The 57,671-nt window shown below is 46.6% G+C and carries 46 protein-coding genes (2 of these 46 running past the window's edge); 11 read left to right on the top strand and 35 right to left on the bottom strand.

All coding sequences use genetic code 11. The annotated features are described in order from the left end of the window. Positions 1 to 115, bottom strand: the 5' end (the start) of a protein-coding gene (locus PAEAM_RS25225; protein WP_036609465.1) for a YceD family protein. The gene continues 392 nt to the left of window position 1, outside the view; 115 of the gene's 507 nt are visible here — the first part of the coding sequence; its start codon is at positions 113 to 115; its stop codon lies off the left edge, out of view. Positions 116 to 578: 463 nt separating this feature from the next. On the opposite strand from PAEAM_RS25225, the gene hmpA reads away from it, so the two are divergent. Both hmpA and PAEAM_RS25215 read left to right on the top strand, forming a co-directional pair. Beyond that, positions 579 to 1,814: an NO-inducible flavohemoprotein gene (gene hmpA, locus PAEAM_RS25220; RefSeq protein WP_100529380.1), complete on the top strand. Its 1,236-nt coding sequence runs from the start codon at positions 579 to 581 to the stop codon at positions 1,812 to 1,814. A gap of 218 nt (positions 1,815 to 2,032) precedes the next feature. Continuing rightward, on the top strand, positions 2,033 to 3,265 hold the full coding sequence (locus PAEAM_RS25215; protein WP_100529379.1) for a nucleotidyltransferase: 1,233 nt from the start codon (positions 2,033 to 2,035) through the stop codon (positions 3,263 to 3,265). 281 nt (positions 3,266 to 3,546) lie between these two features. On the opposite strand, the gene PAEAM_RS25210 is transcribed toward PAEAM_RS25215, so the two are convergent. Further along, positions 3,547 to 4,587, bottom strand: a complete 1,041-nt coding sequence (locus tag PAEAM_RS25210) for a SepM family pheromone-processing serine protease (RefSeq protein WP_100529378.1) — start codon at positions 4,585 to 4,587, stop codon at positions 3,547 to 3,549. Positions 4,588 to 4,838: 251 nt separating this feature from the next. On the opposite strand from PAEAM_RS25210, the gene PAEAM_RS25205 reads away from it, so the two are divergent. After that, positions 4,839 to 6,176, top strand: a complete 1,338-nt coding sequence (locus tag PAEAM_RS25205; RefSeq protein WP_100529377.1) for a nucleoside recognition domain-containing protein — start codon at positions 4,839 to 4,841, stop codon at positions 6,174 to 6,176. Here PAEAM_RS25205 and coaD read toward each other — a convergent pair. The 16 genes from coaD to PAEAM_RS25120 all read right to left on the bottom strand — a co-directional run bounded on the left by coaD (position 6,154) and on the right by PAEAM_RS25120 (position 26,123). Next, entirely contained in the window at positions 6,154 to 6,660 is a 507-nt protein-coding gene (gene coaD, locus PAEAM_RS25200) for a pantetheine-phosphate adenylyltransferase (RefSeq protein ID WP_085981453.1), read from the bottom strand. The genes PAEAM_RS25205 and coaD overlap by 23 nt on opposite strands. A 1-nt stretch (position 6,661) precedes the next feature. Further along, positions 6,662 to 7,270, bottom strand: a complete 609-nt coding sequence (gene rsmD, locus PAEAM_RS25195; RefSeq protein WP_100529376.1) for a 16S rRNA (guanine(966)-N(2))-methyltransferase RsmD — start codon at positions 7,268 to 7,270, stop codon at positions 6,662 to 6,664. 302 nt (positions 7,271 to 7,572) lie between these two features. Beyond that, on the bottom strand, positions 7,573 to 8,007 hold the full coding sequence (locus tag PAEAM_RS25185; protein ID WP_100529374.1) for a hypothetical protein: 435 nt from the start codon (positions 8,005 to 8,007) through the stop codon (positions 7,573 to 7,575). Positions 8,008 to 8,136: 129 nt separating this feature from the next. After that, positions 8,137 to 8,379 carry a hypothetical protein gene (locus tag PAEAM_RS31970; protein WP_165790054.1) on the bottom strand — a complete coding sequence of 81 codons (243 nt, stop codon included), beginning with the start codon at positions 8,377 to 8,379 and terminating at the stop codon, positions 8,137 to 8,139. An 84-nt stretch (positions 8,380 to 8,463) separates the two neighbouring features. Then, positions 8,464 to 8,769, bottom strand: coding sequence for a hypothetical protein (locus tag PAEAM_RS25175; RefSeq protein WP_017689244.1), 306 nt, complete (start codon positions 8,767 to 8,769; stop codon positions 8,464 to 8,466). Positions 8,770 to 8,939: 170 nt separating this feature from the next. Further along, positions 8,940 to 11,987, bottom strand: coding sequence for a beta-galactosidase, LacZ type (gene lacZ, locus PAEAM_RS25170; protein WP_100529373.1), 3,048 nt, complete (start codon positions 11,985 to 11,987; stop codon positions 8,940 to 8,942). Positions 11,988 to 12,144: 157 nt separating this feature from the next. Continuing rightward, a complete protein-coding gene (locus PAEAM_RS25165) occupies positions 12,145 to 12,975 on the bottom strand; it encodes a carbohydrate ABC transporter permease (RefSeq protein WP_036609483.1) in 831 nt (276 codons plus the stop codon). After that, the gene (locus PAEAM_RS25160; protein WP_036610887.1) at positions 12,968 to 13,858 is read right to left on the bottom strand and encodes a carbohydrate ABC transporter permease; all 891 of its coding nucleotides are present in this window, start codon (positions 13,856 to 13,858) and stop codon (positions 12,968 to 12,970) included. Before PAEAM_RS25160 ends, PAEAM_RS25165 begins: the two co-directional genes overlap by 8 nt. A gap of 141 nt (positions 13,859 to 13,999) precedes the next feature. Then, positions 14,000 to 15,283: an extracellular solute-binding protein gene (locus PAEAM_RS25155; protein WP_347400007.1), complete on the bottom strand. Its 1,284-nt coding sequence runs from the start codon at positions 15,281 to 15,283 to the stop codon at positions 14,000 to 14,002. Between the two features lie 352 nt (positions 15,284 to 15,635). Next, positions 15,636 to 17,405 (bottom strand): cache domain-containing sensor histidine kinase, encoded by a 1,770-nt coding sequence (locus PAEAM_RS25150; RefSeq protein ID WP_100529372.1) that lies wholly within the window; start codon positions 17,403 to 17,405, stop codon positions 15,636 to 15,638. 18 nt (positions 17,406 to 17,423) lie between these two features. Next, entirely contained in the window at positions 17,424 to 18,971 is a 1,548-nt protein-coding gene (locus PAEAM_RS25145) for a response regulator transcription factor (protein WP_100529371.1), read from the bottom strand. A gap of 271 nt (positions 18,972 to 19,242) precedes the next feature. Further along, positions 19,243 to 22,311 (bottom strand): X2-like carbohydrate binding domain-containing protein, encoded by a 3,069-nt coding sequence (locus PAEAM_RS25140; RefSeq protein WP_100529370.1) that lies wholly within the window; start codon positions 22,309 to 22,311, stop codon positions 19,243 to 19,245. A 404-nt stretch (positions 22,312 to 22,715) separates the two neighbouring features. Beyond that, on the bottom strand, positions 22,716 to 23,597 hold the full coding sequence (locus PAEAM_RS25135) for an SMP-30/gluconolactonase/LRE family protein (protein WP_100529369.1): 882 nt from the start codon (positions 23,595 to 23,597) through the stop codon (positions 22,716 to 22,718). 12 nt (positions 23,598 to 23,609) lie between these two features. Continuing rightward, the gene (locus tag PAEAM_RS25130) at positions 23,610 to 24,275 is read right to left on the bottom strand and encodes an SGNH/GDSL hydrolase family protein (RefSeq protein WP_100529368.1); all 666 of its coding nucleotides are present in this window, start codon (positions 24,273 to 24,275) and stop codon (positions 23,610 to 23,612) included. Positions 24,276 to 24,357: 82 nt separating this feature from the next. Further along, positions 24,358 to 25,146 carry an alpha/beta hydrolase gene (locus PAEAM_RS25125; protein ID WP_036609494.1) on the bottom strand — a complete coding sequence of 263 codons (789 nt, stop codon included), beginning with the start codon at positions 25,144 to 25,146 and terminating at the stop codon, positions 24,358 to 24,360. A 143-nt stretch (positions 25,147 to 25,289) separates the two neighbouring features. Then, positions 25,290 to 26,123, bottom strand: a complete 834-nt coding sequence (locus PAEAM_RS25120; RefSeq protein WP_100529367.1) for an AraC family transcriptional regulator — start codon at positions 26,121 to 26,123, stop codon at positions 25,290 to 25,292. Between the two features lie 128 nt (positions 26,124 to 26,251). Between PAEAM_RS25120 and PAEAM_RS25115 the strand changes: the two genes are divergently transcribed. From PAEAM_RS25115 to PAEAM_RS25105, 3 genes are all read left to right on the top strand, one after another. After that, positions 26,252 to 28,279, top strand: a complete 2,028-nt coding sequence (locus PAEAM_RS25115; RefSeq protein WP_100529366.1) for a beta-galactosidase — start codon at positions 26,252 to 26,254, stop codon at positions 28,277 to 28,279. Positions 28,280 to 28,717: 438 nt separating this feature from the next. Further along, the gene (locus PAEAM_RS25110; protein ID WP_047842441.1) at positions 28,718 to 29,674 is read left to right on the top strand and encodes a helix-turn-helix transcriptional regulator; all 957 of its coding nucleotides are present in this window, start codon (positions 28,718 to 28,720) and stop codon (positions 29,672 to 29,674) included. A 34-nt stretch (positions 29,675 to 29,708) separates the two neighbouring features. Continuing rightward, positions 29,709 to 30,395 carry an AlkZ-related protein gene (locus PAEAM_RS25105; protein WP_036670284.1) on the top strand — a complete coding sequence of 229 codons (687 nt, stop codon included), beginning with the start codon at positions 29,709 to 29,711 and terminating at the stop codon, positions 30,393 to 30,395. Positions 30,396 to 30,496: 101 nt separating this feature from the next. Here the strand turns inward: PAEAM_RS25105 and PAEAM_RS25100 are convergent, their stop codons facing one another. After that, positions 30,497 to 32,011 (bottom strand): UxaA family hydrolase, encoded by a 1,515-nt coding sequence (locus PAEAM_RS25100; protein ID WP_179086417.1) that lies wholly within the window; start codon positions 32,009 to 32,011, stop codon positions 30,497 to 30,499. Next, positions 32,008 to 33,525: a tagaturonate reductase gene (locus tag PAEAM_RS25095; RefSeq protein ID WP_100529365.1), complete on the bottom strand. Its 1,518-nt coding sequence runs from the start codon at positions 33,523 to 33,525 to the stop codon at positions 32,008 to 32,010. The genes PAEAM_RS25100 and PAEAM_RS25095 overlap by 4 nt, the downstream gene beginning before the upstream one ends. Before the next feature lie 162 nt (positions 33,526 to 33,687). Here PAEAM_RS25095 and PAEAM_RS25090 point away from each other — a divergent pair, with 162 nt between their 5' ends. From PAEAM_RS25090 to PAEAM_RS25080, 3 genes are all read left to right on the top strand, one after another. Next, positions 33,688 to 34,593 carry an AraC family transcriptional regulator gene (locus PAEAM_RS25090; protein WP_165790053.1) on the top strand — a complete coding sequence of 302 codons (906 nt, stop codon included), beginning with the start codon at positions 33,688 to 33,690 and terminating at the stop codon, positions 34,591 to 34,593. Between the two features lie 142 nt (positions 34,594 to 34,735). Then, on the top strand, positions 34,736 to 36,724 hold the full coding sequence (locus PAEAM_RS25085; protein ID WP_100529364.1) for an elongation factor G: 1,989 nt from the start codon (positions 34,736 to 34,738) through the stop codon (positions 36,722 to 36,724). Positions 36,725 to 36,738: 14 nt separating this feature from the next. After that, entirely contained in the window at positions 36,739 to 37,416 is a 678-nt protein-coding gene (locus PAEAM_RS25080; RefSeq protein WP_026081149.1) for a tetratricopeptide repeat protein, read from the top strand. 113 nt (positions 37,417 to 37,529) lie between these two features. Here PAEAM_RS25080 and PAEAM_RS25075 read toward each other — a convergent pair whose 3' ends face one another. The 13 genes from PAEAM_RS25075 to rpiA all read right to left on the bottom strand — a co-directional run bounded on the left by PAEAM_RS25075 (position 37,530) and on the right by rpiA (position 50,748). Next, complete coding sequence (locus tag PAEAM_RS25075; RefSeq protein ID WP_100529363.1) at positions 37,530 to 38,591, bottom strand: phosphotransferase; 1,062 nt, start codon at positions 38,589 to 38,591, stop codon at positions 37,530 to 37,532. 92 nt (positions 38,592 to 38,683) lie between these two features. After that, positions 38,684 to 39,310: a GDSL-type esterase/lipase family protein gene (locus PAEAM_RS25070; protein ID WP_017689264.1), complete on the bottom strand. Its 627-nt coding sequence runs from the start codon at positions 39,308 to 39,310 to the stop codon at positions 38,684 to 38,686. A gap of 204 nt (positions 39,311 to 39,514) precedes the next feature. Then, positions 39,515 to 42,682 (bottom strand): MMPL/RND family transporter, encoded by a 3,168-nt coding sequence (locus PAEAM_RS25065; RefSeq protein ID WP_100529362.1) that lies wholly within the window; start codon positions 42,680 to 42,682, stop codon positions 39,515 to 39,517. Next, on the bottom strand, positions 42,679 to 43,137 hold the full coding sequence (locus PAEAM_RS25060; protein ID WP_036609512.1) for a MarR family winged helix-turn-helix transcriptional regulator: 459 nt from the start codon (positions 43,135 to 43,137) through the stop codon (positions 42,679 to 42,681). The genes PAEAM_RS25065 and PAEAM_RS25060 overlap by 4 nt, the downstream gene beginning before the upstream one ends. Before the next feature lie 219 nt (positions 43,138 to 43,356). Next, on the bottom strand, positions 43,357 to 43,794 hold the full coding sequence (locus tag PAEAM_RS25055; RefSeq protein ID WP_036609514.1) for a GNAT family N-acetyltransferase: 438 nt from the start codon (positions 43,792 to 43,794) through the stop codon (positions 43,357 to 43,359). A 55-nt stretch (positions 43,795 to 43,849) separates the two neighbouring features. Then, complete coding sequence (locus PAEAM_RS25050) at positions 43,850 to 44,035, bottom strand: hypothetical protein (RefSeq protein WP_036670270.1); 186 nt, start codon at positions 44,033 to 44,035, stop codon at positions 43,850 to 43,852. 49 nt (positions 44,036 to 44,084) lie between these two features. After that, positions 44,085 to 44,816, bottom strand: coding sequence for a class I SAM-dependent methyltransferase (locus PAEAM_RS25045; protein WP_100529361.1), 732 nt, complete (start codon positions 44,814 to 44,816; stop codon positions 44,085 to 44,087). A 68-nt stretch (positions 44,817 to 44,884) separates the two neighbouring features. Next, positions 44,885 to 45,838: an alpha/beta hydrolase gene (locus PAEAM_RS25040; protein ID WP_100529360.1), complete on the bottom strand. Its 954-nt coding sequence runs from the start codon at positions 45,836 to 45,838 to the stop codon at positions 44,885 to 44,887. A 36-nt stretch (positions 45,839 to 45,874) separates the two neighbouring features. Next, positions 45,875 to 47,584 (bottom strand): ATP-binding protein, encoded by a 1,710-nt coding sequence (locus tag PAEAM_RS25035; RefSeq protein WP_100529359.1) that lies wholly within the window; start codon positions 47,582 to 47,584, stop codon positions 45,875 to 45,877. A 15-nt stretch (positions 47,585 to 47,599) separates the two neighbouring features. Beyond that, positions 47,600 to 48,688 (bottom strand): cobalamin B12-binding domain-containing protein, encoded by a 1,089-nt coding sequence (locus PAEAM_RS25030; RefSeq protein ID WP_100529358.1) that lies wholly within the window; start codon positions 48,686 to 48,688, stop codon positions 47,600 to 47,602. Positions 48,689 to 48,974: 286 nt separating this feature from the next. Continuing rightward, positions 48,975 to 49,436: a MarR family winged helix-turn-helix transcriptional regulator gene (locus tag PAEAM_RS25025; RefSeq protein WP_036670259.1), complete on the bottom strand. Its 462-nt coding sequence runs from the start codon at positions 49,434 to 49,436 to the stop codon at positions 48,975 to 48,977. Between the two features lie 15 nt (positions 49,437 to 49,451). Continuing rightward, positions 49,452 to 50,051 (bottom strand): GNAT family N-acetyltransferase, encoded by a 600-nt coding sequence (locus PAEAM_RS25020; protein WP_243391464.1) that lies wholly within the window; start codon positions 50,049 to 50,051, stop codon positions 49,452 to 49,454. Between the two features lie 25 nt (positions 50,052 to 50,076). Next, positions 50,077 to 50,748, bottom strand: a complete 672-nt coding sequence (gene rpiA, locus PAEAM_RS25015; RefSeq protein ID WP_047842431.1) for a ribose-5-phosphate isomerase RpiA — start codon at positions 50,746 to 50,748, stop codon at positions 50,077 to 50,079. Between the two features lie 510 nt (positions 50,749 to 51,258). Between rpiA and PAEAM_RS25010 the strand changes: the two genes are divergently transcribed. After that, positions 51,259 to 53,001, top strand: a complete 1,743-nt coding sequence (locus PAEAM_RS25010; protein ID WP_100529440.1) for a methyl-accepting chemotaxis protein — start codon at positions 51,259 to 51,261, stop codon at positions 52,999 to 53,001. A 79-nt stretch (positions 53,002 to 53,080) separates the two neighbouring features. After that, positions 53,081 to 56,755 carry a non-ribosomal peptide synthetase family protein gene (locus PAEAM_RS25005; protein WP_481856137.1) on the top strand — a complete coding sequence of 1,225 codons (3,675 nt, stop codon included), beginning with the start codon at positions 53,081 to 53,083 and terminating at the stop codon, positions 56,753 to 56,755. A gap of 135 nt (positions 56,756 to 56,890) precedes the next feature. On the opposite strand, the gene PAEAM_RS25000 is transcribed toward PAEAM_RS25005, so the two are convergent. Continuing rightward, entirely contained in the window at positions 56,891 to 57,511 is a 621-nt protein-coding gene (locus PAEAM_RS25000; RefSeq protein WP_243391463.1) for a TraX family protein, read from the bottom strand. Positions 57,512 to 57,588: 77 nt separating this feature from the next. Beyond that, a protein-coding gene (locus tag PAEAM_RS24995; protein WP_133120484.1) for a GNAT family N-acetyltransferase crosses the window boundary here: on the bottom strand, positions 57,589 to 57,671 show its 3' end. Its footprint extends 418 nt past the window's final position; 83 of the gene's 501 nt are visible here — the last part of the coding sequence; its start codon lies off the right edge, out of view; its stop codon occupies positions 57,589 to 57,591.

The following is a 57,671-nucleotide window of genomic DNA, read 5'->3' as shown; positions in this document are numbered from 1 at the left end:
GCGGGGTAACGGCTGTGATATCTTGTCGGTTAGAAACCAGTTCCTTGATCTCCCACTGTTCGTTAAACTTCAGGGGACCATCACTGGTAGCCACTTTGCGAAATGGCATTAACATTTCCATCACTCCAAACGAAACCAATTTCATAATTCGTATCAAACGTATCACGACAGTTATACAGGTCAAGCCTGCTTTTGTAAAGCAATAAATCCTGACTGTATGTATTCTGACGAATCTTCGTTAAAAGTATTATGAAATTGACTTAACAAACAAAAATCATTATACCGATTTTTCAAGACGTTTGTCAACACTTTTAACTTTACACCCTTTTTAAAAACACTGACCGCACAGACATTTACTCCATCTGGTCTATTATAGACTCACTTTAAGATAAATCACAAGTCGTCATTTTAGTTGTAGTTCCTTGCAAACACCGGTCACATTTCGTTAACGTTTAGTGTGATCTATCTCACATAGACCCGCTTGTCCCCTATCTATACTTGCTATAAACCGAAGCACGATCAGCTCCATGACCGATTTATTATCCAACTATTTCATATCATATCGGGAGGGAAAATGTATGTTAAGTGAGCACACAATTAGAGTCATTAAATCTACAGTACCCGTACTTGAAGTCCACGGGGAAGCTATCACACGCCATTTCTATGAAACGATGTTCACAGCTCATCCGGAACTACTGAATATTTTCAATCACGCAAATCAGAAACAGGGACGACAGCAAGCCGCCCTCGCCAATATGGTATACACCGCTGCCCTGCATATCGATAATCTGTCCTCCATCCTGCCTGCCGTCCGGCAAGTTGCACATAAACATCGCAGCCTGGGTATCGTTCCCGAGCAATATGTGATTGTTGGCACCTATCTGCTTCAAGCCATCAAAGATGTACTTGGAGACGCGGCAACGGATGAAATTATCACGGCGTGGGGCGAAGCCTATAATGTCATTGCAGACGCCTTTATCGGGATTGAACAGGACATGTATACAGAAGCGGAAAACCAGACGGGTGGCTGGGAAGGATTTCGTACCTTCAAGGTTGCCAAGAAAGTGCAGGAAAGTGAAGTCATCACGTCCTTTTACCTCGTTCCAGACGATGGTCAGCCCATTGCCAGTTATGAACCGGGACAATACATCAGTATCAAAATCAAACCAGAGGCACAGTCATTTACCCAGATTCGTCAGTATAGCCTTTCAGATACCCCGGGTAAACCCTACTATCGCATTTCCGTTAAACGTGAGCGAGGTGTATTAGAGCGCCCTGACGGAGTTATATCCACGTATCTCCACGATCACATTGAAGAAGGCAGTCTGGTGAAGCTATCCGCTCCTGCTGGCGACTTCACGCTGAATGCAGACGATAAACGACCTGTTGTTCTCCTGAGTGGTGGTGTCGGTCTAACGCCCATGATCAGTATGTTAAATACGCTGGCTAAATTGAATGAAAATCGCACCATTACATTTTTGCATGCAAGTCCCAATGGTCAATCGCACGCGTTCCGTGATCATGTCAACAGTGTGGCCAAACGTAATCAGGGCGTTAAAGCTTATTATTGTTATACTCAACCTGAGGATGCTGATCGTGAAAATGAGTATTTTCATAAGGAAGGTTATATAGATGCGATCTGGCTTCGTCAAGTGATTGATGAACTGGATTCCACTTATTATCTGTGCGGACCGGTTTCGTTCATGCGGGCAGTGTATACGGAACTTCAGGCGCTAGGTGTTGCAGCGGACAACATTCATTATGAATTTTTTGGGCCAAAAGCAAGTTTATCTCCCGCGCCGGAAAGTGTCTAAGCGTGCTGATTTATTAAGATGAAGAAGCCGTTCTCCGATTATCGAAAATGTGTAATATACAATAGATTTACAGGCACAGTCTGACATCTGCTGATGGTGGAATTGTGCCTTTTTCTTGTCTAAATTGGTGCATGATTTGATCTAATACATGACATCCCCTATGATGGAATGGATGTTATACATACTCGGTTATCCAATCGAAAGGAGTACGTCTAATCATGAAAGCCGTAGGCGTCATTGTTGAATATAACCCCTTGCACAATGGGCATGTCTATCATTTGCAGGAAGCTCGGCGGCTAAGCGGCGCAGACGCCGTTGTCGCAGTTATGAGCGGCCCTTTTCTCCAGCGTGGCGAACCCGCCATCGTGGGTAAAAGGGCACGCACCGAGATGGCGCTGCACGCAGGAGCGGATCTGGTGCTTGAACTGCCGGTGGCTTACGCGGTCCAACCGGCAGAGTGGTTTGCCTTCGGTGCGGTATCGCTGCTGCACCGCACCGGCGTTGTGGACTCGCTCTGCTTTGGCAGCGAGTCCGGCGACCTGGACAGCCTCCAGCGCATTGCGCGCGTGCTGGCTGTGGAGCCCGCAGGGATGCGCGAGGACATCGCGCGCCGCCTGCGGGAAGGCGTCAGCTACCCCGCCGCGTACGCAGGCGCGGCGGCAGCGCTGGCGCCTGGCGGCGTCGATGTTCACGACGCCGCTGCACTGCTGGAGCAGCCCAACAATTCGCTTGGGCTGCACTACCTTATCGCGCTGCAAAGACTTGGCAGCGCGATCCAGCCCTTTACGGCGGCGCGTACCGGTGCCGCGTATCATGAGGCGACGCCCGGGCCGGGGGCGATCGCCAGTGCCACAGCCGTCCGCCGCCTGCTAATCGCGGACGGACCCAACGCCGCCGCGCCATACGTGCCGGCGACAACCCTTGCCATTCTGCATCGCGAATGGCAGGAAGGGCGCGCTCCCATACACTGGGAGCGCTTTGCACAGCCGCTGTTGCACCTTGTGGCCACCCGCCGTGCCTCCGAGCTGGAACGCATCGCCGAAGTCACGGAAGGCCTGGAACACCGGCTGAGCCGTGCACTCGCTCAGCTCCCGGAGCCTTCAGTCGAAACACTCCTGAATGCACTGAAGACCAAACGATACACACGTACCAAACTCCAGCGTATGCTCGCCCACTTGCTCCTGAATCACACCAAAGCCGAGTGTTCACCAGAGCAATTGGCTGCCGGACCCGGATATCTCCGAGTCCTCGGATTTAATGCTCAAGGGCAGAGCCTGCTTAAACAAATGAAGAAGACTGCATCGCTTCCTGTTGTGCTGAAACCATCGACGTTCACACACAATCAGCTGGAACTGGATATACAAGCTCAGGTTGCGTATGGGCTCGCTTGCGAGCATAAGGACACACGCAAGATGTTTAGTGACTACTATGAGTCGCCTGTGAGACTGTAATCCGCTTTTGACCATAAGCTTCATCTCTATAGAGCTTTTTATTCCATCATCAAACAGATCATTGATATCCATTATTCGTTACTCAACTATACAATTAAAAAATCCCCTTGCTGCACGCCGCTCAGGGCACCTCGCAACAAGGGGATTTCCTTATTAACTTCTGTTGATCTTCTCAAATCTCTTGATCACATTTCATTCCACTGTAATCAATTATTCCGATTTCATCCGTTCTTTATCCATCCGGTTCAACTCAAATCGATCTCTTCCCGCCCGTTTAAATCCTATGATTTCACGGACAAGGTTTTCAAATAAGCCAGCGCATCATCCACCGTGCTCACAGGCACAAGTTTCATTTTGGTGCCGATCTGTTCAGCCTTGGCTGCTGCTTCCTTATAGTTATCCTTCGGTACAAAGAAGATCTCCGCTTCTTTTCGATCAGCGGCTACAATCTTGTGTACTACACCACCAATGGCACCCACCACACCGTCCTTGGTAATGGTACCTGTACCCGCAATTCGATGCCCCTTGGTCAGATCTCCAGGTGTTAACTGGTTATAGATCTCCAACGTAAACATCAAACCGGCAGACGGACCACCAACCTGAGTGTCGGTAAAGGAGATCTGTTTGTCCGGCTCTTCAGCTTTCACCTTCTGAACCGTACCAATCATTACTCCAAGTCCCGGGCGGATTTCACCTGTTTTATTGTCTTTTACCTGAATCAGTTTCACGTCCCGGCTAATGGTCTCTCCTCCACGTTCCAGTTGCATTTCAACCGTATCTCCGACCTTTTTATCTTTTAACTGGGCAGAAAGCACCGTATTATCCGGCGTAGCTGTTCCGTTCACTCCCAGAATGATATCTCCCGGAGCAATGTCTCCTTCCGGTTTTGGATCTTCGGACAGTCCAAATACAAAGATATGTTCAGGTACAATAGAGTAAGTCACACCAGCCTGCTCATATGCAGCCTCCATTGCGGAGGATTGTGAGTCACTCATGAACCACACCTGTTCGGCAGAGTATTCCGCTTCGCTTTTGCCGCGCAGTCGGTCTTCCTTTTTATCCACTTGAGCATTTTTATTGAACAGAGAGGTTCCTAGCAAAAACACATTGGCATATGTTGCCGACACGGTTGTCATCATGAACACACCGTGTTCTTCCTGGTCTCCACCCTTAACGGTTACCATTGGTTTTACTTCATCTGCACTGCCAGGCATATATATGATATACGGCGTTGGCATGTACACGGCAACATAGACGACCAGAGCCACCACGATCACAAAGATCGAAGCTCTGAATCCGCCAGATTTCCGAATCCGATTCATCGCATGAGCCTCCGTTCTTTGTATCTCTATATAAGCTGAACTCTACACTAATCAGCAATCGTAATTCCATCTTGTTTAATCATTTTTTTCAAGTCTAACACTCTGGTCCTTGTGCATACAATGGTACAGGCCGGATAGGCCGCTGTATACAATAGCCTGTCCGGTCAAGGCCGAACCGCCCTTCGGGCGTCATTCGGCCGTCCATAACGATTCAGATGCCGAATCGGCGTTATCTGATATGAGGTGAAACGATGACATTACAGAGCGAGGTTAGAGATTCTGGCCCGTTACGAACGATAATTCTAAGTACCGGCGCTTTAATGTTGGTCATTGCAGTAGTTGCTTCCCCCAAAGAAGCGTTTGATGCCTCTATTCAAGGTCTGGATATATGGTGGAAAATCATCTTCCCTGCCATGCTCCCGTTCCTCATGTTATCCCAAATGCTCACTGCGTATGGCTTCACCCACGCGATCGGCGCCTTGCTTGGACCGTTAATGCAACGCTGGTTTAGACTCCCAGGCAACGCAGGTCTAGCGATTGCCGTTGGCATGTGCGGCGGATTCCCCGCAGGAGCAGATGCGGTATCCCGTTTATTTCAGGATAGACAAATTACCGCCAAGCAGGCGGTTGTCCTTGCGGCGGCATCTCATTTTGCCAATCCAATGATGATCATACTGGTCGTCGGTGCTGCTTTTCTCCACCAGCCAGCGGCCGGATATTTTCTACTCGTGGTCCACTGGATCAGCGGTTGGATTGCTGCCATTCTTGCCACACGTCTCCTGCCTGCACCGGGTAACCAGAAAGACAGGGTTGGCTCCACAGCCGCGCAAGCAGATAACAGCTCTCTTGATTCTCAGCCTGCAAGTCCTGCAAGTTCCACAAGTCGCTCATCTGCCCCCCACCACGCTACGAACAAACGACGCAGTATATGGTCTGATATGATGATTGCAGCGAGGGAAGCACATAGTCGTGATGGAAGAGGATTTGGCAAACTGCTCGGTGACACCGTATCCCAAGCTGTGCAGACCTTAATGATGACTGGGGGATACATGATCGGTTTTGCCGTATTTATCCGGTTGGTCTCCCTTTATCTGACTCCCGGGTCCTCTGCTGCGCTGTGGCCAGCCTTCTTCGAGCTTCACCTCGGCACCTATCATTTGAGCCAGACTTCATTAACACCCATGCTGCTCATGTCTCTACTTGCAGCCGTTCTGGGATGGGGTGGTTTATGCTCCCATCTGCAAGTCTCTGCTGTCTTGAAAACAACTGGTCCGGGCAGCAAATCGATGTTGTACTTTGCTGGAGTTCGTCTGACTCATGGATTAATCGCCTTTTTCATCAGTCTGTTCCTATGGATGCCGTTCACCCGTTATAGCACAGAAGTCTGGACCACATTACAGACGAATGCAGAGCAGGACCTCTCGGCACCATTCGGTTGGCTACTCATACATAGTCCAGGTAACACATACACGATCAACACCATTTGGAGCGTCTTCCCTGCTGCATGCATGGGACTTGCGTTACTTCTTGCAGTCATGGTTAGTCTATCAGGTCTTACCTTCTGGTTTAACCGCCGGTTTTCTCGCTGATTTTCTGACGGAGCGCAGCTTCCACTTCAGGTGAGACAAGATCTGTAACATCTCCATGATAATGAGCGATTTCTTTGACGATGCTGGAACTTAAATAGGAATACTTCGGATTTGTCATCATAAATATCGTTTCCGCATCCGGGTTCAACTTGCTGTTGGTCGATGCCAATTGCAACTCGTATTCAAAATCAGTTACCGAGCGTATACCACGAACGATGACCTGAGCTTCCTTTTGCCGGACGTAATTGGCTGTCAGATCGCGGAAACTATCCACCTCCACATTGGGTAGATGGCGGGTTACTTCCGTAATCAATTCCTTGCGTTCCTCCACCGTAAACAGCGGATTTTTGCTCATATTGTTCAACACAGCCACAATGACGCGATCAAATTGCTTCGACGCTCTGGCGATAATATCCAGATGCCCCATCGTTACGGGATCAAAACTTCCAGGATATACGGCAATTCGTTCCTGTCGGTGTATCATTTCAGTCATGAGGAGCCTCCTCTTCCGGTGTAATGGATTCTCCATCTTCAACTGCTTCTGGCGCATAATAATAGATGGATACTGCCGTCTCCCCATACAAAGCCTTGCGCGTTTGTTCAAACGGGCCGAATTGCTCAGGGTAATCATGTTTGGATTCATATTCAAGCACGATGGTTGCTTCGGGTTCCAGAAGTTCCAGTTCGTGCATGGTCAGCATTAACTCGTGCCCGTTCTTCATGCGATATGGGGGGTCGAGAAACACCAGATCAAACGTTGTGCCTCGCTTGGCGAGTGCCTTCAATGCTCGACCTGCATCATTACGATATACAGCCGCCTGGTCTTCCAGCTTGGTCGCCTTCAGATTCATGCGGATAACGTCAATACTTTTCGATTCCAAATCAACAAAAACAGCCTTGTCCATGCCGCGGCTCAGCGCCTCAATACCGAGACCTCCACTGCCTGCAAACAGATCCAATGCTGTGCCGCCCTCAAAATAAGGACCAACCATGCTAAATAACGCTTCCTTCACCTTGTCGGTGGTCGGCCGCGTACCCGTGCCAGGAACAGCCTTCAGCGGCCTGCCTTTTGCACTCCCAGATACCACTCTCACTTGACGAGTCACCTTTTCTCTATGTAAGTTTATTGATACGACTATCGTACCACACTCGGGTTCAGTTTGAAAAATGTGCGGTCTTCATTTCCCTCGGAAAATTGTTGACGAATTGTTGACGCATATGTATAAAAAGGAAACAATCGGGCGATTCTATAATTATCGACATCACAAGTGTCGTAGACAACCGCGGAGAAGACTTACGTTTCCCCATAAGCTCTTCGTCCGGTTTCTCCTCTCCCATGAAAAAGAAGCTCTCGAAAGAGGGCTTCTTTTTGTTGTTTATGTTTTAATTTATTTTGCTAGTTATATTTTTCGTCAAATTCACTTATTTCTGCTTCTTCTTCAGTCTGCAACCATCCGATCTCCCTCAGCCACATGCCCATATCTGCGATAAACTCATTCACTTTTAAATGTTCAATATTGTATTTCTGGATCTTTTCACTTAAAAAAGCATAAAACTCATGGCTTAAGACATACCGTTGTTTGCTTTTGCTTAATGTCTTATAACGATCCTCGCTGACCACCAGATCAAAATAGATGACATTCTCCTTCTTCACATGTCTGACCGTCGACTTCCTCTCATATTCTTCAGGAAGACACCTGAAAACAAAGAAGAGTTCAATATCAACTATTTTATATTTGCTTTCTGCTTGATCAAAAACAGACTGCAACTCATCCGAAAGATTGGCAACCTGCGTTACACCTGAAGTATCCGTTGATTTTCCGAAGATCATTATTGAAATCCTCCCGTTCATTTTCACCATTCATAATCATACAACTAGAAAAGGTTGACTAGTGATGTAATCTCCGTCAACCTTTCCTATGTTCATCCTTCTTGTACCTTACCCCAACGTAGCAAGAGCTTACGAGTTCAGCTCTCGATGTTTCCGATTAGACCTTCGCAAATTGATCAATGGAATGATAAGTAAAACAACCGGCAAGAGAAGATTTATCGAACCCGTCTTAATCATCATGAAGGTAATAAACAACACGGCGAGCCAAGTCATAATCTCCGTCATTTCATATTTGGTTAACGTCAGCTTGAATGCTTTTTTCGAAATGAAACGAATCAAGAAATAAGCGATCAAGCTATAGAACAGGATCATTCCCAAGATAGCAACTAGGATTATGAGGTACATATCCACCATAAAAATCTCACCCGACCCTTATATCATTTCCTTAATTTTGCTTTACTTCTCTTCAACAACAATCGTTGCATTATAGATCACAACACGTTTCCCATTGAGATCAAATAATACTTTATTGCCGTATTCCGTATCTTCCACGTCAATCTTGCCATCATAGGTCTGAATCAATTCACCATTATTGCTGTACACTTTAACAACCCTCTCCAGGCCACCCGAGTTATTGGACCTCATTGTTTTGAGTGCACGTTCACCTGAAGCGGTATTGAAATACCATATGAAACATCCAACTATGATGCCCAAGAAGACCAACACCGTCACCCATATACCTGTCTTTGCTTTTTTACTCATCTTGAACCCCCCTCTTATGTTTCCTGTCTCGTACATTACGAGGTTGGAGAGAGAACGGTTTCATACCAAGCCTCCCAAGCTGTTCGTTGACATAACAAAACAGAGGCCTCCGATAGCGAAGACCTCTGTTCTTTATAGAATACATTCTTTATTCTGTATGATCCTTTTACTTACAGTGCACGAATGACAAATTCAAATGTCAGTTCGCCGTCCGAAGGGATCAGGTATTCCGGATGAACTGGAGCACCCCAGCTGTCATCACCACCAACACCCATTTGTTTACCCGCTACAGTCACGACCGTATAGTGTACAGGAGGCAATTCGTACGCATGTTGTGCATTCTCCAGCTCAAATGCCGTATATGGTGAGACATTCAGCTCAACCGGAGTTCCGGATGCTTCAATTTTGAAGCCACGTCCCGCGTTGTCTGTCAATTTGGCCCAACGTACGCCCGTACGGTTGCCTGATTCCTGTGGTACCAGATATGGAGCCATAGTATCAGCTACCTTGCTGCCATGGATACCCAGACGTGCGCCAAATGCGCGGTCTGCATAATTTTCTTCGGGTCCCATCGCAAGCCATTCCACGTTTTCGAAGTCAGGTGATGTTCTGAAGGACAATGCATGAATTGGCAGGTTTGGCAATCCGGCTGTACCTTTGTACGTATTATGCACACGTACACTTCCATCTGCATGCACGGTATAAGCCACTTTTACTTGTACATCCTCTGAAATGTTGAGCTTGTACGTGAACTCGATCCGGTATTGATCCGTTTTCTGTTCCGCTTTCCACTCTACAGAACGTGGCATCAAGCTCGCTGCATACCAGGCGCCCAGTTCGAAGCCCATCGCCATACCTTTGTCATTATCCGTCATTGCACGCCAGAAGAGCGGTGCAGGTGGTACAGCAATCGTCTCGCGACCGGACAATTTCAGGGAAACCAGTGTCCCAAACTGTTTGGAGAACAGCGCATGTGTCTTGCCAGCTCGAACACCGATGTTAACGTCACCTTCAATAACCTGTACATCACTTACAAGGTTCAGGTCCGTCTCGGCTGCATCATTTACCTGATCCTGTGTGAAAATAAACTGTCCAAATGCCACTTCTTCGCCTTTGTCAGCCCATATTGTAGCTTCTTTTAACACAAATGCAGTGTTCACAGCGTACTCGCCGCCCGCCAGAGCTTCTGCACCAAGCGGAAGTTTCACTACCGTCTCGCTTTGGGCATCCACGTTGACTTCCAATGTTCCACGCAGCACTTCATGTCCCTCGCGCTCCAGGCTGTATACCAGTTCCAGCGCAGATGTATCTGCGAACAGATTACCGTTCACAATTTTAACACCTTCACGATCCGGGAACAGCTTGATGTTCTGGTAAAGGAATTTAACCTCCTGCATTTTCGCAGTTACTTTACGGTCAGCATGGACGATCCCGTTACCACAGAACGAATAGTCTGATGGACGATCACCAAAATCTCCGCCATAAGCGAGGAATTCTTTGCCGTAACGATCTTTTTTATAAATGGATTGGTCGATGTAATCCCAGATGAATCCACCTTGATACATCGGATATTTGTCTTCCAACTCCGTATATTTGTGCATACCGCCAATAGAGTTACCCATGGCATGCATGTACTCACAGCTAATATAAGGTTTCGTCGGGTTTGCATTCAGGAATTCCTCAATGTCCGCCGGTTTGGCATACATGCGAGTCTCCATATCACTTGTTTCATCGAAACGGCGATCATGGAATACACCTTCGTAATGTACCAGACGTGTTGGATCAGCTGATTTGAAGTATTGGGATACTTTGTAGATGACTTCACCACCGTGTGATTCATTACCACAAGACCAGATCAGAATAGACGGATGGTTTTTGTCACGCTCCACCATGGATACAGCGCGGTCCATAACGATATCATGCCATTCCGGTTTGTCACCTGGAATAACCCATGAAGGCTCAACAGCACCAAGTTTCTGCCAAGATCCGTGTGTCTCCAGGTTCATCTCGTCAATAACATATAGTCCGTATTCATCACACAACTCATACCAAAGACTTTGGTTTGGATAGTGTGACGTACGTACGGCATTCATGTTGTTCTGTTTGATCGTACGAACATCCCACAGCATGTCTTCCTTCGTAACTGCACGTCCACGACGCGGGTTGAACTCATGGCGGTTCACACCTTTGAATACGATACGTTTACCGTTGATGTGCATCACTTTATCGATCATTTCAAATGTACGGAAACCAACGGCTTGAGGAACAACCTCAACCAGTGCACCCGCAGCATCATATACACGAATATAGAGACGGTACAAGTATGGAATCTCTGCGCTCCACAGGTTCACTGTGCCGATGTCTTCACGAAGACTTACTTGTCCATCGTTAACTTTGGACTCAAACGTTTTAACGGTATTGCCTTCACGATCACGAAGTTCAGCCTCTACTCGCGCTCCAGCAACCGCTTTTCCTTCCAGTTTCAAATCTAGTTGCAACGTACCGTTGGTATAGGACTTGTCCAGATCTGTGCGAACATGAACATCACGAACGTGTGCAGTTGGGACGGTATACAGATACACATCTCTGAAAATGCCGGAGAAACGCCAGAAATCCTGATCTTCCAGCCAGCTGCCTGTGCTGCGTTGATACACCTCAACTGCGAGTTTGTTCTCTCCATCCTGAAGGAATGGCGTCAGGTCAAAATCAGATGGCGTGAAGCTGTCCTCCCCGTATCCTACGAATTGTCCATTAAGCCATACATAGAATGCAGACTCTACACCTTGGAAAGAAATATATACCGAATTCGACTCCCAACCTGTCGGCAGGTGGAATGTGCGAATGTAACTTCCAACCGGATTTTTATCCTGCGGCAATGCCGGCGGACGAATTTCGTTCAGTCCATCCCAAGGATATTGTGTATTTACATATTGAATCTGTCCGTATCCTTGTAGTTGGATATGCCCCGGAACTTCAATATCATCCCAGCCTTCACTGGAAAAATCGGATGTATAGAAAAACTCAGAACGGCTGTCTGGACGAATTGCATAGTTGAATTTCCACGTACCATTCAGATCATAACGCATGGACATCGCGCCTGAACCTACAGCTTCATCCATTGTTTGGTAATAACGGTGATCGGAATAGGCATGAAGACGGTTCACCTCAAATACACTTACGTCCCCCAACCAGTTGATATCTGCCTTTGTTGCTTTCATCGGCTCTCTCTCCCTTTAAAACGTTATAGTTTGACTTATTCAAGGTTTACGCTGGATTTCCTTTTGCTTTACATAAACAAAAAAGACAGAGGTACGCCATAACAGCGCCCTCTCTTCTTTCCTGCATCCGTCATTTGCACGGATTATGCTGTTTTCATTACTTCACGGAACCTACCATACCTGCAACAAAATGTTTCTGCATGATGAAGAATACGATTGCTGTAGGCAGTGTTGCAATCACGATTGCTGTCATGATTACTCCGTAATCCGGAGAATAACCAGCACCCAGATTTGAGATCAACAGTGGAATCGTTTGTTGGTCAGGTGTTTGCAATACAATGAGTGGCCACAGATAGTTGTTCCAGCTACTCATGAATGTAATGATTGCTGCCGCTGCATATGTTGTTTTCATGGTTGGCATATAGATCTTCAAGAAGATGCCGAGTTCACTCAAACCATCAATACGTCCAGCTTCCAGCAAGTCTTTCGGGAACATTTTGGTGTTCTGACGGAAGAAAAAGATCAGGAACGCTGTTGCGATGGTTGGCAGGATCACTGCTGCCATCGTGTTGATTCCGATAACCGGTGCAACTCCCGAGATTGTTGCGAACATACGATACAGTGGTACCATGATCGCTGCAAACGGGATCATCATGGATAACAACAGGATATTAAACACAATGTCACGAGACTTCGTGCGATATACCTCGAAGCCATAACCTGCCATGGAACCAATAAACAGTGCCAAGAGAGTGGAGACCACAGAGATAATCGCCGAGTTTCCGAGAGCCTGTACCAGATTTGTCGAATCAATCAGTTTGTTGAAGTTATCAATAAAAGCTGAACCGGGCAGCAGTCTACCCTTGGTGACATCGACTGATGCATTTGTTGAACTGACCAGCATCCAGAAGAAAGGGAAAATGGATACAAAGGCGACGATGGATAGGAACACATACGTGAAAATCCGTTTTGCTTTAGCTTTAGCCATTTTTATTATCACCTGCCACTTTAAACTGGATGATGGACAATACAATAATCAAGATTACGATGGAATACGACACTGTTGCTGCATAACCGAAGTCCGGTGAATATTTGAACGAAAGGTTGTAGATGTATTGTGAAATCGACATGGTCGCATTACCTGGACCACCTTTGGTAATATTCATGATCTCATCGAAGATTTGCAATGTACCAATCGTTGATGTGATGGACGTGAAAAGGATAATCGGTTTAAGCAAAGGTACAGTGATTTTGAAGAATTGTGTAAAAGCATTCGCTCCGTCAATTCTTGCAGCTTCATAGATCGATTGATCGATGTTTTGCAGGGATGACAGATAGAAAATCATGTTATATCCGGTCCAACGCCAAGTAACGGCGATTATGATCGTAATTTTAGCCCAGAACGGGTCTGTGATCCATTGAATTGGATCGCCAATAATGTGCAAGCCCATCAAGAATTGATTCACCATTCCATCTGGTGCAAACAAATATTTGAATACAACAGAGTACGCTACCAATGAAGTTACACAAGGCAAGAAAATCGCTGTACGGAAGAAACTCCGGAAGCGCAGTGTGCTGTCATTCAGCAATACGGAAATAAACAAACCAAGGATAATCATTACAGGCACTTGAATAATCAAGTAGATAAATGTATTCGATAATGCTGTACGGAACGTTGTATCAACTAACAATCTTTTGTAGTTAGAAAGGCCCGAAAATTCAAGATTGGCTCCTACACCAGACTTGAACGATAAGAGCAGCGCTTGAATCATCGGGTAGAAGTAAAATGCAACAATCCCGACAACAGCCAGCAAAACAAAAGCCCATCCAGTCAAATTATTTTTCTTTTGGAGACTGTCTCCTGTATTCATGGCTTTCACAGTATGGCTCCTCTCTCTCCATGGAACATGGGTAGAACCCACGGAGCCTCTCGCCATATCCGGTTCGACTTGCGCCGGACATGGGAGACGGCTCCGATGTTTCCTAGGGTTCTATAAGTTACCTTGGGTATCTTAGTTTAATTGTGCTTCAGCTTGTTTTTGTGCATCAGCCAGAACGTCATCGATTGATTTACCGTTCAGGAATGCTTGCATTTCTACAACCAGAATATCTTCAATGGCATATGTGTTGATACCATAGTTTACGCTTGGAATTTCTTTCGTCCAATTTGCAAAGTCTGTGAAGATTTTTTGTCCGCCGAAGTACTCGTCTGCTTTGGCATACGCGTCACCATCAACTGCTGGTTTGTACGTACCAATTGCGCCGATGTTGTTCAACAGATCTTGATACAATTGTTTGTCAGAACCAAATGTTTTTGCTACAAAATCAGCTGCTTGATCTGCACCAGGAACGTTGTTCATAACATACCAAGAGCTACCACCCAAGTTGGATGCGTGAACAGAGTTTGCTTGACCAGCCATTTTCGGTATTGGAGCTACAGCCCATTTACCGGATTGGGAAGCTTCTTGACGTACAGATGGCGAGAACCAGTTACCTGTAGGAATTGTTGCTACGCTACCGTTATTGGCGTTGGCAACGAATTGACTCCAGTCAGAGTGCAATTTAACAATGTTGGCATCCATCATTGCTTTGTAAGTAATAAACGCTTCTTTCAGAGCAGCATTATTAGCAATGTCAGGTGTTTTACCATCTTCTGCGGAATACCATTTACCTGCAGTTTGGATCATCATACGAATCAAACCAAGGTCATTCGGGTCAAGAGAAAGAAGCTCTTTACCTGTTTTAGCTTTTACGTCTTTACCAATTTGGATGTAGTCATCCCAAGTGATGTCTTGCAGGTCAGCTGCTTTGTAGCCAGCTTGCTCCAGCAGATCTGTTCTGTAGTACAAACCAGCAACGCCGGAGTCAAATGGAACTCCGTATTGTTTGCCATCAAACGCTGTTGGTCCGAGTTTGTAATCTGCAAAATCGGAAGCCGTGATACTGGAAGACAGATCTTTGAACGCATCAGGATATGCATTCAAGAAGCTTTGTGAACGATAGTCTTCAATCAGAACTACGTTTGGAAGACCACTGGCAGTTCCGGAGTTAAGACCTGTGTTCAGTTTTTGAATGATATCAGCTTGAGCGTATTCAATGATGTTGATTTTCACATCAGGATTTGCTTTTTGATATGCTTCTTTTGCTGTTTCCATTGCAGCTACGTTAAAAGCTTTGTCCCAAGCCCATACTGTAATTTCGTTTGTTTTTTCGTCACCACCACTAGCGGAATTACCTCCGCCACCGGATGAACATGCGGACAACAGCAGTACTGTAACGAGCATCAATACCCACATTTTTTTCAAAACATTCAACTCCCCTTCGACCTCTTTGTGTGTAATTTGTTTACGTTTTCTGAAAGCGGTTGCTTTCGATGTATTCATCTTATCATTCCCATATCTTCATTCGTTAGTAATAATTTTGTACGGATTTGTCATCTTATTGCCACAATGAAAACCTTTACAGAAACCGTTTGCATTAAATTTGGCTTTTTGTAATTTCTTTTGATTTTGTAATTTCTTGATCTTAAAATAGTACAAAAATGATTTCACCCGCTTTACCTCTGACACGTGAAAATCCCCCGACTCTGTAGAAAACAGAAGCGAGGGATCTCGATTTTAAGTGTATTTAATGGAATCGGGTTTCGATTCAACTCGTGATTAAAGGTAGTGTAACGGTGACTCTCGTTCCTTCCCCGACCGTACTCATAATGGTGACACCATAAGGTGAACCATATAATAACTCAATACGGTCATGGACATTGCGAATACCGATACCACTGAATAGTTGACGATTGTTCTTTGGATTGGGCAACGTTTCTCCCATGACAAGCCCTTCAATTCCATCCCCATTGTCCATAATCTCACAGATGAGTGATTCTCCCGCTCTGGAAACCATGACATGAATCGTACCCGTTTCTTTCTTGATGAATCCATGGAAAAATGCATTCTCGATAAACGGCTGGATCACCAGTTTGGGTACATGATAGTGTGTACAATCCGGAGCCACGTAGAAAGCTGCTTTAATCCGGCCACCATATCTGACGTGATTAATGAAGACATAATTTTTCAAATTCTCGACTTCTTGTTCCACGGTAACAGTCTGACTCACATCACTGATCGTATTTTGCAACAATCCAATTAATGCATTAATGGTCTCCGCAGCCCTGTCTTTGTTGCCTTGTTGCACCAGAACTTTGACAGATGCAAGTGTATTGTACAAGAAGTGAGGATTAATCTGACTCTGTAATGCCGCAAGCTCTGCGTTACGTTGTTCATGCTGTGTCTGTACTAACTGATCCACATAATCATGCAGTTCATCAAGCATGTAATTGTAAGCATGACCAAGCTGCCTGCTCTCGTAGCTTCCGCTCACCGGAATATAGTTGTCCAGATCACTTTTTGTTATGTTGGACATCTGCTTCACAAGTCTGCGCAGTGACTTGGTAATCTGGCTGGTGATGAGAAACACAAGGATGAGTGCCCCCACAACGATAGCTGCACAGATCAGGGCAACCGTCTTCATGTCGATAAGTTGACCCATCGCCAGATCCTTATCCACTACATTGACAATATAAAACCGATAGAACGGTAAATACTCGGATAACACAACGCTATCCTGATCCATCACACGAGCATTAATACTTCTCGGAGAGTTGTTGTTCATATCCCGGGCATACGATAGCAAATCCAGCTGAGTTGTTCCGATCCAGTCTTCACGATTCGATGATACAATCTCACCTTTTTCATTCATAATGACCACATCATTGCCACGACTTGTAAAGCTGCTGTAAAATTGCCGGAATATGTCTTCTCTCATCGTGACATAGAGCGTACCGTATATCCGGCTACGTGTTCGGTCCGTCAACGCTTTCGTCGCAGAGATCATCTGCTGACTCCCAAGCGTTGCCTCGTTTTGGTAAACATCAAAGATAAGACGACTCGGCGTCTCAGCGGCTTCCATCGTAATTGGCTCCTGCTTCAATTCATCCACGGACAACTCAAGGTGAGCACGATTCGTGGAATAGCTCCGTCCATTAATCCCGATAATTGTTATCCCAACTTCGTAGGATTCTGTGATGGATTGAATTCGATCCATCGTTTCCCTCATATTATAGAAGGATTTGGCCATCGTGAGGGAATCGGCATCTCCTTCGGACAGGAATCCTCGGATCGATCCACTCTGCGTCACATTATTCGATACGGCAGCAATGGCCTCATTAAAAGATTCAAAATTTGTTTTGATCTGATTAAGCACCTTGGAGTTTGTGATACTGAACGTCTCAGTAAACAGATTGGTTGACATGTGAATGGTCGTCCATAAGATGAGTACAGAAACGAGGACAATACTGACCACCATAACCAGAAACAACTTGGGAAACAATCCGAGACGAGATAATCGGTTCATCCATTTCTTCATAATCTTATCCTTCTGACTTTATGCCCAGAATTTGCGCCGGTATCGGCTTGGTGATAATCCGGTGAATTTTTTGAACACTTTGCAAAAGTAACTATGATCGGAATAACCTACCATACTGCTAATCTCAGAGATCGTTACATCATCGGATCGGAGCAGTTCCTCGGCTTTTTCAATCCGAATTTTATTTAAGTATTCATTAAATCCTTCTTTTTTGTGAGATGAAAAATAACTGGATAAATACGATGGATTAAAATGAAAGTGCTTGGCTACTTCAGCAAGCCCGAGCGGCTGATCAAAGTGCTCATGCATGTAATCCAGCAACATCTTCATGTTGGGATCACTTCGTTTTCCACCCGCACCAACGGTGCACTCCTGAACTTCCGTCATGAATTGATCAAGCACGGTCATGACTTCGTCCAGACTCGAAGCGCCGTCCACATTTTTAAAATACGTATATTTGCTCTCTTCCAGCCCGGCAGACTGGACATCCATATCCGCGAGGGTAATGGTCACGTTAAATATCAAGTTACCGAGAAATGATTTGATTTCAAAAACATCGGCAATATAATCCCGTCCAAGTGTTTTTGCATGATCCTGTAAATACTCCCTTGCCGCTTCGACCCGGTTACGCTTCACATGCTGCAAAAACATATTCACATTAAACTGGTAACCTGCGGAATGCATTGGAGGCAGTTCACCATACACCAGGATTGGTCGATCCTTATAATAGAAACGATATTCAATCAGCTTAATCAGGCGTTCCCGGTAAACAACACCCATCTGTTCAAATGAAGTAAAGCTTTCACTAAGCACCCAACCAGGACTGTCTTCTCCTGTTGCATTTTCACTGGCCAACTGTCTGATCCGTTCAAGCATCCATTCATCTCTCGCAGGATCGACATTAAGAAGCATCACAGGTAATGTACCCTCTGCGGGAACCATTGCACATTCTACTTCAGGCAGATCACAGCGGAGCTTGGACTCAATCTGCTCCTGATCCATCTTCAGTGGATTCCCTCCAGCACCCACGGGTTTATACACAAGCAAGCGAAAGGATTCATACGGAAAGGTATCTCGAATGATCGGCATTTCGCTATCTTCATCCAGTGTAAATCCGGACAGCATCTTCTCCATCAGTTGTCCAAGTCTCCAGCCATCGTGCGACGGCTCGAACTGTAGCTCCGGAATTTTACCCGCCGTGCGTTGAAGGACTTGCAATAATTCATTTGTATCCAGCTTGGGTTTCAGTATATAATCGGCTGCCCCGTGCTGAAGCGTTGAACGTACATACTCGAATTCACTGAAGCTGCTAAGTACAATAACTTCAATCTGCGGATTACTGGCTTTTAGTGTACGGACAAACGTTTCGCCATCCATGACAGGCATGACAATGTCGGTGATCACAATATCCGGTTTTAACAGGTTCACCTGCTGTAATCCTTCTTCACCGTTGGAAGCTTCACCCACAATGTTAAATCCTTCCGCTTCCCAGTTCATATGGTGCTTTATGCCCTGTCTTACCAGAAACTCATCGTCAACAATCAGCACCTTGCACAACCGGTTCATGATCGCGACCCCCTTGTCTAATCTTTCCTCTATATCTGTACAGGCTATACCAACTATTATATATCGGTTATAAACACTTTCCAGTGTTAGCGGTTACATTAATTCTAAATTAATTGTACATCTTTTTATATCCTAAAACGATCCTTTAAGCAATGGTAACTATCTATAGTTTACACTATATTTCGACAAAATAAGAAGCCCCGACTCGCCATTTGATCATCTGGCGAATCAGGAACCCTATTTCAATCCTTTATTTCGTTAAATCACTCACTTATGGTTCAATTCCCCATTGGAGACTTCCCGCGACATAACCGGTGACTTTGGACCAGTCCGTATAGGAAGTCTGACTACCTGCAAAAGAATAATCATCCGTTTGCGTATAGTTGGTCCAATTGTTCTTGGAGATGCGCGTATGGATTTCCGTGCTTTGTCCCGCATTCAGTGTTCCAGCCGAAGCTGTGAATCCAATCTCAAGCACGTGATCAGCACCTGTCCGTACCGGATTGAGTGCACTGAACGTGCCTGTTACATTCGCACTGCCAGCAGTCGCCCAGTCAGCGAAGAAGTTCTGAGGCTGTTCACCGTTTATCGTGTAATAATATCTAATTTTCACATCAGACAGATTCAAGGCTGTAGTACCCGTATTTGTCAGTTTGAATTTGGGACTAATCGAGCTGCCCGTCGCTGAAGTGTTGCTGTTATACATCTCAATGCGTATGGTTCCAACAGGTGCAACTGTCGTGTCTTTAATGAGCAGATTCAAGGTCGCAGGAGCGCCTGCGCTGAATTGAAAGGTTAGCGCCGCTGCGCCATTTGGCAGTGAAGCCAGGAAGGTTTTACTTAATACAACCTGATTGCCTGTCAACGTGTAATCTGTACCTGAAACCAGCGTTGCATTCCCGTTGCGAATGGATGCAAGTGTATTGCCGTTCAGTGTTAACGTGACTGGAATATTAACCTGATTGTCTGCTTTGCGATCAAATTCGGCTGTAACCGGTGTAATCGCAGAGTTGGTCACTGGAGTACCTCCGCCATTGTTACCTCCAACACGGTCAGCATACAAAATTCCGCGGCCATTTGTTCCGAGATATACTCTTCCATACAGACGCGGATCACCCGTAATAGTAGTTACACGAGCATACTGATGCTGATCATCGTTGATACGAACCCAATTAGTGCCACCGTCATCGGAACGGAAGAATCCACGTGTTCCATCGATCTGTGCAACCGTGTATAACGCAACAACACTCTGCCCAGGGGCTGCTTTACCAAATCCGATACTGTCTGCTTCCTCTACATTGGCAAGCTTTGTGAATGTCGCTCCTGAATCCGTGGAATGCCATAATCCGTAAGGACCTTCTTCCTCACTACCACCTGCAAACCAGAGTTCGCCTTCAACACCTGGAACGGCATCCAGATCGGCATTTCCTTCCATTGGAAGTCCGGTCGCAGATGATGCCGTGAAAGTAGCACCACCATTCACACTCACATAGATTTTACCCGCTGCAAATCCATAAAATTTGTTTGGATTGACACGATCCGAAATCACTTTCGCCTGTGCAGGTATGCCCGTACTTGCCGTCCATGAATTGCCGCCAGTCGAATAATGTACGCCTTTATCTGATGTGCTCCATACGAGTCGGTTACCATTCGCAGAGATGGCTACGGTCCCTCCTCCGGTTGTGCCGGCAGGTTCTGCATTGGCCTTATACCACGTAGTACCTCCGTCACTGGACAAACCCATGGATTTTGCATTGGGATCAGCAGCATAATCTGCTTTACCTACGCGAACCATCGTATTTGGACTTAACTCTGCAAAATCCAGACTTTCTGTGGAAGGATAGTTCGGGCTCGTAAATATGGTAGCTGGAGCCTGGTCCAGATTGTTATGACGGAATCCGGAGACATCTCCCAATCCGCTTATCAAATGTGCACCACTTGGCGGGCTGACCAGATCCAGCACGGCAATCTCCTCAACCCCCTTCGCCATCACTGAAATATTGATTTTTTCATCATCATCCCAGTCTGTCAGGTTCTTCGTTCCATAGATCGTAGCACCCGTTCCATACATCATGCGATCCGAATCAAACGGATCAATCTCCAGATCACCGATCATCCAGCCCAGTTTTGGGGTTGTTTCGGGTGGGGCAGGATTGGTGCCAAATGTGAGCCATGGCGCTGCCGAAATATCCTGTGTATAACGTAACTTCCGATTCGGATATCCTTCAAATTCCCATATGCGTGTCCACGTCGCTCCGCCATCTGTACTCCGGAACAAGGTGGCATCCGGCCACCAGGAATTTAATGTCGCAACCATCAATGTACCGGGATTCTGTGCATCAACAGCCAATCCGCCATATCCAAAATAATTATCCGTGCTGCTGCTTGGAACAGGGCTGATGTTTGTCCAGACACCTGTAGACGTATTCAGTTTCCACACGTCACCTTTTGCCCCATCATAGGGTCCAACACCATCGCTGTAGGTAATATAGAGGCTTCCGTCTGAATCAAACACACCATGATGCGGAATATAACCTGTAGGTTGACCAGCAACAGCTGACCAGGTCAGGCCGCCATTTGTGCTGCGATATACGCTTTGATCTTTATCCGCAACACCCACATAGATTGTCTGGGTTGCTTGCCCTGCCGAACCTGTTGTTTTGTCAAATGTAATCCATGCCAGTCCTACGATGTCACTGGTATATTCATTCGAAGGATCTTGCACATAATTTCCCGGATTCGGGAAGCTTGTGACTTCGTTCCAGGTCACACCGTAATCGGTACTTTTCCATAACCCATGACCACTTCGTGCACCGAAATACAGAATACTGTTATCATTTGGGTCCACGGTCAGGCGTTCTCCCATTGAACGTCCCGGCATGTTGCCGCCCACTTTGAACGGAAGTGTTGTGGTTTGCCATGTATCTCCCCGGTCCGTAGAGCGCAAGATGGAGCCATTATTTTGGTCCCACGAATTCGTATACGTCCCAACTGCCATATACACCCGATCGGGATCAACAGGGTCCGTAGCCAGTGCGTCCACACCATTCTTGTTCCAGTCATCCCAGCCGACAAAATCCGTTAAGGGTATCCACCTCTCGTCAGCCGCATTCCAGCGATAGGCTCCCCCGATATCTGTACGGGCATAGATCAGATCCTTTTCCGACTCGTTGAAAATAATGCCCGGTACAAACCCGCCTCCTGCACCCGTCACCACATTTTTCCACTCATAGGCTTCACTTGGTGCCGCCGCTGTTGTTCCAGCAAGTCCTCCCAGCGAGGCGGTTACTACAGCAACCGTCAGGCTCATCATTCGCAATTTCCCCATAAACGTTCTCATATTAACTTATCCTCCTCTTCTACTTCGTTACTGCATTTCGGTCTATCCCCGCTGTCTCATCGTGCTGATGATGGCGTGCCAGACGAATCAATGCATCCCTTGATACAAGAAGCCTCACCCCCTTCCAGTCATATTGTTAAGCGCTTACATAATTGTTCTTGATTCGCGGTTATCTGGATAATACTTTCAATAAATAACATTCGCTGGCAATCTCCAAACCCCTCTGTCGAAATTCCGATTTTTGTAAAATATTTTCAGTGTTCAAACTGGTTTATACAACAAAAAAAGATGCTGTTAGAACAGCACCTTTCGACATTTTATATAAGAGTGAAAAAATGGAATCGTTTCTTTCCTGGCAAACCAGGCAGAGGTTCACTAAGGTTCACTACATAATTGGCACCTGTTTATTGCTGGCTACCATAAGCGTGAGTCTCCTGCCCTTTAACGCCCGGTCTGATGACAAAAAGTGAGCCCGCATCCGGTGTCTCTTTCAAACGTTCTTCCTTAATCCCTATACGTGCTGTTGTAATGTATAACTCTTCGAGATCCGGTCCACCAAAACAGCAGGATGTTACCTGATCTGCCGGCACCTCGATCTGTTGCAACAATTCTGATGTATGCGGGTTCCAACGAGTGACTCTTCCTCCGCCCCAGTGCGCAACCCACAGCATGCCCTCACCATCAACCGTCATCCCATCCGGAAAACCGAATTCCTCCGGTATGTGAATGATACTTGTCCGATTTTGTATCGTACCTGCCGTCAGATCAAAATCAAACTGGTCAATAGAACGTGTCGGGGTATCAATGTAATACATGGTCTGCCGATCCGGACTCCAGCCCAGACCGTTGGATGTAGACACACCTTGTACCATTGTGCGAACGGGTTGCCCTTGCTCCAAACAATACAATGATCCGGCTTTGCTCTCATTATTCATGCTCATCGTGCCTGCCCAGAAGCGGCCCTTCGCATCACATTTTCCATCATTAAAACGATTGGTATCCTTACCTTGTTCAGGGTCCTCAATGGCTTGCAGCTCACCCGTAAGCAAGTGATACGTATGGAATCCACTGCGTAAAGCAACCACAACTTCGTCACCACGATAGGGAACAACAGCCCCGACATGTTCACCGACATCATAAGCCTGATCCTGCCCTGTAGCTGGATCATACACATGCACCTTGAAGCTTTCAATATCTACCCACAACAATCGATTGTTCTCTGCATCCCAGCTTGGACCTTCCCCCAGTAATGCCGGGGTTTGTACTGCTACAGTTACGTCGCTCATGCCCTCACGTCCTTATTCAGATTTGACGCTGCCTGACCATTCGAATCCGATGGCATCCAAGAATGCTTTGGACAGTACCATATGGCCCGTTGCATCCGGATGTACCCGGTCATAAGTCAGCACAGACGTATAGAAATGATCCCAAAATGGAGCAAATGCAGCCTGTGTATCCACATACACCGCATCATACTCATTCGCTACCCTGCGTACCGCTTCTCCGTAGATATCCATCGTTGCCCGCATCGGGTCTTCCGGATTGGCCTCAAGATAATAAGGCGTCATTAGCACCAGACCTTTCAGGTTGGGACGAACTGAAGCCACCAGTTCACGCAATGTGGATTCATATTCTTCAAGAAACACATGTGAGTCTGTTGACAATGGGTTGTCGAACTGACGCCATACATCATTAATGCCAATCATGATCGTCAGCCAGTCCGGTTTAAGGTCAAGCACATCACGATCCCAGCGCTGTTTCAGATCACGAATCGTATTTCCACCATTACCCACATTTTGGACACGCAACATCAATTCCGGATAGATGGACCGCAAGAGGGCATAGACTTGCGCTACGTAACCATGGCCCAGACCTGAACTGCCTTCGCCTACAGGATGTTCCCGACCACAATCTGTAATCGAATCCCCGATAAACAGAAGCTTGTCATTTTTCTGCAATTTCATCGTTATTTTCTCCTTCGCTCCAAGGCGCTAATATAAGAATAATTGATTAATCAGGACCGTTAAGTTGTTATCCAATCAGTGATTACCAGCCTTGATTCTTGAGCCATGTGAGACACAGATCTGACCATACCCGAACCGCGTGGTTGTCCTCAGCCAATCCAAGTCCATGTGAGCCTTTCTCAAAAACGTGCAAGTCATAGGGGATGCCATGCGCACCCAATGCAAGTGCGTAACGCAAGCTATTCTCTACAGGCACTGCCTGGTCATCGCTGGTATGCCAGATGAACGCTTCAGGAGCATCCGCCCTTACCTGTTGCTCCGCACTGAAAGCCTTGATCTGCTCGGCAGAGGCGTCCGACCCAAGCAAATTCTCACGGGAACCGGCATGTCCATAGGACTCCATCGTAATGACCGGATAACAGAGAATAACTCGGTCCGGGCGTGAACTCTGGCGTTCGATGAGGTCCTCATGATCCGGTTGTCCCTCGTCATACAGCGTTCCCAGTGTTGCTGTGAGATGTCCGCCTGCGGAGAAACCAAGTACTGCAATCTTGGCAGGGTTGATGCCATACTGCTCAGCATGAGCACGAACATAACGTATGGCACGCTGACCATCTGTTATCGGTGCAGGATGCTGGTGAGGCGCCACCCGATAATTCAGGACAAATGCACTTATACCTGCACGGTTCAACAATTCCGCTATTGGAGCACCTTCATGATCAGCCAAAAATCCATAGCCGCCCCCTGGACATACAATGACAGCGCTCTCGGAACCGGGCTGAATAAATGGAATCAAATGTGGCATCTCGTCTTCATGACCCTGGGCTGCATAAGGTGCAGCATGATCCCATAAGGGTATAGTTGTTGTCATCTTCAATCATCCTCTCCAAGTAGAACGGAACCATGGGTCCGTTTAAACGTTTTCGAATCTCAGGAATCGATACCATCATAACGGTAATGACCCTAACGCATCAATACCTTCCTGGCATCACTTTTTGTTCATTTGGATACATGTTAGTACAAATTACGGAACTGTTCAGGAGTCACCCCCTCAATCCTGCGAAAAGTTGCTACAAAATGGCTTGCATCTCGAAACCCTACCCTAACTGCAGTCTCCCTAATCGTCAGGGCGGTATCCCCTGTCATGATTTCCTTGGCTTTGCGAATGCGCAGCAAAATGAAATAACTGTAGGCTGTCATGCCAAAGGACTGCTTGAACAAGGTGTTCAGATGTCTGGATGAGATCCCCGTGACGTCAGCCATATGTTCGAGACCAATCTCAGGATTCGCATAATGCTGTTCCATGAATGCAATGAGCGGAGCGAGTCTCTCCACGGCATGAGAGATCGAAGAGCGATTGCCGGTCATGCCATGTTTTTTGAGCAAAATCAGAAATCGATATATATCCGCTGACGCCTCGAGTCCCGACAAATCCTGATCACTTCTGATCGAATCCAGCACTTCCTGGCCGTAATCATTGAACGGACTGCTCTGCTCCCACTGATGCAACGCTGCTTCACCCAGACTAAGTGACTCCAAGATTGCCGGACACTGGGAACCGCCAAATGTAATATAGAATGTCTCCCACTCTCCTTGGGCGCGCACATATTCATGCGGTTCATTCGGCGGAAGCAAAATACCTGATGCTTCCCCCAGTACGACCGTGGACCCGGCAAACTTGAATTCTCCGGCTCCCTTTACTGTCTGAAGCCAATGGTAACAGGGATACCCCACAGGTCTGAACACCTTCTCCTGATTGCCGTTATAACCTAGGCTCTCAATATAAAGGGGCAGCGGCTGATCACGTGATGTCATGAAATATCGTTGATGTCGGGGGGAGATAAACATGGGATGCCTCCTTGGTTATAAGCTGAAATACACTTCCGTATTCTTATATGAGTCATTACTTTTATTATATTTTAAAAGTCATATGTATCATATAGTATAGGATTATTCTTATACAAGAGGTGAACACATTGATTAGTAACAAACTGCCCAAAATGTTCTACGGGGGCGATTATAACCCGGAACAGTGGGATCACGAAACCCACCTTGAAGACCTGCGCATGTTCCAATTGGCAGGCATTGATATTGCCACAATCAACGTATTTTCATGGGCACTGATTCAGCCTGATGAAGTTACTTACCGTTTTGAAGAACTCGACCAACTGATTAATCGTTTACATGAAAACGGTGTCTATATATGCCTTGCAACAAGCACTGCTGCCCATCCGGCCTGGATGGCGAAGAAATATCCAGACGTGCTTCGTGTAAATGCCGATGGACGCAAACGCAAATTCGGTGGGCGCCATAATTCCTGTCCCAACAGCCCGACCTATCGCAAATACGCTGAGAAGATTGCGGATAAACTGGCCGAACGATACAAGGATCACCCCGCGGTTCTCGTATGGCACATCTCCAATGAATATGGCGGTGAGTGCTACTGTGACAACTGTGAGAAAGCGTTCCGCGTGTATCTGAAAGAACGCTATCAGACTCTGGAACAGGTCAACAAAGCATGGAATACGAATTTCTGGGGGCATACCTTCTACGATTGGGACGAGATTGTATTACCGAGTAACCTGAGCGAACATTGGGGTAACAACAATTCAACGTTCCAGGGAATCTCGCTGGACTACTCTCGCTTCAACTCCGACAGCATGCTGGATTGTTATCTGTTGGAATACGATGCAATCAAAAAACATATTCCGGACTCCGTTGTTACTACCAATCTGATGGGATTCTTCAAACAATTGGACTATTTCAAATGGGCAAAATATTTGGATATTGTCTCCTGGGACAGCTATCCTGGTCTCGCCACTCCTGTCAGCTTCACGGCAATGGCTCATGACCTTATGCGCGGACTGAAGGATGGTCAACCGTTCATGCTGATGGAGCAAACACCAAGTCAGCAGAATTGGCAGCCATATAACTCACTGAAACGTCCAGGTGTTATGCGTCTGTGGAGTTATCAATCTGTTGCGCACGGAGCCGATACCATCATGTTCTTCCAGCTTCGTCGCTCCATCGGTGCCTGTGAGAAGTATCATGGTGCAGTTATTGAGCATGCTGGGCATGAGAATACACGTGTATTCCGCGAAGTCGCTGAGCTGGGCAAGGAATTGCAGATCCTTGGAGATACCACGCTGGATGCATCTGTTGAATCCAAAGTAGCCATTGTGTTCGACTGGGATAACTGGTGGGCCACCGAAAAATCAAGCGGACCAACGGTTGCCCTGAACTATGTGGATCAGATCCATAAATACTACGCAGCCTTCTTCCGTCGCAACATACAGGTAGATATCGTCAGTGTGGATACGGATTTGAGCAAATACGACATTGTCCTTGCCCCTGTTCTTTACATGGTTAAACCAGGGTTTGCCGCCAAACTGGAGAAGTATGTTGAAGCAGGTGGAACATTCCTGACGACCTTCTTCAGCGGCATTGTCAACGAGAACGATCTCGTGACCACAGGTGGATATCCGGGAGAACTTCGTAAACTGCTCGGAATCTGGGTGGAAGAGATTGATGCCCTGCTACCTGAGCAAAAGAACCGCATTGTCCTCAAAGAAACCTACGGTGATCTTCAAGGAGAGTATGGCTGCGGCATGCTGTGTGACCTGCTGCACAGTGAAGGAGCCGAAGTCATCGCGGAGTATGGAGACGACTTTTATAAAGGCATGCCTGTTGTGACACGTAATACCTTTGGCCAAGGTGAAGCCTGGTACGTTGCATCCGACCCGGATGAGCGCTTCCTGGATGGTTTGCTGGGACAGCTCGCAGCAGCCAAGAACGTAGAGTCCTTGCTTGAGACACCAGAAGGTGTTGAAGTAAGCGCGCGAACCAAAGACGGCAGACCCTACCTGTTTGTCATGAACCATAACGCAACCACACAATCCTATGATCTGGGAACAGCTAAGGCACATGATCTGCTCACCAATCGTGAGCTTTCGGGAAGTGTTGAGATTGAAGCCCGTGGAGTGCAACTGCTCGAAATGAAATAAGCGATTTCGCTTATTTGGAATCATTCGGAATAATATAATGTGATAGAAATACCCGTGATACAAAGTGTCACATATTCATTCCTTTTATACTTGTTATTGTCTTCAGCGAGGATATTGGTATAGATTTCAGACCTTTATCGTCTTCTGTAAGCCAAAAGCTGCTACTTCCCGTATCCGTCTACACCGGATACGGGTTTTTGGCATGATCTGTGGTCTTTTTGATAGAAGGAAATATCAGTATGCAAAGCGAATTGGACGAGAAACACATTTTAACAAAGCCTGCCGGAACATGCTTGTGAATCTTGATGCTGATCCATTATAAAATAATGAACAGTTGAAAAATTGGTGACACTCATGATGTCACTTATTCGTTGTTACAATAGAAATATAACTACGACATCACTTTCCGGCGGCGCAGATCGAAACGGAGTGGCTGACATGAACAGAACAAATCGGCTTGCTGCCATTGTAATGGCATTACAGCATGGTCACGAAACGGCACACTCATTAGGTGAGAAATTTGAGGTTTCCCGTCGCACGATTCTTCGGGATATTCAATCCCTCTCCGAGATGAATGTGCCCATTATTGCCATTTCCGGTCCGGGAGGCGGTTTCAGTCTTATGGAGGGTTACGTATTACCCCCATTACAGCTGGACCCGGTAGAAGCAGCGACGCTCTTATTCGCTCTTGAAGGTCTAAGTCGCTACGCCGACACACCCTTTCATGAGAAACGCTGGACCCTGATGAACAAAGTTAAGGCTATCATTCCGGATGATATTATGTCGCGAATTGATCCCATGCTCAAACAACTGCATCATCATATTCCAGACCGCAATTACATTCTTCCTCATCTGGACGCACTGCTGGCATGTATACCCGAACACGGGTGGCTTAGTGTGCTGTATCGCTCCGCATCACGTCAGCGTTGGTTGCATATCTGTCCCACACGGGTATATGCTTCCTCTGGCTTCTGGTACTGTGAAGCATATTCCCTCGAACATGTTGAACAACGTCTGTTCCGGGTTGACCGAATTATCGAAGTCAAAGCGATCGAACCACAGGATGCACAGATGCTTAATGAACAGGCAGAGCAACAGCAGAGTAAGCCGATCCCTCCAGAACAGCCGCCAACCCTGGTTAAGGTACAACTGAGTTATCGGGGAATGATTGAAGCTGAACAGGACGAGCATATTGGTGAAAAGATGACTGAAATTGCCCCGGATCTCTGGGAATTATCATTCCTTTGTCCACCAGGGGAATGGGACTGGGCCGTACGATTCTTTTACCGATTAGGACGTGAAGCCGAAGTGATTGAACCTCTCCAACTTCGCAGTGAGATTCGTCAGCATGCCGAGGAAGTGAGCCGGAGATACCTTGCTTCAACCAAGTCGTAGCTTGACTACACACAAAAAGGAGCCTACTGATATCATGACATATGAAGCCGTTATAACGTACGAAGAAGCAGTACAGCGTATCCAGTCTATAGGGCTGCTACCTCTGGCACCACTATTTGCCGATTATCCTTCTCTGTCATCGCTAACCCCCAAAGAACATTGGCACAAGGATGATGAATTCGATCCTTGGTTATGGCGTTCACGCCTGGCTGAAGAGGGCATTGCTGCATATGGAAAATTTGTCAAAAAGAAAGCGCTTCTTGTCTCATCTGAATATTTCCCTTGGGTACACCGACTGCTTGCCGACTCCAGAACCATCAAGGAACAGTATGAAGCGGGTCTACTCTCCCGTGAAGCGTTCAAACTTCATGCGTTAGTTGCAGAACAAGAAGGCATCGATGGACGTGCCTTGCGATCACAAGCCGGTTTCGGGGCAAAAGAGGACAAAAAAACATTTGACCGTGGACTTCTGGACCTTCAGGGCTGTGCAGCCATTGTGATCAGTGGCACCAAAGAAAAAGAAGGGCTCGCAGAAGGCAAAGTCGCCTGGAACAGCTCCGCATACGAGACTGCTGGTCACTGGATGGAACGTCACGGCATTAAGCCATATGAAGGCAGCATAGAAGAGGCACGTGAACTATTGATTGTGCAACTACAACAACATGCTTCACCTGCAGCATTATCAAGCATCTCCAAAGCGCTTGGCATCCGTGGAATCTAAATAAAGCCAATCCCGGTTGTAGTGCAAATTTCAACCGGAATTGGCTGTGGTTCACCATATAATGTAACCCAGACGATCAACAGCCCCCATCGACAATGGATTTAGAGAATTACGCCATCCTTGAATATGGCAATCTCCCGGAATCCATGCTGCTCACTGAGTGTGTGTGACCGTCCTGAAGCAATGTCAATCAGCTGGCTGAACAGCTGCACTTTCACCTCATCCATCGTCTGCCCCTCCAACAGCTGGCCTGCGTTGAAGTCAATCCAGTGTTTTTTGCGATTCGCCAGATCGGATTGGGTCGCAATCTTGACGGTAGGTACCGGACCTCCGAAGGGAGTCCCCCGCCCTGTTGTGAAGAGCACAATATGTGCACCCGCCGCAGACAGTGCCGTTACAGATACCAGGTCATTACCCGGTGCTTCTACAATGTTCAGACCGGTTTGAGTTACACGTTTGCCATACCGTAGAACGTCGACTACGGAAGAACGTCCTCCCTTTTGCGTACATCCAAGTGACTTTTCCTCTAGCGTTGTGATGCCACCAGCCTTATTCCCAGGTGAAGGATTCTCATAGATGTTCTGGCCATGGTTCACAAAATATTGCTTGAAGCCGTTCACGAGGTCCACCAAATCGTGAAACACCTGCTCATTGGCAGCCCGGTTCATTAAGATCGTCTCCGCACCAAACATCTCCGGAACTTCCGTCAGAATAGCCGTACCCCCGGCAGCAACCAACATATCAGCAACTGCACCGACCAGCGGATTGGCTGTAATGCCGGATAAACCATCGGAACCGCCACACTTCAAACCAATTTTGAGTTTACTGAGCGGAAGCGGCTGCCGTTGTTCATGTTCAGCGATCTCCACAAGTTCTTCCATCAGTCGAAGCCCTTCCTCAAGCTCGTCATCCGTTTCCTGTGCTTTGAGAAACCGTACTTTACCGCGGTATTCCGGAGCAATACACTCACGGAATTCATCGACCTGATTGTTCTCACAGCCCAGACCGATGACGAGCACGCCTCCTGCATTCGGATGCTCCACCAAGGAGGCCAGCAACTGTTGTGTATACTTCAGATCATCACCAAGCTGTGAACACCCGAATGGATGCGGAAAGTGAAATACACCATCGACCCGGCTTCCAAACTGGGACTGCCCCATACGTGCCAAAGCTTCACACACTTTATTGATACATCCAACTGTGTTCACAATCCAGATCTCATTACGAATACCTGCGTCACCATTGGGGCGCAAATATCCATCAAATGAGCGCAGATGTTCCGGAGGCATGTCCGTCTGAACCTGCGCGCCCGGCTGATACTCATATTCAAGTAATCCGTGCAGACCCGTCTTCAGGTTGTGACTATGAATCCAGCTTCCCTGCTCAATCTGCTCTTGGGCAATCCCGATGGAGAAACCATACTTCATCACATCATCACCCGGTGCCAGGGTATGCACAGCAATCTTATGCCCTTTGGGCACGTCATCCAGCAAGGTAAAAGAAACACCGTCTGGCAGGGTAATGCATTCTCCTTTCGCATAATCCCGAAGCGCTATAATGACATCATCCTGTGGTTGAATGGCAATCCAGTCATTGATTGTACTTGTTGTGTTCATTTCCCTTCACCTTCCAACAATCCGATTTCACGAACAAGTGCTGCACGCAGCCCTTCTCTTGCATCCAGATTTTCGCCCCAGATCAAGGTATCCGACAACACAGCCGCTACCCGGTTATCCAGTTGCTTCTGATTCCTGTTAAGCGTGTCATAACCTTCCCAGTGTGCAGCCAAAGCAGCCAGGACATCCGGGTCATCCCGCAGCAGAATGTCGTCCCCATTCAGTCGTTGTGCCTTGTAACCTTCTGGCGTATTTACCGGACGGTAGAGACACAATAATCCAGCAAACCCTTGAATTAAACGTTCTGGCCACCTTCCCTGATTTTGCTCGTAAGACAATAGTGTTGGCAGCACACGCACCTTGAATTTTCCGATCGTATTCAAAGCAATATCTTGCAATTTGTGATCAATATACGGGTTAAGGAACCTTTCGAACACTTCTTCTGCATACTGGTCCAGCTGATGATCGGGCATATCCAGAGCAGGGACGATCTCCTGATGCACAGCTTCCCTGATCCATGAGCCAAAATGTGGATCTTCCATCGTTTCTCTCACATGCTGCTTGCCTTGGAGAATGCCTAGTGATGACATTAAAGTATGCGCCCCATTCAAAATACGAACTTTGCGTACCTGAAAAGGCTTCAGATCTTTCACCCAATGTACATTGAGACCTGCCTGCTTGAGAGGAAGTTTTTTGTCCAATGATTCATCACCCTGAATAGCCCAGAAATGATATGGCTCTGCCGTATTAATCAATTGGTCCTCGTAACCCCAGCGATTCGTCAGGGAATCAGCTTCCTCCTGGGTCGGCGCACCTGTGACAATTCGGTCTACCAGATTGTTCAGGAAGTGATTATGGTTCTCGATCCATGAACGGAAGCCTTCCGAATACCCATAATCCTCACTATGACGGAGAACACAACTGCGAAGCACGTCACCATTGCCTTCAAGCAGCTCGCAAGGCAGATGAATCAAACCTCTGGATGGATCACCATCAAATTTCAAATATCGCTGATGCAGGAAAACCGTTAATTTCCCCGGAAATGATTGGACGGGTTCACCCTCGATATAGTCCGCATACGTATATTTCAATCCTGATTCGGTTGTATTGGAAATAACGAACTCAAGTGAAGGCAGTTCCGCCAAGTTCAGAAAGGCATCCCATTCCTCATACGGATTGATACACTGTGAGAAAATGGAGATCAACTCTGTCCGCTCAACCGGCTTTCCTTGAGACAGCCCACGCGTAATCATCGTATATAATCCATCCTGATCACGAATCTGCTCCAGCTTGGCTTTGCCTCCCGGTCGTGGTTGGGTAACAGCTACACTTCCATGGAATTTGCCTTGTCTGGCACTCTCATGAAGCATCCAGTCTGCAAATCCCCGCAAGAAATTACCTTCTCCAATCTGCAAAACCTTCACGGGACGCTCCATAATCTCCTTGCACTTGCGCTGACCATCGCTCCCCAGTAAATTCAGCTTCAACCTTGGCCGTTTCGTGCTTGCCGACATGGACACTCACCTCATCGATTATTTGTACTGTCGGAATGCAGCTCGAAGGCTCTGCACCCTTTTATTGTAAACGCTTTAAATTCATTGTATCATCAATAAAAGGAAATTAAATTGCTTATATTGCGGTAAATATACTCTCTCATGACCAGGTATAACATCTCGTTGAAGACGATCGTCTGGAAAGGAGTCTTTATGGAACGTTCACCTGTTCGTACGACTATTCAAGCAGAATCCGGTATTCCGTTCCGCCTGGTGTACAGCGATACCAAATCCCCTCAGAACGAATTGCCAGATCACCTTCACGACTGGCATGAAATTATCTATGTATATCGGGGTCAGGGTAGCATCTTTATTGATACGGGACTTGAGAATATGCAAGAAGGAGATCTGTTCATTATACCGGGCAGCACGGTTCACCGAGCCTTGCCGGATGCAGGCAATCCTGTCACATCTTCCGCATTGTTCTTCAGCCCGGGCTTGCTGGCATCGACCGCTGGAGGCGCTGCTTCTTCCTTGCTAAGCCTGTTTGAACGTTGTCGTAAACAACGCGTGTATAAGAGGCATCTGAACACAGAGGAGCAATCACAGGTGGCCGCCCTCATTGATGATATTCAGACCGAATTCCAGCTCGGTCATCATCTAAGCGCACATGCGGCCCTGTTAAGGCTGCAACTGTTGCTCATTTTTCTGGAACGTCTGGAAGCTGCAGGACCTGCGAATCCGGGTAAATCCGCTCCAGGTCCCTCATGGCTCTCTTCTACGATCTCTCATATTGACGATAACCTTCGGAATGGCCTGTCCCTCCCTGAACTGGCGCAGCACGCCTCTGTATCCCCTGCCCATTTCAGTCGTGCCTTCAAACGATACACGGGAATGACTCTAACGGATTACGCATTAGCACGAAGGGTCATTATGGCGAAAGAGCATCTGGTGCAAGGTGATGAGACGATGGCAGCCGTTGCTGATGCTTGCGGGTTCGACAGCCTGCCCCATTTTTACCGTCAATTCAAAAAATTAACCGGTACAACGCCCGCAGCATACCGCAGAACCATGAACAGTTCTCGTTAAAATAGAACCAGACTGGAACATAGGTGCCTGGGTCTAATCATATATATCCACATATTCTTCCATATGGAAGATGTGGTATGATAATCTGGATTATTACTTGTCGGAAACATTGCATTCCGCTGTCAGAGGAGCTTAGCTTTCCATGTTAAACGAATTGAATCGCAGGAATATTGGCATCTTCGCCCATGTGGATGCGGGGAAAACAACCACCACCGAGCATATGTTATACGAGAGTGGTGTCGTCCGCAGTCCGGGACGTGTAGATGACGGAACAACAGCCACAGACTCCCTGGACATTGAGAAAGAACGTGGCATATCCGTTCAGGCAGCCATGACCTCTCTGATCTGGAAGAACACCATCATTGACCTCATTGATACGCCTGGTCACATTGATTTTAGCTCCGAAGTAGAGCGAACGCTACGGGTAATGGATGGAGCTATTCTCATTCTGTCGGCAGTAGAAGGCATTCAGTCCCAGAGTGAAGCCATCTGGCATGCCCTTCGTTCACTTCGCATCCCAACCATCATTTATATTAATAAAATGGATCGGATTGGTGCGTCTGCCCCAGCGGTAATGGAGCAGATTCGTTCCACCCTGTCCCCTTTCGCATGCGAAATCCAAACGTATCAGTTCCACGAAGATTCATTTCATGGCATCGACTCGCTATGGAACCCGAATCAAGATTCTCTGTCAGATGGCACACCTTCCATTCCAGGTCTGGTTGAGATACTTGCCGAGCTGGACGAAAAGGTCATGGAAGCCTACATCCAGGAGACTCCGTTATCACAAAGGGATCTGAATGAAGCATTCCTGCGGTATGTGCATCAGGGTGAGATGTTCCCTGTGTGTTATGGGGCTTCCGGCAAAGGAATTGGCGTCACGGCATTGCTGGACACGGTCCTTGCATTTCTGCCTCCACCTGCACAACCAGTGGACTCTCCCGTATCCGGTGTTGTGTTCAAAATTGAACGTGATCGCACGATGGGACGCACGGCATATGTCCGTATGTATGGTGGCAGCTTACACAATCGGGATACCATCCATAATTCGACGCGGGAGCTTGAAGAGAAAGTGACGCAGATTCGCCGAATGGATGGAAGAAAATGGGCGGATACCGGTGCCGTTCACGCGGGGCAGATTGCTGCGCTGTACGGACTGAGTGACACATATGTGGGTGACATTATCGGCAATCCTGAAGGTGTACCTCCTCTGCCACAGATGGCTGTGCCTTTGCTGACCGTACAAGTACATGGCAAGGACCCGGCACATTACCCCGATCTTGTCGCAGCATTGCAAGAATTGACGGATGAGGACCCCTTACTCGACCTGCAATGGTTGCCAGAGGAACGAGAACTGCATCTCAAGGTCATGGGAACCATTCAGCTTGAGATTTTATCCAGCCTGTTGCTGAGTCGTTTCGGATTGGATGTCGTGTTTGATCCGCCATCCGTCATCTATAAGGAGACACCACGTACAGCCGGAGAAGGTTACATCGCTTATACGATGCCTAAGCCCTGCTGGGCCATCCTTCGCTTCAAGATTGAACCTTTGCCTCGCGGAAGCGGTCTGATCTATGCCTCAACCGTAAGGACAGAAGATCTGCTGTTACGTTATCAGAATGAAGTTGAACGACGAATTCCGGAATCCTTGTCTCAAGGTATGCTCGGTTGGGAAGTAACCGATCTGCGCATCACGCTGATGGAAGGGGAACATCATGTCTGGCATACGCATCCGCTGGATTTTGTTGTAGCCACGCCTATGGGAATCATGGATGGAATGTCGAGAACAGGTACCACGTTGCTGGAACCCCTTCTCCAGTTCCGGCTGACGGTCCCGGAAGAATACGGCGGTAAGGCCCTTAGTGATCTGGTACATATGCGGGCAACCTTCGAAGCCCCCGTCATTGGTAGCGGACGTTGTATTATTGAAGGAGTTATGCCTCTTGCCACCTCAATGGATTATCCGGTGAAACTGCGTTCCGAGACAAGCGGCCGCGGAGTGCTTACGACTTCGTTTGCCGGATACCAAGATTGTTCTGCGGATGTGAATCATACTTGCAAACGCAGAGGAGTTAACCCGCTGGATCAGTCGAAATATATTTTAAGTGTACGAAACGCGATTACATCATAAATGGAGTTGAACCTGTGCTTATTAAATTTCTTATCTTTGGCCTTCTATGGCGGATTGTAGGTAATCCGTTCATTGCCATCCTCATTTTACTCGTTATACTATATTTCCTGGATCGTCGTTACGTTGGGGTGTTCCCAAGCTTCACGAAACCTCTCAAACGTATGCGTAACATCTCCCGGCTTCGGCAACAGCTTGCCATGAGTCCCAATGAAGTTTCCTCCAAGCTGGAACTGGCTCGCCTGTTAATTGAGCGCAAGCGTTACAGTGAGGCACATGCCTTATTGCTTGAACTGGAGCGCCCATACGAACAATCAGCTGAGTACTGGGAGGCATTAGGGACAACTGAGCTTCATCTGGGTAACATCGAAAAAGGCGAACGTCATATTTTGCAAGCCCTCGAGATCAACCCCAGAGTCAAGTACGGACGCCCGTACCTAACCCTTGCTGGAGCTTTCAAAGATACGCATGAGGACAAAGCGCTGGATTATGTGCATCAGTTTCAGGAGATTCATTCCTCTTCCAGTGAAGCCTATTATCTGCTCGGCTCGGTTCACCGTTCCCTCGGACGCAATGCAGACGCGAAGCAGGCTTACGAGCAATCTTTGAACGTTTATCGTTCGTTGCCCAAATACAAAAAACGTCAGGAGCGCCGCTGGGCTGTCCGCAGTTGGTTCCGCAAACGTGGACTGTAATGTCATCCGCTATACACTGTAATCTTCACACATCATTTTTCTAACTAATAAAAGTGCACTGATCTCTGCCCTCGTATGAGCAGAACCAGTGCACTTTATTCTTAACAGCGATATTAATACACCAATATCTCACGCAGTCGTTCTTCATGGAGATGCATCCAGTCGGTCCGCTGTTTCAGCTTCACAATCTGCTCCACAGCCACTTCCGGCTCATCTGTACCCTCGAACATCCGACTGATGAAATGCATGACCACATCCAGACTACGCAGTAAAATCAATCGAGGTATAGCCAGCAACTCTTCCGATTTCAGGCTGACCTGTTCCCGAAATCCCCTGATCAGTCCCTCCTGTGCCTGCCACATCCAATCTTCACTCTTGTCCATGGTAAGGAGGTCAGACATCGGAACAGCCAGCTCCATTACCCGCAAATCCCATGTCGCAAATTCAAAATCCAAAATGGCACAGATTCCACCATCCTGCTGATCTACCAATACATTCGAGGCATTCACGTCCCCATGAACCAATTGATGCGGCAGATGTTCCATACCCCGCAGGGCTTCAAACAGATCTGGCAGCGCCTCTCTCAGTTGCTTCAACTCATTTGCACATGAGGCCAATTGCTCTGGCGGCGATGTGCATAACTGTAATAATCGTTCTGGTGAACAGAGCGGATACGCATCCTGAATTCGATAATATGGTGGATACACAGGTTCAAGTGGTATATCCAGGGTAGCCATAACAGAAGACAGGGCCCCCGCCGCTTTACCGAGCCCTATCAATTGATCTGGTGTATGCCAGATGGGATTGACGCCTTCCCTATATTGAAACAGAGTCACAATTTTGGTATGACCTGTCAGGGTATCTTTTACAGGAAGGAACGTACCTCTCTCACCAGATAACCGCCTTACAAGTGAAGGTGTATCAAGCTTAAAGTTCGAACGTTGGAGGGCTTCCAGCACCTCGTGTTCAAAGGTAATTTTCATCGGATCATTATGTGTTTCATATTGTCTCATGACGTAATTAGTCCCGTCTACATGGAGCATGTAAGTAGAATTATTCATCCCACCCTTTCCCCGCTCGCCTTTCCAATCCGATGTAAAACCATATAAGGCCAACACTTCGGATATACGCTGCTGCTCTGAAGGATGGAGGGAACCAGAATCGATGTTTTGCACCAAAAATTAACCCCTTTATCTCACAAAATGGAACTGTCTTTTATTTATCTTAAAGGAAGTCCATCGCTTGGTCTAGTTCTGTTCCAAAGTGATCAAGAGAACGGATAATATCCCGTCCGATTAAGCTGCTCCGCAATGACACGATACCCTCTTGCATTGGGATGCACTCTGTCCCAGAACAACAGTTCACGTTCACGACCTTCAAACCTGTCATACACCTGAGCACACGCATAGTTGCCTGATCCCGCTCCATTCAAAAACGAATTATATTGGCGCACCCAGTACGCAGCTTCCGTCGCTTGTGGATACGGGTTGTACAATCCGATGGATCGGACCATATACTCATGGTTGCCCTTTAACTGCCGAATGTGCCGCATGATCTGGGATACATTACTGCGGGTTTCTCCGAGCACCTGTGTCATTTTGCTGGCATTTGGAATACCATTACTTGCTTTAAACGTACGAATCAGATCATTACCGCCAATGGATATGGTAATGATATCCGCTTCACGGAGCGATTGCCGCACTCGGGGATGCGAAGAGATCATCTGCAACATTTCCCCCGACGTCAGTCCATTCACGCCCATATTTTCCATGGATACAAACGTACGAACATTCATTTCTGCCATTCGCCGATATAAAGGAACAAAGCCGGTGCCCAGCAACGCTCCTGTACCTACCGTTAATGAATCTCCTATAGCCACATATCGATATACCATCCCGTCGCCCCTCTCTGCTGTGATTTCTCTGAACAATAATGAACTGCTCTATATCTTATGATGAGTGGCAAGACAAGGCGCGGGATGGTGTCCTTAGGCATGCACCTTTCTTTTGCATAAAACCATATTTCTTCTTCTGTAGAGGTAAAAAAAAGAAAACAGCCCTGCCGCATAACGCGGCAGAGCCTGATTCATTGCAATGCATTACATGCCTATGGTCCGATCCGAATCAACGGAATCTGATTGTTCCTTGTTCGGGAACGGCCACCAGTTGGCCCGGCCAAACATCTTCACCATCACTGGGACGAAGAATGGCAGGAACAGCAGAGAGTACAAGATCAGTCCGCTAAGGACTACTGTGGCAATCTGCATCATCGAGAGAACACCGGATGGATACATGGCAGCAAATGTACCGCTCAGAATGACCGCGGCAGATAGAATAACGGTGCCCATGTTCTTCATCGCGTACAACATCGCATCCTGTACTTTCATGCCTTTGTTCTCATTGAAACGGTCCATCAGGAAGATGCTATAATCCACACCAAGTGCAATCAGCATAACAAATCCGAAGAACGGAGTAACCCAGCTAATGCCTGCGAATCCGAGGATATTAACAAAGATCACTTCGGTTAACGCCATCGATGTGAAATAAGCCAGTAATAAGGAAACGATCAGATACAATGGCATAATGACCGAGCGAAGTAGCACGACCAGAATAATGAATGTACCTGCCAGCATCAGCATTACAGTACGTGTATAGTCGTTATTCGAGATCTCCTGCAGATCTGCAAACGTACTCGTAACGCCACCTATGGCGATGTCTGCTTTTTCAAGCGTACTGCCTTGTACCGCGCGATGTACTGCCGCCTCAATGTCAGGAACACGATCAATGGCTTCTGTTCCGTATGGATTTTCGGCGAAAATAACATCAATCGTCATCGTTTTCCGATCTTCAGACAGATACGTATCAAATACCTGTGTGAAGTCTTTGCTGTTCAGTGCTTCATCAGGAACGTACCAGCCTGCCAGATCGGAATCTGGTGAATTTTGCAATTGCGTCAGGTAGTCCTGCGCTGAATCCAGCCCCCCAGATACCTGTTTAATACCATCGACACTCTGGTTCAGTCCATCTGTCAGTTGTGTCAGCTGACCACTCAGATCAGAGAAGCCTTGCTGAATTTTCTCCTGACCACCCTGAAGCTGGCCAAGTCCATCTTGGATGGAAGGAATCTCGCTAATCACTTTGCCCTGACCATCCGCAGCCTGTTTGAGACCGGATTGCAACTGACCGATTCCCGTTACAATCTGGCCCAGGCCATCGGCAAGCGCCTTTTGTCCGGCTGCTGCGGAGGCAAACCCTTCATTGGCCTGATTAATTCCAGCAGCGGCTTCTCCCAGCTTGGTCTTAATCTGACCCAAACCTTGAGCAAGCTGCGCTGTGCCAGAACCTGTTTCACCAATCGTGCCTTTGATACGCTGGTAATCAGCATCTTGCTGCAATTCAGGATAACGCTCTTCAAGTGCTGTGAAGGATTCGGACAGACTGGTTAGAGCTGTTGAAACCCCGTTCAGCTGTTGTTCCAGTTCGCGGGTTCCATCCCCCAGCGCAGCGACCCCTGCTCCCGCCTGACGATAGGCTTCAAGCAACTGATTGTTCGCCTGCGCAAGCTGATCTGCACTCGTTTTGGCTTGCTGAAGTCCGGCTTTCAGATCCCCTGCACCTGCGGAACCATCTCGAATACCTTTTTCAATCTGCCCTAGTCCCTCACTGAGTTGCGTGATACCCGATTGCAACTGGGAGGTTCCTTTGGTAAGTTCACCTGCTCCATCAGCAGCTTCTTTTAACTGTGGTTCATTTTTACTTAGCTGACTGCTGGCTTCACTCAGGCCATCACGGATTTTGTCCAGACCCGTCTTGCCTTCACCCAGTCCATCCGATAATGTTCCCACTTGCTGGGTAACTTCAAAATCTTTAATCTCATCACCCGTAGGTCGTGTCATACTGCGGACACCAGAGACTCCGGCTACTTTCTCTACTTCCCGGCTAATTTTCTCGGCAACGGCCATATACTTTGCATTATCCATCTCTTCATCGTTCTGGATGACGATCTGACCCGGCAGCGATTCACCCGGACCAAAGCTGTCGGAGATAATGTTAAATGCTTTTACGGAATCATATTTCTCGCCAATCTCATCGAGACTATTGAACGAAAGTTTGCCATCGTAGGTTGCCAGAAGAGGCACACAGACAGCTGCAACGATGAGCAGCGCAGCCCATGGACGTTTCAGCGAGAAGCGACCAGCTGCACCATAGATCTTGCTCTCGGCATGTTCAAGTGAACCCTTTGACGGCCAGAATAACTTCTTGCCCAGCACCGCCATGAAGAATGGCACAATGGTTACCAAGGCAAGCATCATCACAGCAATACCTACAGCTACGGCAACCGCAGAACGGTACAACATAAACTGGGCAAAGCCGATCGCAATGAATCCAACCAGCACAGCTAGTGCTGAGAAGAGTACCGTTTTACCGGCAGTACGATAGGTCGCAATGATGGCATCCCACGTATTCTCATGATGAGCCAGTTCTTCCTTGAACCGACTGATCAGCAGGATACAGTAATCCGTACCAATACCAAACATGACGGCGACCATAAAGATCTGTGTAAACGTGGATATCGGGAAGTCCATCCCATCCACCAGAAATGCAACAATCTGTTGCGATACAATGTAACTGATCCCCACCGTCAGTAGCGGGACAAAAGGAGCTACAAACGAACGGAAGACCAGGAACAGAATGAGTAAAATAAAGACAACTGTAATATATTCCGATTTCTTAAGCCCCTCTTGGGAACTTTCAATGGTGTCCTCATCAATCAGACCTTTACCGGTTATGTAGTGCTCCACATTGACGGACTTCAATGCTTCATTCAGGTCTTCCCGCATTTCCTTGACCGTACGATCTCCCTGATCAATGGATAGCGATGTTAGAATCGTTTTTCCGTCAGCTGAGATCATCTTCTCGGACAGTTCAGGCTGAGAGAAAGGTTCCAGAATGGACAGAATACCGAGCTTCTCCTTGTCGGCCTCCAATTGCTTAACTGCCTTCTCTGCCTCTTGTTTCCCCGTGGTGCCCAGCCCATCGGGATTATAGAATACAAGGGCGATCTGGCTCCCCTGTTGTTCTCCTTTTTGTGCTGCAGCTTCATTCAGAATCGCTGCTGCCTGGGTGGAAGAGTACCCTTCCGGAACCGAAAACTGTCCCTTTTCCCGAATCAGTTCACTCATGTTAGGGGCGGTAAACATCAACACGGCAGCTACAACAACCCATAGCCCCATTAACCACCATCTTGCTTTTAGTATCGTTCTCATTCGTTCTCCCGTCCTCCTTCATGCGATAGCAAAGCTGCAAGCTTCTCAAAAGATTCAATGAAAATTCGGACTTCTTCCGGTTTAAAATGAACCAGATACGGCTCCAGAATCTGCTGTATTTCCTGTTCTGTTTCCCTGTATACCTGTCGTCCGGTATCCGTCAGTGTCAGATATACAACGCGACGGTCACGTTCATCCCCGGCCCGATGGACCAGATCGCGATCCACCAGCTTGTTGACCAAAGCGGTAATGCTGCTCTTACCTATACACAGAAGCTCTGCAAGATCAGAGGGCGTGCAGAAAGGTTTCTCTTCAATCAGACGAAGTGCGCAGAACTGATCGGTCGTTATGGTCTGCCCCACTTGTTCGCGTATCCGCGTATCAAACCGCTTATTGACCATAAAGGAAGCATCCAAATAGCGGTTCACCAAACTTTTTGCATCCGGTGTACTCATTCTTCATTCTCCTTTCCCAAATCTATATAGTTCACTTAACGAACTATTCTTCTGTGAAACTATTCTATAATGAAACAATCTTACAAAGCAATACTTTTTTCCTGCTTTTTAGATGAAAACGACAAAAAAACAGGACGTCCGACTCAGCTCATTGCCAAATCCAACATCCTGTACTGATGATAATCCATATATTTCTTAAAGTAATAAAAGGTCTCTGTGCTACTCTTCGTCCGTATCTTCCTCTTTTTCAAGCACACAACGGAATCGCTCCACACCTGGGTATAATTCACCCAGACTATATACCACAAACCCCGTATTCCGATAAAACTCGACGGCTTCCAGCTCGGTCTCCGCAATCAGTCTATCAGGATTGTATGTTGCCAACAGTTGTGAGATCATACCACGTCCATAATTTTTAAAGCGGTTTTCAGGCAAAACCGAGATATGATGAATGGTAACCTCACTTGTTCCTGTCTTCTCATATCCAATCAGACCGATCAATTGTCCCTCATCTTCGTAACCGCCCATTTGCAATTCGTCTTTCTCTACATATTGTTGCAACGCACGGTTCAAGTGATCCGGATCAGGAAAGACCGAGTAGGACAATAGCTCCTGTACTTCCGGCTCCTGTATGCGTGATTTCAGATTAATTAACACCTTGATTCCTCCTATACCTTGCTTGTTTCCGTTATCGTATTGTAGTCGTTAGCCTCTAAAAGTTCAAGTCGTGTGCCGATTCAGCTCCGATACCCTCCAGCACATTTTGCTCAGCATTGGTATCGTGATAACGGTTGCAACCATTCTTTTGCACATAGGATACAATCTTCCCGTTCTGATCTGCGACAGCCACACGCGTGTGGCTCCCTCCTCCATCCATCCCTATTACATATGTATTCATCCTTAACCATCTCCCTTCAGACCACACATTAAGAGTGCCGGGTCCATTGTCAGGTCCCGGCAGAGAATTTATTGCTTTTGTACAGCAAACGAAGCAGTTCACAACGAAATTGTGTCGGTTCATCATACTTTTCCTCTTCAATCGTCTGTGTAACATGTTCCTGAAGCAGAATATTCCAGCCTTTGTAGGCATCCTCCAGTATAGCAATCGCCTCGGCTGTGGGCAGGTTCAGTTCAATTAATGGTTTAATCTCCTTGCCTGTATTGATTTCTTTCTCCTCCACATTGGTACTCATCGTAATACAATGAATGCCCCCTGTACGAGTTCCGGCCTGTAACCGGTCTATCGCTTCCATGAAGGCTTGCTTATTTGAGACATGTTCCAGACAAGAGCAAGCAGCGATATAGTCAAAATAGTTTGGCTCCACAGCATAATGTTCAACATCTGCTTTCACTGCCTGCACGATATGATCAACCTGATATTCTTTCGCATACTTGCGAAGTCCGTCTACGGCCTCATCCAGTAAATCCACACCGATGACTTCACTCTTCGTTTTTGCAAGGCGCTGTGCAATCGGTATCGTATGCCTCCCCACTCCGCATCCCAGATCGAGGACACGCAATTCCTCCTTGTGAGCAAGTAGGCGTTCCAGCATATCCATCACCATAGGCATGGGCCTCGACATCCAGGTACCAGAGGCGAATAATTCATTATTCTGATAGAAATTGGAATGATAACCTTCCTCTGCTTTTCGTGCAGCCTCAAATTGTTCGTTTCCCATCAAGATACCCCCATCGTTTAGAAAATGATTTGCATCTTCTACTTAATACCCAGATCGTCACAAAAAAATCAATTAAAAGCAGGTGACAGATTTTTCTTCATAAAGGATTCCAGTGCCGCCTCATATCCGGTGCGATCGACTTGAAACGCTGTGCCATGACCGGCACGGGGGACGGTCAGCAATTCCTTTTTGGTTGGGCAAGCTTCATACAACCTGTACACCATTTCCGTTGGTACAAACGTATCAGCCTCACCGTGGATGAATAACACGGGAACGTTAACTTTGGCAAGCTGCTTGAGAGCCGAAGCCTCTCTAAAGGAATACCCTGCTTTCCACCGGGAGATCAGACTTGTGACAGGTATAAACGGAAATGCAGGGAGCTTGTATAATTGCTTCAACTGGAACGTCAGCTCTTCTTCCACGGATGTATACGCACAATCAGATACAATGGCTTTAACCTGAATCGGCAGGACTTCACCACCTGTCATCAGTACGGTTGCTCCTCCCATGGATATGCCGTGCAATATGATTTGACCTTGTGTACCCACTTTTTCAAGCACCCAGTTCGTCCATTGGACATAATCCTTCCGATCTAACCAGCCAAAACCGATGATATCACCTTCACTCTGTCCATGACCTCGATCATCTGGCATGAGTACGTTATAACCGTGCTTTTCCGCATAAAACCGGGCGAATCCAGCCATTTCTCTGCCTCTCCCCGAATAACCATGTGCCAGAATAACCGTCTGATCCGACCCTTTATTGGAACCGAGCCATGTACCATACAGTTTTAATCCATCATGTGATTGAAGAGATATCTCTTCTGTAGGCTGAGCATCCAGCCACTTCAGGTCAGAAGCACTGCTAATGATTTCATTGTCCGGTTCAGGCATCAGATTTGGATTATCTACCAAAAACGTTTTTGCTGTACGGCGAATGGCCGTTTTGAAAAAATAAAGCCCTCCTGCCCACAGAAGAGCAAGAAAGATCAGTACCAGTGCCGCAAGTACGTAGAATAACATGAACGAGCCCTACCCTCTTTCCTCATTAAGATATGTTCAATCTTTACTTACTCGTTGCAGTGCTGCACATGCTGCTTGATAGGCGGGTAACAAAGCATCCAGCAAAGGTTCTGCTTTCCGTGATTGACCTTCCTTCGCGAACTGCTCTATCTGAGCAAACAAAGTTGATAAATAACGAATCCCTAGGCTCAAACTCCCTGATTTCAGATCATGGGCTACCTCGGTTGCAGCAACATGGTCACCGGACACAATATGCCTGCGCAGCACCTCAATCTTGCCAGGTGTATCGGTACGATACATGTCCAACAACATACCAAGGAGTGTACGATCGCCATCGGTGTTTAATTCCGCGATCTCATGTACGATGCTCATATTTAGTACCTCGGTCGGTTCGGAGGATTGCTGCCACTTCTCGATCATCTTACTCAGAATTTCCAGCGTGAAGGGTTTGCCAATAAAGTCATTCATCCCGGCTTCCATACACTTGTCTTTCTCTCCCTGCATGACATTACCTGTCATTGCAATGATTGGTGTGGTATGGCGCATTTCATCCATTTCTATCGAGCGGATTTTGCGTGTTGCCTCCAAACCGTCCATCACTGGCATCATATAATCCATGAGAATCAAACTGTATTTTTTGCTGAGAAAAGCAGCTATTGCCTCTTCCCCATTCACTACAGCGTCCACTTGGGTTATTCCCAGTTTTTTGAGCTGCAACATAACAAGCTGCCGGTTGATGACATTATCATCGGCCAGCAATACAGATACAGAAGGAGCTTCATCATCCATATCCTGCCCCTGATGCTTTTGAGCGGAAGCAACAGACTGGTTAGCGGACTGGTTACCGTCTTTCTTACCAAGTGTAAGTTCGAACCAGAATGTTGATCCTTCACCCTCCTGACTGTCTACTCCAATCTGACCTTCCATCAGTGTAACGAGCGACTTGCAGATCGATAATCCAAGGCCCGTTCCTCCATACTCACTTGAGCGACCTTGTTCAGTCTGCACGTAGGGTTGAAATAACTGGTTCTGATCTTCTTCCGAGATACCAATCCCCGTGTCTTCGACTTCAAATCGGATCATTTGTGTAATCTCATCATCTTTCATAAGGGTGACTCGTATCCGCACTGTACCTTCTGATGTGAATTTGTTCGCATTCTGAATTAGATTGATCAGTATCTGTGTAATCCTCGTTGAATCCCCTTCAAGAAGAGTAGAGATTCTGGGGTCACAGTCTATCGATAACTGATTTCCGTTCTTTCTGACTTGGGGTTCGAGCAAACGAACGATATAGTTTATCGTCTCTTGCAGATCCACTTCTCCCAGTTCAAGTCGCATCTGCCCCGCCTCAAGTTTGGACAGATCCAGAAGATCCTGAATCAGCTTAAGCAGCAGTTTGGCAGCATCCTGTATAACGGAAACGGAATTTTCCTGTTCTTCAGACAAGGGAGACAACTTCAGCATCTCAGCCATCCCCAATATGCCATTTAATGGCGTACGAAAATCATGACTGATGCCTGCAATAAATGCGATTTTTGAATCACCTGCATCTACTGCTTGCTGACGTGCAGCTTCAAGACTGTTATTGTTCTTTGCAAGCAGACGCTGGAGTGTCACCAGTTCATTATTCATATCCGAGAATTCCGTAAGTGTCCGTTCCTCTTGCTCTTTACTCCGGATCATCTGATCTGATAACTGCTCAATCGTTCTGCGTAGCCTCTGTATCTCTCCGCTCTCATTAGACATCACAACATCCCTCTCCTAATCCCTAACCATATCAAGATAATTACATGTAGCTGGCTGAGACAGTAATTGTTCTGCAACCGCTACCGCTTCATCGGCTCCTGGAGCATAACCGTCAGCTCCTATCGTTTTCCACAACTCCTGATCAATATTAAAGGGATATCCCCCAACCATAATCTTCACATGTGCCGTTGCCGGATGATGACGGATCAGATGAATCAACTCTTTGGCCAGATGAAGGTGATACGTCATCGTAACTGAAATCGCAACAACATCGCCCTGATGCCGCTCTATAGCCTCTATGACACTTCCATTGGGAACATTGGCTCCCAGATAGTGCGTATCCCAACCTTCCATCTCGAACACATCTGTGAGCATACGCAGTCCGATCTCATGTTGCTCACTGCCTACACAGGTAGCCACTAGTTTTTTATCCTGACCCGTATGAATCAGCCAGCGGGAATAAAGACGTGATATGAATGACTGGGTCGCTGCCGTACAAAAGTGTTCTTGCCCTACACTGATACGATGGCATTGCCACAATCGTCCAATTTCATATTGGGTGGGCTGAAAGATATATCGATAAATATCACGAATCGTCACCCCGGCTTCTAACTGGGCTTCAATGATCTCAAAGGCTTCTTTCCGTTTATTCTCAAGCAAGCACTGTAAGTACGATTGCGCGGCATCTCCATATGGCATGGATTCGTTGATGTAACCCGCTTGTGACTCCATATGTGTTGTTCTATATATTCCCATCTCCAGATACTCGAGCAGAAGTGCCTTTGACGGATGGTCAAATTCTTCTTCCAATGTCTCTTTGATCAGATTGAGATTAATCGCCAGGTCTTCTGGTGATACCTTATAACCCTCAAGTAGAACTTTCAGCCAGGCAATATAATGAGTAAACAGACCTGGACTCTGTACGAGCGCACTTTCTGCCAAATAGTTCAAGCTATACTCCGAATCCTGTTTGGTTCGCATTTTTCCATTCTCGCCAAATCGCTCAAGTAAATCGGGCTGTCTGAGATACTGTTTCTCCGTTATTTTATCAGCTAAGTTCGCAGATTCTTGGAGCAAACGTTCTCCTGCTTCTTGATGACTCATAGATGCACCCCTCCTCATACCCGCATCACACTCAATCTTCATTCGTGACTAATCCAGAATGAGATTGATGTTAGCTAACTTGCAATCGGGATAAGTTCTTCTACTTGATCCAATCCATCCATTCCGCTCTTAATCGTTATGTTCCATTATACATGAACTTTCGATAATCATGTTTTACACACGATGAATGTATAGAACAATCTTCCTATATTATGGAGGGCCTTGCAAGTCAGTCAGCCAGTATATACCTGTACTTTTCGAGATCCACAAAAAAAACTGACCTGCGTTATGAACGCAAGTCAGTTTTCCCTTCTGCCGCCAGTCCCAGCTTCTTCAACATCTTAATCGCAGCTACTTTCTCGGAAGGGTCAAGTCCTTCCAAAGCATCAATGATTACCTGATGGTGTTGAGGAAATATCTGTGTGAATAGTTCTCTTCCTTCCTCGGTTAACTCAGCATAAATGACACGCCGATCTTCCTTGGATGGTCGACGAAACAGCAGATTTTTATTTTGCAACTTATCTACAACATACGTAATATTACCACTGGACATTAACACCTTTTCACCAATCTTTTGCAATGCCTGCGGTCCCTTATGATATAACAAATCAAGTACACCAAATTCTGTCGTATTCAGTCCGTGACTCTGGATGTCCCGATTGGAACGTGAGGTCACAGAATTGTAGGCCCGAACAAGAACCACGAATAATTGTAAAGACAGTTCCCGGTTGTCCTCCGTGTTCAGCATTTCAATAATCCTCCATCAGTTGTTTACATTTCGGCTCGTATGAGGGGCCAGCTTCTGCTCCCACTCCTCACGGAGCATCCCCATACGAATTGAATCATAGTACTGCCCCCGAACGATGCGACACTTCCGCATTCGCCCCTCTACCTGTAATCCGGCTTTCACAGCCGCACGCATCATACGTTCATTACCAGACCAAGTAGTCAATCCAACCCGAACCAAAGGCATCTGTTCGAACAAATGACTTGACCACATGACAAGTGAGCGTGTGCCAACCCCGCGTCCCCACTGGACAGATCTGTATATTACAATCCCCATTTCCAGCCACATGGATAACTCATCTTCTATGTAATAGCTGATTGTACCCACAATTTGTCTGTCGGATTCAATAATACGGATTGATACGGGTTTGGAATCGCCTGGATCTACGTCCATACGTTTGAGCATACCTTGTTCAAAACTTTCATAACTTTCGTGTTTAAGTGGGTAATAGGGTGCATCCCATTGCTTCCATTCAGGTACATCATCACTGTAGATCAATTCATAGAGTTCTTTCAGATCCTGTTTCTCCACACACCTGAGTACAAGTTCCCCATCAACGATTGGCAGTTCTTTCATACGATGAAAAGCACCCTCTTCCATATTAAGAACGATGAAGCTCTTCGATACTTCCGTCCGCATTGGCAAGAATGACTGTACTAGCCATATCCACAAATAGTCCGTTATCAACAACACCTGGTAACATGTTCAATTGAACATTAAGGTCCGCAGCGTGATCAATCGCCTCCAAGTGGCAATCTGCTATCAGGTTTCCGTTGTCTGTCAGATAACGTTGCTGTCCATCCATCCGCCACTGTGGTTGACACCCCAATTTTTCGAGCGCCTGGAAGGTCCACTCAGAAGCAAATGGAACCACCTCAACTGGAAGCGGGAATTTCCCCAACTTTTGCACGGCTTTGCTGCCATCCGCTACAATAATCAATTTGTCACTATTGGCCGCCACGATTTTCTCACGCAAAAGAGCCCCGCCCCCCCCTTTAATCAGGTTAAATTCGGGATCAACTTCATCAGCACCATCAATGGTCAGATCCAGACGTCCAATCTGGTCAAATGGGACGATGGGAATCCCCCATTCACGGGCAAGCTTGTCCGAAGCCTCTGAAGTGGCAACCGCTTGAATGTTCAATCCATCACGTACCCGCTCACCGATCCGGCAGATGGCATAATAAGCTGTTGAACCTGTACCCAATCCAACCTTCATTCCATCTTCAACATATTCTGCCGCACGCTCTGCTGCTATCTGTTTAAGATTCATCTATAAACCCCCGCTGCTCATAATTTGAGAAATGCATATGTAGTTATTATAGATAAAACCGCTTCCGATGTATATCCGTGCCTTCTGTTGCATCTCTGCCATCATATTTTTGTTTTGTTGAAGGATGTATTTTTACCCACCATGTTATAGAATACAGAATGAAGCTAAAAAATGGGAAATTTTAAAATAAACAGTTCTAAATACCTATAAACCATCTGATATGTCCATAAATACGTAAAATATTAAAAAAAATTTAACGATACTATTCAATTTAACGACATTTTATACGACATATTAATTATAGATGTGTTTTAATAATTAGACACCTATGGTTCATACGGTACATAAGTCTCTACGAAAGCGACTGATAAACCAAGACCATGGTCGCATAAATTTCCTTTGGAGGGGATCACGGAATGATCTAGTTCACTGTACCAATGCAACCCTAAAGTTTCTTAATTTAAAGAAGATCAGGAGTGGAATTTAGTGAAATCATTAAGTTGGAAAAGCATGTCGTTTTTCTCCAAAAATTTGTTACTCTCATTTACCAATATCGTTATCATCGGGGTAGCACTTATCGCAAGCAGTTACTATTTTCAAAAAACAGTTCTTGTTGATCAACTGCATGGACAGGTGGAACAAATTACCAAAAAGTGGGCTGAAGATATCAACCCTACCGAGGTACAAGCTGCTATTGCGGAAGGTAGCTATGATGGAGCAACACAAACGAAATTACGAGCGTATTTCGATGAGATGCAAGAATATTATCCTAACATTGCACAAGCCTACATCTTCGGTGTTGAGCTCGGTGGCGATAACAAGAGATTAACTTCCCTTGTAGCGATGCCGACCAATCTAAGAGAAGCTTTTCAAAGTGAGAACGTAAATATTGGTGACATGTATGAGCAGCCGGTCGTTGTAGCCAATGCACTGAAAGAAATGCTTAATACGGATCGCCCAACATTCACAACATTTTATTCCGATGATTTCGGAACATGGACAACCATTGCATATCCAATCAAAGACAGCAACGGAAAGATTTTCTCATATTTTGCCGTTGATGCAGATGCATCAGCTGTACCTGCGGGACTAAATTCCTTGCTCAAAAACGGAATTATCATCCTTGTGGCCTTCTTGCTGTTATTCCTGATTATCCAATACCTTGTAGTTAAAAACACACTTTCCCCTATCCGTCACTTGATCAAAGGAATTGATGACGTAAGTCGGGGTAATTTGAATGTCAACATTCCGACAGGCAAAGACGATCTGGGACTCGTTAACGAGAAGTTCAACACCATGGTTCGCAAAATCAACGATACTATCGTTAAAGTGCAAATCACGTCACAAGAAGTAAATCAGTCTGCCAAAGAGCTATATGAAGTTTCCGAGCGCAACAGTGAGAATGCAGATTCTATCAATAATAATGTAACTCAAATCACTTCCAACATTCGTTCACAGGAACAGGCAACCCGGGATAGTGCACGTGCCATGTCCGAGATGGCTACCGTAATCCAGACGATTGCCAGTAGCTCGGCTAGTGTGGCGGATGAAGCCTATGAAATGGAACGTCGTTCGCAACAAGGTAACAGTGTTGTCCGTCAGGTATCTGAACAGATGAATCTGATTACGGAATCGGTTAAGAATACCGCTTCTGCCATTGAGGTTCTGGAGAGTCGTTCACAGGAAATCGGCGATATTCTCAATATCATCTCGGGAATCTCCAGCCAGACCAACTTGCTTGCTCTTAATGCATCCATTGAAGCAGCTCGTGTTGGTGAAGAAGGAAGAGGATTTGCAGTTGTTGCAGGTGAAGTACGCAAACTTGCCGAGCAGTCTGAACAAGCAACCAGCCAGGTTGGCGTATTGATCCAAGAGATTCAAGCTGGAATTAAACAAGCTGTACGTGCTATGGAACAAGGTACGTCAGAAGTAGATACAGGACTCAGCGTAGCCGATCAAACAGGACAACTGTTCGAAGATATTTTAGAAGCAGCGAAAAAAGTATCTAATCAGATTCAGGAAGTATCAAGCGCGACAGAAGAAATCTCTGCGGGTACGGAGGAAATGACCGCTACAGCGGACGACTTGTCTTCAAGCGTAAGCAAGACAGCAAACAGCAGTGAACAAATTTCCTCATCTGTTGATGAGCAAAAAGCATCTTTGATTACACTGGTAGACTCCTCCACACGCCTTAACAGCATGTCTGAGGAACTCCAAGAATTGATCTCTCATTTCAATGTAAGCAAACAATAATTCAAATCCACAAACATTCGGTTTGAACCAAGGAGGAATAACTGAAGTGATTGAAAACCAACCATCTTCTTCCCATTCCATGGAATCTAGCTTGCCAGTTCTGCAGATTCCACTGGATTTTGGGCGACGTCAACAATCATTCTCTTATCAGTCTGCTCAAATCACATTACATGCTTCTCTGAGCCGTGAACTTAAACAGAAGTATGGAGAACAGATGGTGTACCCGGTACTACTCTCAGCTTATGCAGCCTTGTTATTCCGATTGTCAGCTGAACAGGAACTTGCCATAGGTATACTTTCCCCCGATCAGGCAGCTTCCTATCTTTCATTACAGATTCAGGGGAAATTGACCTTCAGCCAACTATGTCATCAAGTTTCAGAGCAGCTCAAGATTGAATACACGTTGCAAAACGGTGGATACCCTGAATCGTTTTTTATGCTGAATAGTGTACAGTTGCCTCAAGCTCCTCAAATATTAAACTGGAACGTTCGAGATGATCAGAACATGCTCATCCTCGATCTGTTCTATGATAGTTCACTGTTAAAAGAGTCTACCGTGCTGAGATATGCAGAATATTATCAGACTCTTCTACTCGCCCTCGTGCGTGACGGTGAGAAAGCAATCGGTACGGTAGATATTCTTTCCGCCTCAGATCGATTGCTTTACCGTGAAATGAATGATACTTCTGTTCTCGAACCAGAGAATCAAACGGTTCATGGCTGGTTCGAAGCAACGGCAGCGGCATATCCAGATTCACCGGCGATAACATCGCCATCCAAAAGTTATACGTACAGGGAATTGAATGAACGAGCTAATCAGGTTGCACGTGTTCTGTTATCCAATGGATTGCAGAAAGGTGAATTCGTCAGTATCTTTATGGATCGAAGTCTGGAGACGATCATCTCCCTGCTTGGTATTCTGAAGGCAGGTGGTGCGTATGTTCCTATCGACCCTGAGCATCCACAAGAACGTAACAGTTATATCGTGGAAGATACGGCATCCTCCTTCGTGCTGACAACGGAGGCTTCTTATGCCCAAGCTTCCAGCTTGTTCTCCAGTATAGCTACGGTCCGTCAGATTCTCGCTGTGGATGGTCGTTTAGCCGGATTTGCAGCAAGTAACCCAAATCTGGATATTCAGCCCGATGATCTTGCGTATATTATCTACACGTCAGGGTCGACCGGTAAACCCAAAGGTGCACTGATTGCCCACCGGGGTGTAACCAATCTTGGCAGTGTGGTTCAGCGTGATTGTGACATTCAACCAGGTGATGTATTAACCCAGTTTGCTACATACAGCTTTGATGCATCCGTGTGGGATACCATTGGCGCCTTGTTCTATGGAGCAGAATTATATCTGTTGTCTGCGGAAGAACGTGTATCCGTTGAAGAATTCGCAAGTGCAATTGAACGGACAGGAACAACCATCATTACGATACTGCCTACGATTTTCTTCAATCAGCTTGCTTCCTACTTATCCCATGAAGGTTTCCACAAGCTGGCCAAAGTCAGAATCATTACTGTAGCCGGAGAAGCGTTATATGGTGAACAGGTTCGTGCCTTCCAGCGCAAATTCGGAAACCAGATTGATATTGTTAATGTGTACGGACCTACCGAATGTACAGTAGCCACAACTACTCACCGCATCAGTGAGCAGGTTCCTGAACATGTGGTGAACATCCCTATCGGTAAACCGATTCATAACTACAAAGTATACATTGTAAATGAAGAACAACAGCTCTGTCCGGCAGGTGTACCTGGTGAGGTATATATTGCTACCCCTGCATTGGCCAAAGGTTATCTGAATCAGCCAGAACGTACAGCGCAAGCATTCATTGAAAACCCGTTTGCGATAGGTGAGAAAATCTACAAGTCTGGCGATATTGCCAAATTGCTGGATACCGGGATGCTGGAATATGTTGGTCGCAGTGACTCTCAGCTAAAAATTCGTGGTCACCGGATTGAGATCGGGGAGATTGAAGATCACTTTGCACGGCTTGATCAGATCCAGAACGTTGCGGTCATTCCGAAGAAAGAATCCGATGGACAAAATATGCTGGTTGGTTACTTTACATCGAAAGATGGCAGTACCCTTTCTGTTTCGGACATCAAGGCAGAACTGACGGAAAAACTTCCATCTTATTTTGTACCAAAGTGGATCTGTCAGCTGGATGAAATGCCGATTGCACCGACTGGAAAAATCAATCGCAAAGCGATGGTATCCCTGCCTCATGTGGAACGACATGAAGATCGCCCTGACCGGGTCATGCCTGAGACGGAGACGGAATCCATTATCTTGGACGCATGGAAAGAAATCCTTCAGCACGATGACTTCGGTGTCGAAGACAGCTTCTTCAATATCGGTGGGGATTCACTCCGGGTTATTCATGTACTGGTTATTCTGAAGCCACATTATCCGCAACTGAACATTGCCGACTTCTTTGCCGAGAAAACAGTCCGTGCTCTCGCTCGTCGTGTGGAAGTATTGTCTCTCAGTGCAGCAGTAGTTACGGATTCAGTGGTGACCGATGGTATGATTACACAATTATCCGAACACCCTGTGGAGCTAACGCCCCAGTTGGGGTATCCGCTCATTCGTGAACCTGAGCATGTGTTGCTGACTGGAGCAACTGGTTATCTGGGCTCTCATGTGCTGCAACAGTTAATTCTGAATTCCAGTACACGGATCTACACCCTTGTTCGTCGACCATCCAATGAAATAACTGCAATGGAACGTTTGACTAACGTGCTGGAAGGTTATTTCGGCAAACAACTGACTGACCAACTCTCCACTCGCGTGGAGATTATTGAAGGGGATCTCGAACAACCTAATCTCGGTCTGTCCGCTGAACAAAGGGCTTATGTTCAGGATCGAATTGACCGTGTCATCCACTGCGCTGCAGACGTACGTCATTTCGGCGATGCCGGTCAGTTCGCCAAAACAAACGTGGAAGGAACGGTCGCATTGCTGGACTTGATTCGCAGCAAACCAGGTGCTTCCTTCCACCATGTATCCACGATGGGTATTCCGGAAGATCTCGCACTCAGCGGACAATGGGAATCTTCCCTGCAATATGATCGGTTCCCGGCTGATTTGCATGTGGACAACCTGTATTCGGACAGCAAGCTTGAAGCCGAGAAAGTGCTTATGATTGCGGCAGAGGAAGGTGTACCTGTCAGCATCTATCGTGCAGGTAATCTCACTTGCCACTCCGAAACTGGACGCTTCCAGTCCAATATTGATAGCAACGCCTTTTATCGTATGATCAAAGCGATGTTATTGCTCGGCAAGGCTCCTGCGGCTGACTGGATGGTTGATTTTACACCGATCAACTATGCAAGTGAAGCTATCGTTCATCTGGCCTTACGTCAGGATACCGCCGGTCGTGTATTCCACATCTGTAATCCGGAGCCCATCCGTTATGACGAGCTGATCCGTTCTGTGAATCGGGCTGGTTACGAAGTCGAAACGCTACCTTTCGCCGATTACACACGTTGGTTGTTCGATGCGAGCATCAGCAAAGAGCCGGAAGCTCTTCAGTTGGCTATTGCACAGCTTGAAGGCGACGGTGCGAAGGATTCAGCATATGTCTATGCTTGCCCTGTGACAACGGCTTATGTGGAACCTGCTGGCATCTCATGTGCAAAAACAGATGATCGCTTCATCTCCGCCATGTTAGACTACGCCGTTCAGATTGGATATTTCCCGTCTGCAATCCGGCACCATAACGGCACTTCTACAGCAATGGAGTAAGTTCTTTATTTTCAACACTTCGTACATTAGCAATAATCATAAATAACAAAAATGAAAACAAAGAAGCCACCTTCTCGTCAGTAAATGACGATGAAAGTGGCTTCTTTGTTTTTGGCTTCATTCCGGATCACTCTTTTAGACCCATCGGATAATTGCAATGATGGCAAGATGCGCTGGATAGAAATAACGCCAGACCCAACGTGGCCCCTTCATACGGAATCCCGCTTGGTAATACTGAGCAATAGCAATGCCGGCGGTTGCGAGCACACTATACATTTGCACAGAGCTGTTATGCAGCAGAAGATATAGTGCATTTAACACGACATGTGCTACGACAAGTACAGGACCCTGGAAATAGCGGAATAACAGAACCAATAACAACCCGTACATCCCGTAATCCATTTGGCTAATTTCCATGAACCAACCTGCTCCAATTACAATCGGAATCGCCAGTAGTTTGGATGGCAATTTATCAATAACGAATAATACCAACAGGGCTGACCACAATGTCCATACCACGTTCAGAGAATAATGATTAAACGCAGCCATGAACGGCACCTGTGATATGATCGCAATCCAGAACAGCCGCCATATGTATTTTTGTACGTCTCGTGTATGTTTATAACCGATATACACTGTAAAAGCATAGATTGGAAAAGCGATACGACCTATGATCCTCAACTCTATAATATGTGGAAAAAAGACAGCCCCTATATGATCAATTAACATCGTGATCATGGCAATCCACTGCATCATGTTGCGACTCCCCTCCCTTGTTGCCGACGACACGAGTGTGCCATTCATTTATATAGTGCGTCTTTTTGAGCAACCTCTTATACATTAAGTTCATAATACATGAATTTAGTATCCTGTGCATATCCTTCGGATTCATATAAAGCTTGCGCTTGTTTGTTAC

This window comes from Paenibacillus sp. GM1FR (genome assembly GCF_002803315.1).
Lineage (GTDB): Bacteria > Bacillota > Bacilli > Paenibacillales > Paenibacillaceae > Paenibacillus > Paenibacillus amylolyticus.
The sequence above is the reverse complement of the archived record's forward strand: the minus strand, read 5'-3'. Positions and strand labels throughout refer to the sequence as shown.

Coding starts and splice junctions, on each gene's coding strand:
- rpiA (WP_047842431.1), bottom strand. CDS start 50,748: ATGAATCTTAAACAGATAGCAGCAGAGCGTGCGGCAGAATATGTTGAA.
- PAEAM_RS25130 (WP_100529368.1), bottom strand. CDS start 24,275: ATGAAATTGCAGAAAAATGACAAGCTTCTGTTTATCGGGGATTCGATT.
- PAEAM_RS25160 (WP_036610887.1), bottom strand. CDS start 13,858: ATGAATACAGGAGACAGTCTCCAAAAGAAAAATAATTTGACTGGATGG.
- PAEAM_RS25070 (WP_017689264.1), bottom strand. CDS start 39,310: ATGGTATATCGATATGTGGCTATAGGAGATTCATTAACGGTAGGTACA.
- PAEAM_RS31970 (WP_165790054.1), bottom strand. CDS start 8,379: ATGATCCTGTTCTATAGCTTGATCGCTTATTTCTTGATTCGTTTCATT.
- PAEAM_RS25045 (WP_100529361.1), bottom strand. CDS start 44,816: ATGGGAAACGAACAATTTGAGGCTGCACGAAAAGCAGAGGAAGGTTAT.
- PAEAM_RS25135 (WP_100529369.1), bottom strand. CDS start 23,597: ATGAGCGACGTAACTGTAGCAGTACAAACCCCGGCATTACTGGGGGAA.
- PAEAM_RS25210 (WP_100529378.1), bottom strand. CDS start 4,587: ATGAATCGGATTCGGAAATCTGGCGGATTCAGAGCTTCGATCTTTGTG.
- PAEAM_RS25065 (WP_100529362.1), bottom strand. CDS start 42,682: ATGAGAACGATACTAAAAGCAAGATGGTGGTTAATGGGGCTATGGGTT.
- coaD (WP_085981453.1), bottom strand. CDS start 6,660: ATGATACACCGACAGGAACGAATTGCCGTATATCCTGGAAGTTTTGAT.
- PAEAM_RS25155 (WP_347400007.1), bottom strand. CDS start 15,283: ATGTGGGTATTGATGCTCGTTACAGTACTGCTGTTGTCCGCATGTTCA.
- PAEAM_RS25010 (WP_100529440.1), top strand. CDS start 51,259: ATGTCGTTTTTCTCCAAAAATTTGTTACTCTCATTTACCAATATCGTT.
- PAEAM_RS25030 (WP_100529358.1), bottom strand. CDS start 48,688: ATGAGTCATCAAGAAGCAGGAGAACGTTTGCTCCAAGAATCTGCGAAC.
- PAEAM_RS25140 (WP_100529370.1), bottom strand. CDS start 22,311: ATGAGAACGTTTATGGGGAAATTGCGAATGATGAGCCTGACGGTTGCT.
- PAEAM_RS25150 (WP_100529372.1), bottom strand. CDS start 17,405: ATGAAGAAATGGATGAACCGATTATCTCGTCTCGGATTGTTTCCCAAG.
- PAEAM_RS25095 (WP_100529365.1), bottom strand. CDS start 33,525: ATGTCGGCAAGCACGAAACGGCCAAGGTTGAAGCTGAATTTACTGGGG.
- PAEAM_RS25005 (WP_481856137.1), top strand. CDS start 53,081: ATGGAATCTAGCTTGCCAGTTCTGCAGATTCCACTGGATTTTGGGCGA.
- lacZ (WP_100529373.1), bottom strand. CDS start 11,987: ATGAAAGCAACAAAGGCAGATATCAACTGGTTGGGGGACGTAAGTGTA.
- PAEAM_RS25040 (WP_100529360.1), bottom strand. CDS start 45,838: ATGTTATTCTACGTACTTGCGGCACTGGTACTGATCTTTCTTGCTCTT.
- PAEAM_RS25110 (WP_047842441.1), top strand. CDS start 28,718: ATGAACAGAACAAATCGGCTTGCTGCCATTGTAATGGCATTACAGCAT.
- PAEAM_RS25035 (WP_100529359.1), bottom strand. CDS start 47,584: ATGTCTAATGAGAGCGGAGAGATACAGAGGCTACGCAGAACGATTGAG.
- PAEAM_RS25025 (WP_036670259.1), bottom strand. CDS start 49,436: ATGCTGAACACGGAGGACAACCGGGAACTGTCTTTACAATTATTCGTG.
- PAEAM_RS25120 (WP_100529367.1), bottom strand. CDS start 26,123: ATGTTTATCTCCCCCCGACATCAACGATATTTCATGACATCACGTGAT.
- PAEAM_RS25085 (WP_100529364.1), top strand. CDS start 34,736: ATGTTAAACGAATTGAATCGCAGGAATATTGGCATCTTCGCCCATGTG.
- PAEAM_RS25215 (WP_100529379.1), top strand. CDS start 2,033: ATGAAAGCCGTAGGCGTCATTGTTGAATATAACCCCTTGCACAATGGG.
- PAEAM_RS25105 (WP_036670284.1), top strand. CDS start 29,709: ATGACATATGAAGCCGTTATAACGTACGAAGAAGCAGTACAGCGTATC.
- PAEAM_RS25050 (WP_036670270.1), bottom strand. CDS start 44,035: ATGAATACATATGTAATAGGGATGGATGGAGGAGGGAGCCACACGCGT.
- PAEAM_RS25165 (WP_036609483.1), bottom strand. CDS start 12,975: ATGGCTAAAGCTAAAGCAAAACGGATTTTCACGTATGTGTTCCTATCC.
- PAEAM_RS25175 (WP_017689244.1), bottom strand. CDS start 8,769: ATGAGTAAAAAAGCAAAGACAGGTATATGGGTGACGGTGTTGGTCTTC.
- PAEAM_RS25125 (WP_036609494.1), bottom strand. CDS start 25,146: ATGACAACAACTATACCCTTATGGGATCATGCTGCACCTTATGCAGCC.
- hmpA (WP_100529380.1), top strand. CDS start 579: ATGTTAAGTGAGCACACAATTAGAGTCATTAAATCTACAGTACCCGTA.
- PAEAM_RS25205 (WP_100529377.1), top strand. CDS start 4,839: ATGACATTACAGAGCGAGGTTAGAGATTCTGGCCCGTTACGAACGATA.
- PAEAM_RS25185 (WP_100529374.1), bottom strand. CDS start 8,007: ATGATCTTCGGAAAATCAACGGATACTTCAGGTGTAACGCAGGTTGCC.
- PAEAM_RS25020 (WP_243391464.1), bottom strand. CDS start 50,051: ATGAAAGAACTGCCAATCGTTGATGGGGAACTTGTACTCAGGTGTGTG.
- PAEAM_RS25145 (WP_100529371.1), bottom strand. CDS start 18,971: ATGAACCGGTTGTGCAAGGTGCTGATTGTTGACGATGAGTTTCTGGTA.
- PAEAM_RS25100 (WP_179086417.1), bottom strand. CDS start 32,011: ATGAACACAACAAGTACAATCAATGACTGGATTGCCATTCAACCACAG.
- PAEAM_RS25060 (WP_036609512.1), bottom strand. CDS start 43,137: ATGAGTACACCGGATGCAAAAAGTTTGGTGAACCGCTATTTGGATGCT.
- PAEAM_RS25000 (WP_243391463.1), bottom strand. CDS start 57,511: ATGATGCAGTGGATTGCCATGATCACGATGTTAATTGATCATATAGGG.